The sequence below is a fragment of the Micromonospora sp. L32 genome (assembly GCF_052068055.1).
Taxonomy (GTDB): Bacteria; Actinomycetota; Actinomycetes; order Mycobacteriales; family Micromonosporaceae; genus Micromonospora; species Micromonospora purpureochromogenes.
This window is the reverse complement of record NZ_JBQHDD010000005.1, coordinates 1-54,910: the sequence shown is the minus strand read 5'-3', so window position 1 is coordinate 54,910 and position 54,910 is coordinate 1. Positions and strand designations below refer to the sequence as shown.

Annotated in this window: 57 protein-coding genes and 1 pseudogene (1 of these 58 cut by a window edge); 39 read left to right on the top strand and 19 right to left on the bottom strand. The window is 74.0% G+C overall.

The window, feature by feature from the left end:
* On the top strand, positions 1-404 hold the 3' portion of the coding sequence (locus tag ACTMTB_RS15125) for a dienelactone hydrolase family protein (protein ID WP_441146058.1). 181 nt of this gene lie to the left of the window's left edge; only the last 404 of its 585 coding nucleotides appear in the window; its start codon lies off the left edge, out of view; it ends in the stop codon at positions 402-404.
* Between the two features lie 348 nt (positions 405-752).
* Here ACTMTB_RS15125 and ACTMTB_RS15120 read toward each other — a convergent pair whose 3' ends face one another.
* Entirely contained in the window at positions 753-3,128 is a 2,376-nt protein-coding gene (locus ACTMTB_RS15120) for an AAA family ATPase (protein WP_441146056.1), read from the bottom strand.
* Between the two features lie 190 nt (positions 3,129-3,318).
* Between ACTMTB_RS15120 and ACTMTB_RS15115 the strand changes: the two genes are divergently transcribed.
* The 5 genes from ACTMTB_RS15115 (at position 3,319) to ACTMTB_RS15095 (ending at position 10,603) form a co-directional block, all read left to right on the top strand.
* A complete protein-coding gene (locus ACTMTB_RS15115; protein ID WP_441146054.1) occupies positions 3,319-6,240 on the top strand; it encodes a helix-turn-helix transcriptional regulator in 2,922 nt (973 codons plus the stop codon).
* Positions 6,241-6,355: 115 nt separating this feature from the next.
* Positions 6,356-7,126, top strand: a complete 771-nt coding sequence (locus tag ACTMTB_RS15110) for a DUF5995 family protein (protein ID WP_441146052.1) — start codon at positions 6,356-6,358, stop codon at positions 7,124-7,126.
* A gap of 73 nt (positions 7,127-7,199) precedes the next feature.
* Positions 7,200-7,949, top strand: coding sequence for a phosphotransferase (locus ACTMTB_RS15105; protein ID WP_441146050.1), 750 nt, complete (start codon positions 7,200-7,202; stop codon positions 7,947-7,949).
* Between the two features lie 40 nt (positions 7,950-7,989).
* Complete coding sequence (locus tag ACTMTB_RS15100; protein WP_441146048.1) at positions 7,990-8,382, top strand: hypothetical protein; 393 nt, start codon at positions 7,990-7,992, stop codon at positions 8,380-8,382.
* Between the two features lie 247 nt (positions 8,383-8,629).
* Positions 8,630-10,603, top strand: coding sequence for an amino acid transporter (locus ACTMTB_RS15095; protein ID WP_441146046.1), 1,974 nt, complete (start codon positions 8,630-8,632; stop codon positions 10,601-10,603).
* 24 nt (positions 10,604-10,627) lie between these two features.
* Here ACTMTB_RS15095 and ACTMTB_RS15090 read toward each other — a convergent pair whose 3' ends face one another.
* From ACTMTB_RS15090 to ACTMTB_RS15080, 3 genes are all read right to left on the bottom strand, one after another.
* Positions 10,628-11,587: a TIGR03557 family F420-dependent LLM class oxidoreductase gene (locus tag ACTMTB_RS15090; RefSeq protein WP_441146044.1), complete on the bottom strand. Its 960-nt coding sequence runs from the start codon at positions 11,585-11,587 to the stop codon at positions 10,628-10,630.
* A gap of 178 nt (positions 11,588-11,765) precedes the next feature.
* Positions 11,766-11,972 carry a hypothetical protein gene (locus tag ACTMTB_RS15085; RefSeq protein ID WP_441146042.1) on the bottom strand — a complete coding sequence of 69 codons (207 nt, stop codon included), beginning with the start codon at positions 11,970-11,972 and terminating at the stop codon, positions 11,766-11,768.
* 102 nt (positions 11,973-12,074) lie between these two features.
* A complete protein-coding gene (locus tag ACTMTB_RS15080) occupies positions 12,075-13,280 on the bottom strand; it encodes a low temperature requirement protein A (protein ID WP_441146040.1) in 1,206 nt (401 codons plus the stop codon).
* Positions 13,281-13,397: 117 nt separating this feature from the next.
* Here ACTMTB_RS15080 and ACTMTB_RS15075 point away from each other — a divergent pair, with 117 nt between their 5' ends.
* Positions 13,398-14,216: an aminoglycoside phosphotransferase family protein gene (locus ACTMTB_RS15075; protein WP_441146038.1), complete on the top strand. Its 819-nt coding sequence runs from the start codon at positions 13,398-13,400 to the stop codon at positions 14,214-14,216.
* A gap of 65 nt (positions 14,217-14,281) precedes the next feature.
* Here ACTMTB_RS15075 and ACTMTB_RS15070 read toward each other — a convergent pair whose 3' ends face one another.
* From ACTMTB_RS15070 to ACTMTB_RS15060, 3 genes are all read right to left on the bottom strand, one after another.
* Positions 14,282-15,271 (bottom strand): helix-hairpin-helix domain-containing protein, encoded by a 990-nt coding sequence (locus tag ACTMTB_RS15070; RefSeq protein ID WP_441146036.1) that lies wholly within the window; start codon positions 15,269-15,271, stop codon positions 14,282-14,284.
* A gap of 241 nt (positions 15,272-15,512) precedes the next feature.
* Positions 15,513-15,860: a TcmI family type II polyketide cyclase gene (locus tag ACTMTB_RS15065; protein WP_441146035.1), complete on the bottom strand. Its 348-nt coding sequence runs from the start codon at positions 15,858-15,860 to the stop codon at positions 15,513-15,515.
* 120 nt (positions 15,861-15,980) lie between these two features.
* Positions 15,981-16,784, bottom strand: a complete 804-nt coding sequence (locus ACTMTB_RS15060) for an AfsR/SARP family transcriptional regulator (RefSeq protein ID WP_441146033.1) — start codon at positions 16,782-16,784, stop codon at positions 15,981-15,983.
* 406 nt (positions 16,785-17,190) lie between these two features.
* Between ACTMTB_RS15060 and ACTMTB_RS15055 the strand changes: the two genes are divergently transcribed.
* From ACTMTB_RS15055 to ACTMTB_RS15000, 12 genes and pseudogenes are all read left to right on the top strand, one after another.
* The gene (locus ACTMTB_RS15055; protein WP_441146031.1) at positions 17,191-17,532 is read left to right on the top strand and encodes a TcmI family type II polyketide cyclase; all 342 of its coding nucleotides are present in this window, start codon (positions 17,191-17,193) and stop codon (positions 17,530-17,532) included.
* Positions 17,529-19,250 (top strand): acetyl-CoA carboxylase carboxyltransferase subunit alpha, encoded by a 1,722-nt coding sequence (locus ACTMTB_RS15050; protein WP_441146029.1) that lies wholly within the window; start codon positions 17,529-17,531, stop codon positions 19,248-19,250. The genes ACTMTB_RS15055 and ACTMTB_RS15050 overlap by 4 nt, the downstream gene beginning before the upstream one ends.
* Positions 19,247-19,786, top strand: a complete 540-nt coding sequence (gene accB, locus ACTMTB_RS15045; RefSeq protein WP_441146027.1) for an acetyl-CoA carboxylase biotin carboxyl carrier protein — start codon at positions 19,247-19,249, stop codon at positions 19,784-19,786. The genes ACTMTB_RS15050 and accB overlap by 4 nt, the downstream gene beginning before the upstream one ends.
* A 10-nt stretch (positions 19,787-19,796) precedes the next feature.
* Positions 19,797-21,143: pseudogene (locus ACTMTB_RS15040) on the top strand (acetyl-CoA carboxylase biotin carboxylase subunit); the annotation flags it as partial.
* A 341-nt stretch (positions 21,144-21,484) separates the two neighbouring features.
* Complete coding sequence (locus ACTMTB_RS15035) at positions 21,485-22,195, top strand: SRPBCC family protein (RefSeq protein WP_441146025.1); 711 nt, start codon at positions 21,485-21,487, stop codon at positions 22,193-22,195.
* A complete protein-coding gene (locus ACTMTB_RS15030; protein WP_441146023.1) occupies positions 22,188-22,592 on the top strand; it encodes a cupin domain-containing protein in 405 nt (134 codons plus the stop codon). The genes ACTMTB_RS15035 and ACTMTB_RS15030 overlap by 8 nt, the downstream gene beginning before the upstream one ends.
* Complete coding sequence (locus ACTMTB_RS15025; RefSeq protein ID WP_441146021.1) at positions 22,589-23,857, top strand: beta-ketoacyl-[acyl-carrier-protein] synthase family protein; 1,269 nt, start codon at positions 22,589-22,591, stop codon at positions 23,855-23,857. The genes ACTMTB_RS15030 and ACTMTB_RS15025 overlap by 4 nt, the downstream gene beginning before the upstream one ends.
* A 14-nt stretch (positions 23,858-23,871) precedes the next feature.
* Positions 23,872-25,122: a beta-ketoacyl synthase N-terminal-like domain-containing protein gene (locus ACTMTB_RS15020; RefSeq protein WP_441146797.1), complete on the top strand. Its 1,251-nt coding sequence runs from the start codon at positions 23,872-23,874 to the stop codon at positions 25,120-25,122.
* 98 nt (positions 25,123-25,220) lie between these two features.
* Entirely contained in the window at positions 25,221-25,541 is a 321-nt protein-coding gene (locus ACTMTB_RS15015) for a DMT family transporter (protein WP_154936427.1), read from the top strand.
* A gap of 86 nt (positions 25,542-25,627) precedes the next feature.
* Positions 25,628-26,254, top strand: coding sequence for a TetR/AcrR family transcriptional regulator (locus ACTMTB_RS15010; RefSeq protein ID WP_441146018.1), 627 nt, complete (start codon positions 25,628-25,630; stop codon positions 26,252-26,254).
* A gap of 227 nt (positions 26,255-26,481) precedes the next feature.
* Positions 26,482-27,450, top strand: coding sequence for a hypothetical protein (locus ACTMTB_RS15005; RefSeq protein WP_441146016.1), 969 nt, complete (start codon positions 26,482-26,484; stop codon positions 27,448-27,450).
* 180 nt (positions 27,451-27,630) lie between these two features.
* Positions 27,631-28,191: a hypothetical protein gene (locus ACTMTB_RS15000; protein WP_441146014.1), complete on the top strand. Its 561-nt coding sequence runs from the start codon at positions 27,631-27,633 to the stop codon at positions 28,189-28,191.
* Between the two features lie 17 nt (positions 28,192-28,208).
* Here ACTMTB_RS15000 and ACTMTB_RS14995 read toward each other — a convergent pair whose 3' ends face one another.
* From ACTMTB_RS14995 to ACTMTB_RS14970, 6 genes are all read right to left on the bottom strand, one after another.
* Positions 28,209-28,679 (bottom strand): hypothetical protein, encoded by a 471-nt coding sequence (locus tag ACTMTB_RS14995; protein ID WP_441146012.1) that lies wholly within the window; start codon positions 28,677-28,679, stop codon positions 28,209-28,211.
* Positions 28,680-28,793: 114 nt separating this feature from the next.
* Positions 28,794-28,973 (bottom strand): hypothetical protein, encoded by a 180-nt coding sequence (locus tag ACTMTB_RS14990; protein ID WP_441146010.1) that lies wholly within the window; start codon positions 28,971-28,973, stop codon positions 28,794-28,796.
* Positions 28,970-29,983 (bottom strand): peptidoglycan-binding domain-containing protein, encoded by a 1,014-nt coding sequence (locus tag ACTMTB_RS14985; RefSeq protein ID WP_441146008.1) that lies wholly within the window; start codon positions 29,981-29,983, stop codon positions 28,970-28,972. Before ACTMTB_RS14985 ends, ACTMTB_RS14990 begins: the two co-directional genes overlap by 4 nt.
* Complete coding sequence (locus tag ACTMTB_RS14980) at positions 29,980-30,519, bottom strand: hypothetical protein (protein WP_441146006.1); 540 nt, start codon at positions 30,517-30,519, stop codon at positions 29,980-29,982. The genes ACTMTB_RS14985 and ACTMTB_RS14980 overlap by 4 nt, the downstream gene beginning before the upstream one ends.
* Positions 30,516-31,085 carry a MauE/DoxX family redox-associated membrane protein gene (locus ACTMTB_RS14975; protein WP_441146004.1) on the bottom strand — a complete coding sequence of 190 codons (570 nt, stop codon included), beginning with the start codon at positions 31,083-31,085 and terminating at the stop codon, positions 30,516-30,518. Before ACTMTB_RS14975 ends, ACTMTB_RS14980 begins: the two co-directional genes overlap by 4 nt.
* A gap of 6 nt (positions 31,086-31,091) precedes the next feature.
* Positions 31,092-31,763 carry a hypothetical protein gene (locus ACTMTB_RS14970; RefSeq protein WP_441146002.1) on the bottom strand — a complete coding sequence of 224 codons (672 nt, stop codon included), beginning with the start codon at positions 31,761-31,763 and terminating at the stop codon, positions 31,092-31,094.
* A 751-nt stretch (positions 31,764-32,514) separates the two neighbouring features.
* Between ACTMTB_RS14970 and ACTMTB_RS14965 the strand changes: the two genes are divergently transcribed.
* A complete protein-coding gene (locus ACTMTB_RS14965; protein WP_441146000.1) occupies positions 32,515-33,906 on the top strand; it encodes a class I adenylate-forming enzyme family protein in 1,392 nt (463 codons plus the stop codon).
* A gap of 35 nt (positions 33,907-33,941) precedes the next feature.
* Here the strand turns inward: ACTMTB_RS14965 and ACTMTB_RS14960 are convergent, their stop codons facing one another.
* Positions 33,942-34,568, bottom strand: a complete 627-nt coding sequence (locus ACTMTB_RS14960) for a 4'-phosphopantetheinyl transferase family protein (protein WP_441145998.1) — start codon at positions 34,566-34,568, stop codon at positions 33,942-33,944.
* Positions 34,569-34,585: 17 nt separating this feature from the next.
* Here ACTMTB_RS14960 and ACTMTB_RS14955 point away from each other — a divergent pair, with 17 nt between their 5' ends.
* From ACTMTB_RS14955 to ACTMTB_RS14900, 12 genes are all read left to right on the top strand, one after another.
* Positions 34,586-34,852: an acyl carrier protein gene (locus tag ACTMTB_RS14955; RefSeq protein ID WP_154936435.1), complete on the top strand. Its 267-nt coding sequence runs from the start codon at positions 34,586-34,588 to the stop codon at positions 34,850-34,852.
* Complete coding sequence (locus ACTMTB_RS14950; protein WP_088961673.1) at positions 34,852-35,097, top strand: hypothetical protein; 246 nt, start codon at positions 34,852-34,854, stop codon at positions 35,095-35,097. Before ACTMTB_RS14955 ends, ACTMTB_RS14950 begins: the two co-directional genes overlap by 1 nt.
* The gene (locus tag ACTMTB_RS14945) at positions 35,090-36,262 is read left to right on the top strand and encodes a beta-ketoacyl-[acyl-carrier-protein] synthase family protein (protein WP_441145995.1); all 1,173 of its coding nucleotides are present in this window, start codon (positions 35,090-35,092) and stop codon (positions 36,260-36,262) included. Before ACTMTB_RS14950 ends, ACTMTB_RS14945 begins: the two co-directional genes overlap by 8 nt.
* Before the next feature lie 95 nt (positions 36,263-36,357).
* The gene (locus ACTMTB_RS14940) at positions 36,358-36,870 is read left to right on the top strand and encodes a beta-ketoacyl synthase chain length factor (protein ID WP_441145993.1); all 513 of its coding nucleotides are present in this window, start codon (positions 36,358-36,360) and stop codon (positions 36,868-36,870) included.
* A complete protein-coding gene (locus tag ACTMTB_RS14935) occupies positions 36,867-38,486 on the top strand; it encodes a class I adenylate-forming enzyme family protein (RefSeq protein ID WP_441145991.1) in 1,620 nt (539 codons plus the stop codon). The genes ACTMTB_RS14940 and ACTMTB_RS14935 overlap by 4 nt, the downstream gene beginning before the upstream one ends.
* A complete protein-coding gene (locus ACTMTB_RS14930) occupies positions 38,483-39,736 on the top strand; it encodes a beta-ketoacyl-[acyl-carrier-protein] synthase family protein (protein WP_441145989.1) in 1,254 nt (417 codons plus the stop codon). The genes ACTMTB_RS14935 and ACTMTB_RS14930 overlap by 4 nt, the downstream gene beginning before the upstream one ends.
* A gap of 59 nt (positions 39,737-39,795) precedes the next feature.
* A complete protein-coding gene (gene hppD / locus ACTMTB_RS14925) occupies positions 39,796-40,905 on the top strand; it encodes a 4-hydroxyphenylpyruvate dioxygenase (RefSeq protein WP_441145988.1) in 1,110 nt (369 codons plus the stop codon).
* The gene (locus tag ACTMTB_RS14920; RefSeq protein ID WP_441145986.1) at positions 40,902-41,831 is read left to right on the top strand and encodes a phytanoyl-CoA dioxygenase family protein; all 930 of its coding nucleotides are present in this window, start codon (positions 40,902-40,904) and stop codon (positions 41,829-41,831) included. Before hppD ends, ACTMTB_RS14920 begins: the two co-directional genes overlap by 4 nt.
* A 1-nt stretch (position 41,832) precedes the next feature.
* A complete protein-coding gene (locus tag ACTMTB_RS14915) occupies positions 41,833-42,630 on the top strand; it encodes a DUF3050 domain-containing protein (protein WP_441145984.1) in 798 nt (265 codons plus the stop codon).
* Entirely contained in the window at positions 42,627-43,598 is a 972-nt protein-coding gene (locus ACTMTB_RS14910; RefSeq protein WP_441145982.1) for a thiamine pyrophosphate-dependent dehydrogenase E1 component subunit alpha, read from the top strand. The genes ACTMTB_RS14915 and ACTMTB_RS14910 overlap by 4 nt, the downstream gene beginning before the upstream one ends.
* Positions 43,598-44,572 carry an alpha-ketoacid dehydrogenase subunit beta gene (locus ACTMTB_RS14905; RefSeq protein ID WP_441145980.1) on the top strand — a complete coding sequence of 325 codons (975 nt, stop codon included), beginning with the start codon at positions 43,598-43,600 and terminating at the stop codon, positions 44,570-44,572. Before ACTMTB_RS14910 ends, ACTMTB_RS14905 begins: the two co-directional genes overlap by 1 nt.
* Complete coding sequence (locus tag ACTMTB_RS14900; RefSeq protein ID WP_441145978.1) at positions 44,569-45,927, top strand: hypothetical protein; 1,359 nt, start codon at positions 44,569-44,571, stop codon at positions 45,925-45,927. Before ACTMTB_RS14905 ends, ACTMTB_RS14900 begins: the two co-directional genes overlap by 4 nt.
* Before the next feature lie 66 nt (positions 45,928-45,993).
* On the opposite strand, the gene ACTMTB_RS14895 is transcribed toward ACTMTB_RS14900, so the two are convergent.
* The gene (locus ACTMTB_RS14895) at positions 45,994-46,689 is read right to left on the bottom strand and encodes an SGNH/GDSL hydrolase family protein (RefSeq protein WP_441145977.1); all 696 of its coding nucleotides are present in this window, start codon (positions 46,687-46,689) and stop codon (positions 45,994-45,996) included.
* Positions 46,690-46,953: 264 nt separating this feature from the next.
* Here ACTMTB_RS14895 and ACTMTB_RS14890 point away from each other — a divergent pair, with 264 nt between their 5' ends.
* Positions 46,954-47,949 carry a S1 family peptidase gene (locus ACTMTB_RS14890; RefSeq protein ID WP_441145975.1) on the top strand — a complete coding sequence of 332 codons (996 nt, stop codon included), beginning with the start codon at positions 46,954-46,956 and terminating at the stop codon, positions 47,947-47,949.
* A 44-nt stretch (positions 47,950-47,993) separates the two neighbouring features.
* On the opposite strand, the gene ACTMTB_RS14885 is transcribed toward ACTMTB_RS14890, so the two are convergent.
* Entirely contained in the window at positions 47,994-48,578 is a 585-nt protein-coding gene (locus ACTMTB_RS14885; protein WP_441145973.1) for a hypothetical protein, read from the bottom strand.
* Between the two features lie 98 nt (positions 48,579-48,676).
* Between ACTMTB_RS14885 and ACTMTB_RS14880 the strand changes: the two genes are divergently transcribed.
* Positions 48,677-49,186: a dethiobiotin synthetase gene (locus ACTMTB_RS14880; protein ID WP_441145971.1), complete on the top strand. Its 510-nt coding sequence runs from the start codon at positions 48,677-48,679 to the stop codon at positions 49,184-49,186.
* Between the two features lie 17 nt (positions 49,187-49,203).
* Positions 49,204-49,761, top strand: a complete 558-nt coding sequence (locus tag ACTMTB_RS14875) for a hypothetical protein (RefSeq protein WP_441145969.1) — start codon at positions 49,204-49,206, stop codon at positions 49,759-49,761.
* Between the two features lie 102 nt (positions 49,762-49,863).
* Here the strand turns inward: ACTMTB_RS14875 and ACTMTB_RS14870 are convergent, their stop codons facing one another.
* Both ACTMTB_RS14870 and ACTMTB_RS14865 read right to left on the bottom strand, forming a co-directional pair.
* Entirely contained in the window at positions 49,864-50,112 is a 249-nt protein-coding gene (locus tag ACTMTB_RS14870) for a flavin reductase (protein ID WP_441145967.1), read from the bottom strand.
* Positions 50,109-50,324 (bottom strand): hypothetical protein, encoded by a 216-nt coding sequence (locus ACTMTB_RS14865; protein WP_441145965.1) that lies wholly within the window; start codon positions 50,322-50,324, stop codon positions 50,109-50,111. Before ACTMTB_RS14865 ends, ACTMTB_RS14870 begins: the two co-directional genes overlap by 4 nt.
* 532 nt (positions 50,325-50,856) lie before the next feature.
* On the opposite strand from ACTMTB_RS14865, the gene ACTMTB_RS14860 reads away from it, so the two are divergent.
* The 4 genes from ACTMTB_RS14860 to ACTMTB_RS14845 all read left to right on the top strand — a co-directional run bounded on the left by ACTMTB_RS14860 (position 50,857) and on the right by ACTMTB_RS14845 (position 54,119).
* Complete coding sequence (locus tag ACTMTB_RS14860; protein ID WP_441145964.1) at positions 50,857-51,522, top strand: DUF5753 domain-containing protein; 666 nt, start codon at positions 50,857-50,859, stop codon at positions 51,520-51,522.
* The gene (locus tag ACTMTB_RS14855) at positions 51,513-51,704 is read left to right on the top strand and encodes a DUF397 domain-containing protein (RefSeq protein ID WP_441145962.1); all 192 of its coding nucleotides are present in this window, start codon (positions 51,513-51,515) and stop codon (positions 51,702-51,704) included. Before ACTMTB_RS14860 ends, ACTMTB_RS14855 begins: the two co-directional genes overlap by 10 nt.
* A 917-nt stretch (positions 51,705-52,621) precedes the next feature.
* The gene (locus ACTMTB_RS14850; RefSeq protein ID WP_441145960.1) at positions 52,622-53,374 is read left to right on the top strand and encodes a GNAT family N-acetyltransferase; all 753 of its coding nucleotides are present in this window, start codon (positions 52,622-52,624) and stop codon (positions 53,372-53,374) included.
* Positions 53,375-53,603: 229 nt separating this feature from the next.
* A complete protein-coding gene (locus ACTMTB_RS14845) occupies positions 53,604-54,119 on the top strand; it encodes a GNAT family N-acetyltransferase (RefSeq protein WP_441145958.1) in 516 nt (171 codons plus the stop codon).
* Between the two features lie 122 nt (positions 54,120-54,241).
* Here ACTMTB_RS14845 and ACTMTB_RS14840 read toward each other — a convergent pair whose 3' ends face one another.
* On the bottom strand, positions 54,242-54,676 hold the full coding sequence (locus tag ACTMTB_RS14840; protein WP_441145956.1) for a VOC family protein: 435 nt from the start codon (positions 54,674-54,676) through the stop codon (positions 54,242-54,244).
* Positions 54,677-54,910 lie beyond the last annotated feature (234 nt).

Genomic DNA, 54,910 nt, shown 5'->3' with positions numbered 1-54,910 from the left:
TGCGGCGGGGCCGGGCCGCGCTGGCCCCGTTGCCGCCCGAGACGGTGCTGGCCGGCTGGTCGATGGGCGCGGGGGTGGCCGGGGCGCTGCTGGCCGAGCGGCCTGACGCCGCCGCGCTGCTGCTCCTGCACGGCACCGGCGCCGACCCGGCCGCAGTCCGCCCGGGCCTGCCGGTGCAACTGCACCTCGCCGACCCCGACGAGTACGAGACGCCGGAGGAGGTCGCCGAGTGGCAGCGGGCGATGACCGGGGCGGGGGCGCGGCTGGAGGTGTTCCGCTACCCGGGGGCCGGGCACCTCTTCACCGACCCGGACGTGCCGGACCACGATCCGGGGGCCGCCGAGCAGACCTGGGAGCGGGTCCTAACCTTCCTCGCCGGGCTGCCCGGCCCGTCGGCCGACTGACCCGGCCGTCCACCGCGCTACCCGCCCGCCGGTCGGCCGCCCGGCGCGGTTGAGGCCATCGGCCCGAGCGGCGGGCCGTCGGGCTCCGCACCACCGCAAAACCGAGCGGCCGGGGCGCGATTCGCCGGCCAGCAGGGACGGCGAGGCCAGCCGACCGGCATTCCGGCACGGCCAGCCCGACCCGCCTTGCGGCGTGTTGCGGCATCCCGGCCCGGCGACCCCGCGACACGCCGCAGAGCGCGCAGCCAGGGTGCGAACTCGCCAGCCGGCCGAAGCCCGTGGCCGCCCTGGTCTCCGGCCCGCGCGATCCGCCGGTTCGCTGGCCGCCCATCGTGCCGGGCGAGCGGTTCAGGACACCCGTCTCAGTGGCGGGGCACCGTGCGGCGGCGTCGGTTCGGCGGGTTCGGCTGCCGCGTGACGCAGTGCCAGCACGACGGCCGCGCTGCCCCGGCCGGTGAAAGCAGGAGGCGACGACGGCCGGTGCGCGCGCCCGTCCGGCGCGTTGCGCAGGGTCCGGTCGTGGCCCGCGACGGTGTCGGGGGCTCGCCCGTGCCGGCGCGGCCCGGCCGCGAGCCGGGGGAGTAGCACGACCCTGTCTTCGTGGCTGCCGCCGGAACGCGGACCCGGCCCCCGGTCGGGGCGGAGGCCGCCGGCCGCCCGGGTGCGCCCGTCCCGAGCCCGGTGCCGGGGCGACGACGCCGGTGGCGTCGACCACCGCCCGGCACCGTCCAGGGTGGACCGGCTGCCGGGCGCCACCGGGTTGCGGCGCGGTGCGGTGGCGTTGCGGTCCCGCCCGCCGTCGGAGGCTGCAGCCGAGGCGGCGAGGGCGGCAACCGGCTCCGAGGCGAGGGCGGCAATCCGCTCGGCGGCGAGGGCGGACACCTGCTCGGCGTCGAGGGCGGGAGCCGACTCGGCGGCGGCCGGGCGGGGCGGGGCGAGGCGGGGAGCGGGCGGGCCGGAGCGGGTGGGCGCCACCCGCCCGGGCGTCGTCGCGCGCCACTGCTCGGCCCGCCGGCCGAACTCGGCGCGGACGGCCCGGGGCAGCCGGTCGTACGCGGTCCGGCGCAGGGCCGGGTCCACGATCTCGTACCGGCCGTGCCGGTCGCACCGGAGCAGGGCGTCGGCGGTGGCGAGCCGGCGCAGCAGCGTCGCCGCCCGCCCGGGCGCCCAGCCGAGCAGCCGGTCGACGGCCGGCGCGGTGAAGTCGACGCCGAGCGCCGCGCCCGCCGTCAGCACCGCCCGCCGTGCGTCGTCGAGCAGGTCCAGCCGGGCGGAGGCCATCCGGCGTACCGCCTCCGGCAGTCCGGGCTCCCCGTTGCCACCCGCCGCGACGTACGCGCCGGCGTACCCGGGCATGCCGCCGACCAGCGGTAGCAGGCGGCCGGCGAGCGCGGCCGGCCGGCCGGCGCGGCCGAGCAGCCGGCGCAGCAACCGCCCGGTGTCGACCGCGCCCAGCGGCGCCAGCGCCACCCGGCAGCGGCGGTCGTCGGGCACGGGCAGCGGGTCGGCCAGCTGCGGCCGGTGGGTGGCGACCACAGCCAACGGCAGTCCGCGCAGGGTGGCCGCCGCGAAGAGGGCCCGCAGGAAGCGGTCCAGCTCCGGCCCGGCCCGGTCCAGGTCGTCGACCGCGACCACCACCGGCTGCCGGGCGGCGAGAGCCAGCAGCAGCTGGCGGCAGGCCGCCGGACCACCGGTCGCCGTGGCCGTGCCCTCCGGCGCGGCGAGCAGCGCCGCCAGCGCGGCGACCGTCGGGGTGGCCCGGGCCGGTGCGACCAGCCCGTCGACCAGGGCGGCCAGCCGCCGGTGGACCACCGCCGGCGGGTCGCTGTCGCGCACCCCGGCCAGGTCGCGCACCAGCTCGGCGACCGGCTCGAGCGCCCCCTGCGGGTACGGCGGGCAGTGCGCCACGCACCAGCGGACTGCCACCCCGTCGACCTCGCGCAGCGCGTGGCGCAGCTCGTGCAGCAGCCGGCTGCGGCCGATGCCGTCCGGCCCGACCAGCGACACCCATCGTGGACGGTGCTCGCGGGCGGCCCGGACGAGCTGGTCCTGGGCGGTGGCCAGCTCCCGGCGCCGGCCCACCAGCGGACCCTCGTGCCGGGTCCGTCGCGGCCGGGCCGGCGAGGTGACCCGCCAGACGTCGACCGGCAGCGCCTTGCCGGCCAGCGCCACCGGGGCGAGCACCCGCTGGTCGACCAGGTCGGCGGTGGCCCGGTGGGTGGCGGCGCAGACCACCACCCCGCCCGCCGGGGCGTACTCCTGCAACCGGGCGGCGGTCGTGGTGACCGCGCCGCTGGCCGCGCCGTGCCCGCCGTCGCGGGCGGCGGCCAGGTCGACCACCGCCTCACCGGTGGCCACCCCGACCCGGACCCGCAGCCGCACGCCCCCCGGCATGGGCCGCCGGTCCAGGGCACGCTGGATCTCCAGCGCGGCCCGCACCGCCCGGTACGCGTCGAGCCCGTCGGAGCGGCGCGCGCCGAACAGCGCCATCACCGCGTCGCCGACGTACTTCTCCACCACGCCGTGCCAGTGCCGCAGCACCCCGGCGACGGTGTCGAAGTACGCGCGTTGCAGCGCGCGGACGTCCTCCGGGTCGAGCCGTTCGGTCAGCGCCGTCGAACCGACGATGTCGGCGAACAGCACGCTGACCACGCGCCGTTCCTCCCGGACCGGCCAGGGTGACGTGACGTCCTCCCGACCGGTGGCGACCGTGGACAGTGGCATCGCACCCACCTTTCCCCCCAGCAGTGGTGCCTTACGACATCCGGACACTGTCACCACCGGGCCGTCGGGGGATCTGCAGAACGACGTATGTCGGCCGGTCGCAACCTTTAGTCGCAATGTCGACGCGAGGAGTACCACAGCGGGATCAAGCCCGTAGAACGGTGCGGGGACCTGTGACTAGGCTGCGGGCATGGCCAGCGATGTGGACAATGCACCGCTCGTCGGCCGTGCCGACCAGCTGACGGCGCTGCATTCCGCGCTGCTCGACGAACTCGGGCCCGGGCAGACGGCGGCGGTCTTCGTCAGCGGTGAGAGCGGGGTAGGTAAGACCCGGCTGCTGCACGAGGTCGGGGCACGGCTGCGCGACGGGGGAGCGGTCGTGCTGACCGGCACCTGCCTGGACATCGGCGACGCCTCGCCGCTGCACCCGGTGATCCAGGCGCTGCGTCGCTTCGACGCCGAGCTGACCGCCACCCAGGCGCGGACCTCGTCGGCCGTACGCGGCCTGCTGCGGACGTTCGCCGAGGAGACGGCCACGGCCGACGGCGGCGCCCTGCTGGAGCGGGTGTCCCGCGGGCTGAGCCTGATCGCCGAGGGCCGTCCGCTGGTGCTGGTCCTCGACGACCTGCAGTGGGTCGACCGGAGCACCCGGCAGCTGCTGCTCTACCTCCTCGCCGGTCTGGGCGACCTCCAGCTCTCCGTGCTCGCCGCGGTGCGGGCCGAGTCGTTGCAGGGCGCCCACCCGCTGCGCCGGGTGCTCACCGAGCTGCGCCGGCTGCGCTCGGTCCGGGTGGTCGACCTGGCCCCGCTGGACCGCGCGGACACCGACCGGCTGGTCGCCGCGATCGTCGGCACGCCGCCGACGCCGGAGGCCGCCGAGCAGGTCTGGCAGCGCAGCGGCGGCAACCCCTTCGTGGTCGAGGAGCTCGCGCGCGACCTGCGCGACGGCCGCGACGGGCTCTCCGACACGCTGCGCGAGATCTTCCTGTCCCGGGTCGACGCGCTGCCCCAGCACGCGCACGCGGTGGTGCACGCCGTGGCCGCCGGGGTGGAGCCGGTCGAGCACTGGCTGCTGGCCGAGGTGCTGGGCCTGCCCGAGCAGGAGCTGATCGAGGCAGTCCGCGCCGCGGTGGCGCACCGGCTGCTGGTCGGCGCCGACGACGGCTACCGGCTCCGGCACCGCCTGGTCGCCGAGGTGCTCGCCCACGAGCTGCTGCCCGCCGAGCGCTCCGCCCTGCACCGGCGCTACGCCGAGGCGCTCACCCGGGCGCCGGCGGAGCTGCACCAGGCCCGGCTGGCGCACCACTGGCGGTTGGCGGGTGAGCCCGGCCGGGCGTTGCCGGCGGCGATGGCCGCGGCCCGCGAGGCCGAGCGGCTGCACGGTTTCGCCGAGGCGCACCGGCACTGGTCGGTGGCGTTGCAGCTGGCCGACACCCCGCCCGCCGGGCCGACGGAGGCGGCGCCGGTGCAGGTCGACCGGGCGACGCTGCTGGAGCACGCGGCCGAGACCGCCCACCAGTGCGGCGAGCACGCCCGGGCGCTCTCCCTGCTGGCCGAGCTGGCCGGCGGCGACGACTCCGAGCCGTCCTGTGCGCTGCGCATCCGGCGGGCCCGCTACCTCGCCGCCGCCGGGCGCTCGGCTCCCGCCGAGGCCGAGTACCAGCGCGTGCTGGAGGCCGCGGACTGCACCTCCCGGGAACGGGCCACCGCCGCCGCCCACCTCGCCGAGCTGCTGCTGCACCTGGGCCGGTACGCCGACGCCGGCGCCCGGGCCCGGGAGGCGCTGGCGCTGGCGGCCGAGGTCGACGGCAGCACCACCGAGGTGGTGCTGGCCAGCTCGGCGCTCGGCTTCAGCGAGGCGTTCCTGGAGGACCCGGACGCCGGCCTGGCCGTGGTGCGGCGGGCGCTGGAGATCGCCGAGCGGGCCGGCCGGCCCGAGGACGTGGCGTGCGCGTACCTGCACCTGGCGGAGCTGCTGACCGGGCCGCTGAACATCCTCGAGGAGGGGGTGGTGGTGGCCCGCCGGGGCGCCGAGCGGGTCGCCGAGCTGGGCCTGGGACGCACCTACGAGACCCGGCTGCTGGCCATCGCCACCAACGGGCTGTTCCGGGTGGGGCAGTGGGCCGAGGCGGAGAAGGTCGTCGCGGCGGCGCTGCGGCACCGCCCGTCCGGCGCGGACGCGGTCGAGCTGCTGCTGGCCCGGTGTCGGCTCTCCGTCGGCTACGGCGACGTGGAGGCGTCCGACCGCGACCTGGAGGCGGTGGCCACGGTGCTGGCCGGTGGCGGGGCGCGCCACGTGCTGCCGATGCTGATCCTGCGGGCCGGGCTGGCGATGTGGCAGGGCCGGCACGACGTGGCCCGGCAGGCGGTGCAGCGCGGTCTCACCGAGAGCCGCTCGGACGACGTGGTGCTGCTGGCCACCCTCGCCTGGCACGGCCTGCGCGCCGAGGCGGAGGCGCACGCCAGCCGGACGGTGCCGGTCGACGAGACCGTGGTCCGGCGGCTGCGCGAGGTGGTCGACCGGGTCGCCCGCAAGAGCGCCCACGCCGCCCGGCCGGTACGCCTGGGCGCGGAGGGCTTCCTGGTGCTCTGCACGGCCGAGCTGAGTCGGCTCGACGGACGGGGCGACCCCGACCTGTGGGCCCGGTCGGCCGCCGAGTGGGACCGGCGCAACCACCCGTACCCGGCGGCGTACTCGCGGCTGCGGCAGGCCGAGGCGCTGCTCGCCCGGCGCAGCCGCAGCGCGACCGCGGCCAAGCTGCTGCGCCGGGCGTACGAGATGGCGCAGGGGCTGGGTGCCGTGCCGCTGACCAGCGAGATCAAGACCCTCGCCGGGCGCGCCCGGGTGGAGCTGGAGGAGCGCGCCCAGCCGGCCGGCGGCGCGGGGGCGACCCGCAGCGAGCCCGTCAGCGACGAACTGGCGGTGCTGACCGCCCGGGAGCGCGAGGTGCTCGCCGCCGTGGCCGAGGGGTTGACCAACAAGGAGATCGGCCAGCGGTTGTTCATCAGCGAGCGGACCATCGGCGTGCACGTCTCGCACATCTTCGACAAGCTCCAGGTGCGTACCCGGGTCCAGGCCAGCGCGATCTACCTGCGCAACCGCGCCGACTGACGCAAACCGGGCCGCGACGAATACGTCGTTCTACTGATCCCGTACGTCGGTGTCGCTGGAAGGCTGTCCAGCGACGCCGACGGCACGGGGGTGCCCCGACCACTGTGGAGGAGACATGACGGAACCGGTCTGGGGCCCGGTCCACGCCGACATCGTCGGGCTGCTGGCGGACCACCCGGGCGACGTGCCGGCGGTGGTGGACCACCTCACCAAGCTCCAGGACCTGCTGGTGCGGCTGCCTCCGCTGGAGCGCAGCTGCCCGCTGGCCGACTTCAACGAGCTGTACCTGACCATCACCACCAGCGTGCTGGAGGGGCTGTACGACGACTTCTTCGCCGACCCGGTCTTCCTGTCCCGGCTCGACGTGGAGTTCGCCACCCGCTACTTCGACGCGCTGCGGCTGTGGACGGAGTCCAGCCCGACCACCCCGAAGGCCTGGTCGTGCCTGTTCAAGCGGATGCGCGGCCCGGACGCCCGGCCGCTGCCGTCGGCGGCGGCGGGGGTGAACGCGCACATCAACTTCGACCTGCCGTTCGCCCTGGTGACGACCTTCGACCACCTGGAGTCCGAGCCGGTCGACGGCAGCGAGCAGCACCGCGACTATCTCAAGATCAACGACATCTTCGCCGACAAGATCCCCTCGCTACGGCGCGGCTACCTGGAGCGGTGGCAGCTGCTGATCGACATGCTCAACGGGGACGTCGACGACTGGTACCAGGGCGAACTGGTGGAATACACCCGGGACGTGGCCTGGCGCAACGCCCAGAGGATCTGGCGGTGCCGGCACGACCCGCACGCCCGCGACTGCGAGCGCACGCGGCTGGACGACAACGCCGCGGCACTCGGCCGGCTGCTGCTGTCGCCACTGGGGGCGTACCTGCAGTAGCCGGGGACGGGGGGTCCCCGCGCTCCGGGAAACCGGGGCGCGGGGACGCGTCCCCGCCGGGCAGGATGGCCCGATGCCGCTGACCGAACAGCCCCTGCCCGGCAACGTCACCACCGGCGTGGTCCGGGTCGGCGACACGGTGCGCCGGCCGGCCGGCCCGTGGACCGACAGCGTCGACGCGCTGCTGGCGCACCTGCACGCGGTGGGCTTCACCGGCGCGCCCCGGCCGCTGGGCCGCGACGCGCGCGGCCGCCAGGTGCTGGAGTACGTGCCGGGGGAGTGCGGGGCGGAGGCCGGGACGTACCCGCTGGCGGAGCTGGCCTCGATCGGCCGGCTGCTGGCCGACCTGCACGACGCGGTGGCGGGGTTCGTGCCCCCGGAGCCGGCCGGCTGGCGGGTGGCCATCGCCCCGGACGGCGCCGACCTCGTCTGCCACCACGACGCCGCGCCCTGGAACCTGGTCCGCGCCGACCGCGGCTGGGTGCTGATCGACTGGGACGGCGCCGGCCCCGGCACCCGGCGCTGGGAGTTGGCGTACGCCGCGCAGGCCATGGCGGGCCTCCGGCCGGACCGGCCGGTCGCCGAGTCCGCGCGGCGGCTGCGCGCTCTGGTCGACGGGTACGGCCTGGCCGGCGCCGACCGCCCGGCGCTGGCCGCCACCCTGGGCCGCCGGGCCCGGGCGATGTACGCGCTGCTGCGCGACGGCGCCCGCGACGGGGTGCAGCCCTGGGCCCGGATCTTCACCGTCGACGGCCCGTACTGGCGGGCCACCGCCGCGCACCTGGACGCGCACGTCGAGGACTGGACCCGCGCGCTGGAGTGAGCCGGGGTGTCGGCCGGCCCGCACCGGGTACCCGCGGGTCATGTCCGTGCACCGTTCCGCGTTCCGCTTCGACCCCGCCTTCCGGGCCCCGCTGGCGCTGCTCGGCGTACGCCCGGAGACCTCCTGGGTGCTCGTCGACGACGAGGCGCTGGAGATCCGGTACGGACCCTGGCGGCTGCGCACCCCCCGGGCGAACATCACCGGGGCGCGGCTCGACGGGCCGTACCGGTGGTGGCGGACGATCGGGCCGCACCTGTCGTTCGCCGACCAGGGGGTCACCTTCGGCACCAGCACCGCCGCGGGGGTCTGTGTGCAATTCGCCGACGCCGTCCCGGCCCTGGTGCCGGGGCCGTGGCCCCGCCACCCGGGCGCCACGGTCACCGTCTCCGACCCGGAGGCCCTGCGGGACGTCCTGGGGGCGCCACCGGGCTGAGGGCAGCGGGGCCGGCGCGGTGGCGTGCCCTCGATGATCTCCCGGCTTGCCGGTTCCGCCGAGCGGTGCCGCGAGTACCGCCTACGGTCGGTGCAGGACCGTAGAGAGTGGGACGGGCATGGGGGACGGGCGGGACGGGGCGGCGCCACGGCGTACCCGGGGGCGGCGTGGCACGCCGGCGGGTCTCGGGCCTGAGGTGCGGGCGGCCCGCGATCCGCTGCAGGGGGAGCGCACCCGGTCGGGGTCGGTGACGGTCCCCGAGTGCGTGGAGAGCCACGCCCGCCCCCGCCCGGCGGCCGACCCGCTGCGGCGCTGGCTCTTCGCCCACCAGGTGCAGCCCGCCGGCCCCGAGGCGGAGGAGGGTACGCAGAAGCGCCACCCCTGGTGGCGGGTGATGTGCCTGACCGGCGTCGACTACTTCTCCACCCTGTCGTACCTGCCCGGCATCGCGGCGCTGGCGGCCGGGGCGCTCTCCCCGCTGGCCACCCTGCTCATCGTGGCGCTGACCCTGTTCGGGATGCTGCCGATGTACCGGCGGGTGGCCCGGGAGAGCCCGCACGGGCAGGGCTCGGTGGCGATGCTGGAACGGCTGCTGCCGTTCTGGCGCGGCAAGATCTTCGTCCTGGTGCTGCTCGGCTTCGTCGCCACCTCGTGGATCATCACGATCACCCTCTCCGCCGCCGACGCGACGGTCCACCTGCTGGAGAACCCGTACCTGCCGGCGTCCTTCCCGCACGGCACGGCCGCCGCCGTGGTGGTGACCGTGGTGCTGCTGCTGGTCCTCGGCGGGGTGTTCCTGCTGGGATTCAGCGAGGCGGTCACCGTGGCCATCCCGCTGGTCGCGGTCTTCCTCGGGCTGAACGCGGTGATCGTCGTGGTCGGGCTGGCCGAGGTGGCCGCGAGCCCGTCCCTGGTGGGCGACTGGACGCAGGCGCTGACCGCCGGCGGCACCGGTCTCGGCGACCTGCTCGGGCCCGCGGTGCTGGCCTTCCCGCTGCTGGTGCTGGGCCTGTCCGGTTTCGAGACCGGGGTCAGCATGATGCCGCTGGTGAAGGGGGTGGGGGCGGACTCCCGGCAGCGCCTGGAGGCGCGGATCCGCAACACCCGCAAGCTGCTCGCCGCCGCCTCGCTGATCATGTCGGTGTACCTGATCGCCACCACGTTCGTCACCACGGTGCTGATCCCGGCGGAGGAGTTCCGGCCGGGTGGCGCCGCCAACGGACGGGCCCTGGCCTGGCTGGCCCACGAACACCTCGGCGAGGCGTTCGGCACCGTCTACGACATCAGCAGCGTGCTGATCCTCTGGTTCGCCGGCGCCTCGGCGATGGCCGGCCTGATCAACATCGTGCCGCGCTACCTGCCGTCGTACGGGATGGCGCCGGAGTGGGGCCGGGCGGTCCGGCCGGTGGTGATCGTCTACACGGTGATCAGCATCGCCATCACGGTCGCCTTCCGGGCGGACGTCAACGCCCAGGCCGGCGCGTACGCCACCGGGATCCTGGCGATGATGGTCTCCGGCGCGGTGGCGGTGACCATCGCGGCCGTGCGGGCCCACCACCGGATCGCCGGGGCCGGCTTCGGCCTGCTCACCGCCGTCCTGCTCTACGCCCTCGCCGAGAATGTGATCGAGAAGCCGGACGGCATCGCCATCTCGGCCCTGTTCATCGCCGGGATCATCGCCGTCTCGCTGATCTCCCGGGTGTCCCGCACCACCGAACTGCGGGCGGAGCGGATCGAGTTCGACCCGACCGCCCGGCGGTTCATCGCCGACTCGCTGACCCACGACGGCCGGCTGCACCTGATCGCCAACAAGCGCGACAGCGGGGCGCTCAAGGAGTACCGGGTCAAGGAGCGGGCGCAGCGCGGCATGAACCCGGTGCCCGGTGCGGCCGACGTGCTCTTCCTGGAGATCGACGTGGTGGACCCGTCCCAGTTCAGCCAGGTGCTGCGGGTGCACGGCGTGGAGGTCGGCGGCTACCGGGTGCTGCGGGCCAGCAGCCCGGCCGTCCCGAACGCCATCGCGGCCATCCTGCTCGCCCTGCGCGACGGCACCGGCGTACGCCCGCACGCGCACTTCGAGTGGTCCGAGGGCAACCCGCTCGCCCACCTGCTGCGCTACCTCATCCTCGGTCGGGGCGACACGCCGCCGGTGGTCCGGGAGATCATCCGCAAGAGTGAGCCGGACCCGTCGCGCCGACCGGGCATCCACGTCGGCGGCTGAGCGCTGGTGAGCCGGGGCCGCCAGTCAGCCCGGTGACCGCAGCCGCCCGGCCAGGTCGCCGGCGAAGAAGTCCAGGAAGCCGTCCGGGTCGGGGCCGGCGTTCTGCAGGACGATGTGGTCGTAGCCGGCGTCGACGAACGCCCTGACCGCCGCCACGTGCACCTGGGGATCCGGGCCGACGGCGAACTGGCGCCGGATGTGGTGGTCCTCCACCCAGGAGGTCGCCGCGTCGAAGTTGGCCGGGTTGGGCAGCTCACTCATCACCTTCCAGCCGGTGATCGACCACCGGCTGGTCTCCCACGCCGCCCGCACCGCCTGTTCCTCGTCGCCGGCCCAGGCGAGCGGCACCTCGGCGTAACGGGGTCCGGAGCCGCCGGCCGCCCGGTAGTGCTCGACGATGGACGACTTCGGCTCGGTGACGAACAGGGCGTCGCCCAGCTCGGCCGCCATGGTGGCCGACGACCTGCCGCTGGCCGCGACGGCGATCACCGGCGGGGTGTCCGGCAGGTCGAAGACCCGGGCGTCCTCCAGCTGGAGGTGCTTGCCCTCGTACGACTGGTAGCCGCCCTGCCAGAGCAGGCGGATGATCTCCAGCGCCTCGCGCAGCCGCTCGTGTCGCCCCCGTACGCTCGGGAAGCCCTGCCCGACCACGTGTTCGTTGAGGCGTTCCCCGGCGCCGACGCCGAGGGTGAACCGGCCGTCGGAGATCAACGCCATGGTCGCCGCGGCCTGCGCGATGATCGCCGGGTGGTACCGCACGGTGGGGCAGGTGACCCCGGTCGCCAGGCCCAGGCTGCTCGTCTTCGCGGCGATCGCGCCCAGCACGCTCCAGGTGAAGGACGAGTGGCCCTGCACGTCGAGCCAGGGGTGGAAGTGGTCGCTCATCTCCACGAAGTCGAAGCCGGCCTGTTCGGCGCGGACTGCCTGGCGGATGATCTCCTGCGGGCCGTAGCCCTCCGAAGCCAGCTTGTAGCCGATCTGCATGGCACGTCTCCGTCCCGTCCGGCGCTGGGCCGCTGCCCTTCCCGGCCCCTCCGCCGGCAAACGCACCTCTCGACCCAGCCTCCTAGGACGCCGTAGGGGAGGTGGCGGACGTGATCGGGAGCGGACACGACACGGCCCGCGCCCCGGGGGTGCGGGCGCGGGCCGGGGGTCGGCGGACCTACTTGGACGGCTCGGGCAGCTTGCAGTCGACCTTCGGGTTGGCGCCGACGTAGTTCAGCGGCCCGGCCACGATGGTCACCAGGATCGTGCCGGCCTCGGCGCAGTTGGTGTCGTCGTTGCTGTAGTAGCCGCGCTGCCCGGCGGCGATCGCGCCGATGAGCAACCAGATGACGACGATGACTCCGAAAATCGATGTGCCGCGCATGGGGTGCCTCCAGGGTCGTGGTGGGTCGAGGTGACGCACTTGTACCCAGAGGCGACGAGGGGATAAACGACATCCGGAACGGTCACCGGCGCGCCGGCCGGATCAGTGCGGCGGGGACGGTCTCTCCGGCGGCTTGCCCCGGCTGCGCCGGGCGTCCGCGACCGCCACGCCGGCGAGTACCACCATCGCGCCCGCGGCGGCGAAGAGCGGCGGCAGGAAGAGCACCGCCGGGGCGAGGGTCAGCAGCGCCAGCAGCCCGCCGGGGCGCGACAGCGAGACCCGGCTGAACACCTCGTACTCGAAGGCGGACCGGCCGACCAGGAAGAGCGCCGGCCCGCCGAGGATGACCGCCGCCCACGACGGCGGGGTGCGCCCCAGCGGCTCGTGCAGCACCAGGTCGAAGCCGGCCGCCGTGATCACTACCCCGGCCACCAGCGTCAGGTGGGTGTACGGCGCGGTCAGCAGGAACCGGCTCGGCGCCTTCGCCGCCTGGATCGCGTGCGGCAGCAGCTCACCCGAGCGGTGCACGTAGATCCGCCAGAGCAGCAGGGTCGTGAGGAAGGCGATGGCGAACGCGCTGATGTTTTCCGCCTCGGAGTGCACGCGGCTGAACATCATGCCGATCACCAGGACGGCGTCGCCGAGCGCGATGATGAAGAACTGCTGGAAGCGCTCCGACAGGTGCTCGGCGGTGACGTTGCGCTGCCGCTCAGGGACCATCCCCAGCCCGGGCACCGGGTACGCCAGCCGGAAGCCGCCGTAGTCGAGGGCGAGCGCCAGCGCCCAGCACGCCTCCCGGGCGTGCCCGCTCACCGTGGCGCCGATGATCCAGGGGACCGCGGAGACGGCGAACCAGATGAAGATCCGCGCCGCCCGGCGCTGGGTCGGCCGGTGTCTGCGTACCGTGGGCATGAGGAACAGGCCCCGGCCGAGGTGGATCGCCACGTAGGTGCCGGCGAAGACCATGCCCCGGTCGGTGAAGGCGTGCGGGATGGCCGTGGTCATCAGCAGCGCGCCGAACATCACTGCGGTGATCAACAGTTTGATCTCGGTGCGCTGCGGGTCGTACATGTCGGTGACCAGGGTGGTGATCGCCCAGGTCCACCAGACCGCCATCAGGATGATCAGGGACTGGCCGGCGTGCTGCCAAGTCAGATCGGTGACCAGGCTGTTGGAGATGAGGGCGAGCGCGACGACGTAGACCAGGTCGAAGAAGAGCTCCAGCAGGGTCACCCGGCGGGGACCCTCGGGGTCGCGCACCGGCGCGCCGGTCTGCCGGGCGGGCGGCTCCGGCATGAGTGGCTGCACGTGCTGCTCCTGCGTACCGGGTTGTCGGCGCGGCGGGCCGCGGTCGGCCCGCTCACCGACGGTAGCGACGGCCGCCGGGCGACGTGTCCGGTTCGGCGCTTTCCCGGCGAATCCCGGTTGCCCGTCCGGGGCCGCCCGGTGGCGGCGGGCGGCTGGGACAACCGGACCTTCCACCTCGGCGACGAGATGACGGTACGGCTGCCCAGCGCGCCCGGCTACTCCGCACAGGTGGCCAAGGAGCAGTGCCGGCTGCCGGTGCTCGCCCCGCACCTGCCGCTGCCCGTACCGATCCCGCTCGCGCAGGGGGAGCCAGCCGAGGGCTATCCGTTCGCGTGGTCGGTGTACCGGTGGATCGAGGGGGGACAGGCCCGGGTGGAGCGGATCGCCGACCTGACCGCGTTCGCCACCAGGCTCGCCGGCTTCCTCGCGGCCCTGCACCGGATCGACGTCACGTCCGGTCCGGCCGCCGGGGAGCACAGCGCCTGGCGCGGAGGACCACTTCGGACGTACGACGCGCAGACCCGGGCCGCGATCGCCGGACTGGGTGACCGGATCCCGGGGGAGCTGGTCACCGGAATCTGGGAGCTGGCGCTGCGCTCCACCTGGTCCGGCCCACCGGTCTGGTTCCACGGCGACGTCGCCTTCGGCAACCTGCTGGTCCGCGACGGTCGGCTGGCCGCGGTGATCGACTTCGGCTGCTGTGGGGTGGGGGATCCGGCCGGTGACCTGACGGTCGCCTGGACGTTGCTCACCGCCGGGAGCCGGACCGCGTTCCGCGACGCGCTCGCCGTGGACGAGGCGACCTGGAACCGGGGCCGAGGTTGGGCGCTGTGGAAGGCGCTGATCACGCTCCACGTCACCGATCCGGCTCGCGCGGCGGAGGCCCGGCATACGCTCGCGGCCATCGTCGAGGAGTACGCCGCCCCGGGTCGGTGACGGTCCGGGGCAGACGGTGTGGGCCGGTGTCCGCGCCTCGGCGCGGACACCGGCCCACGTGGTGCTCAGGCCTGGTCGGCGGCCGGCTCGGGCAGTACCGCACCGGCCTCGGCGCCGGCACCGGCCAGCAGCTTCGCCTGCTGCGGCCAGGTCGCCACGCTCGGCGCGGCACGCAGCCCGGCGGCCCGGATGGTCTCGCGCAGCGCCGGCTCGTCCAGCTCGGCCAGCTGGCGGTAGGTGCGGATCCCCGCGGCCTGCAACGCGGCGGCCATCTTCGGCCCCACGCCCTGGATCCGGCGGAAGTCGTCCGCCGTCTCGGCGTCCGGCGTGGCCACGATGTCCGCGTCGGCGGTCGCCGGCTCGTCGGACGCGACCGGCGCCTCGTCATCCAGCGCACGGCGGGGAGCGGGGATCACCGGTTCCGCTGCCTCGACCTCGGCCGGGGCCGGAGCCTCGACCTCGGCCGGGGCGACGGCCTCGACCGGCGCGGCGGGGGCGACGGGCTCGGCGTCCACCTCGTGGGCGGTGGCGGTGGTGTCGGGGTCGCCCTGCGCGACGCCGACCGGCTCCACCGTCCGCTCCTCGTCGGCCTCGACGGCGACGTCGATCCGGTCGTCGAACGCGTCGGTGCGGTCGTCGAGCGCGTCGGTGTGATCGGCCGCCACGTCGGTCCCGGCGGCGGCCACGTCGACCGGGCCGGCGACGGTGTCCGACGCGGCGGTGTCCTCGTCGACGGCCAGCGGGGTGTGGCTGGCGGCCAGGGACGCGGCGGCCGGCGTTGCGTCGAGGTCGTGCGGGGCGGGCGCGTCGATCACGGCGGCGGGCGCCGGCGCGACGTCGACGGTGGCCGCCGGCTGGGGGGTGTCGACGGTGGCGGTCACCGTGGCCTCGGCCTTCTCCTCCTCGGAGAGCCCGACGACCGGGTCACCCTCCACCATGGGCTCCGGCCGCTCGGCGGTCGCCGCGGCCTGCCGGCCGCGGGCCACCCAGCCCCCGGCTCCGCCCAGCACCAGGGCCAGGATCACGATCAGCCACTGCCCGAAAGTCGACGGCACGGCAAACCTCCCTCTTGCATACGTCGGTGAAAGTCACGAAGAAAACTCGCCGGCAGCTTCGCACACGCGTATGGCGGACGACAGGGAGGATGGGTCATCGCGACGCAGGTGGGATGCACGGTGTCGGCGGGTGGCGGCGGGATGACCGACGGTACGGAAAGCGGGTGGACCCGGCCGGCCGCGACGAGGTGCCGTCGTCGGACCCGGCCGGGGCGGCTCGTCCTCTTCGGCGTCCGCCCGCTCACCCGGCCGGGCGCGGCGCCGGGACGTCGGCGGCGTCCCAGCGGTAGAAGCAGCCGGCGATGGCGTCCCGGGGGGAATGCCAGGTCGGCAGGTACGGGGAGGTGTGCGCGGAGAGCCGCTCGTTGACCTGGAGGTACAGCGGGTGGTTGCGGGCCCCGGCCAGCGCGTCCGGGTCCACGTCCTCGGTCTCCATCAGGTGGATGCACAGGTCGTGCAGGCAGTACAGGGACCGGTGCCGGACGCCGGTCAGGGCGGGCAGTTCGGTGGCGTCGGATTCGGCGAAGATCTGCGCCACCCGGCCCTCCGAGCCCGGGAGGATCCTGCTGACGATCAGTAGACGGCTCATGGGACCCCTCTCGCCGGTGGCGCTCCGTCGAGGTCGGAGCCCACGGACTGCTGTGCGGCACACCCTGCCGGGACGGCTGTCACCTGACCGTCACGCGTGCCGCGCCGGCGGTGACGGCGGTCAGCCGCCCTGGGGCGCGACCCGGGCGGCCGGCGGTCGACCAGGGGGGCCGGGCCGCTCCCGGGTGGCGTCGCGGATCGGCGCGAGGGTGTCGTCGAGCAGCGCGGTCATCGCCGCGGAGGGCTCCAGCCGCAGCTCCCGTAGCAGCAGGTCGCGGTAGACGTAGAAGGCGTGCACCGCCTCGAAGGCGTTGCCCTCGGCGAGGTGGATGCGCACCACCAGCCGGTGCGGCGTCTCCCGCAGCGGCTCGGCGGCCATCGCCTCCAGCGCGGCCTGCAGCGCCTCCCCGTGCCGGCCGGCCGCCAGGTGGTGGCCGGCCAGGTCCTCCAGCATGTGCAGGCGCAGCTGGCGCAGCCGCTCGCGGTCGGCGAGGACCCAGTCGTCGTACCAGCCGGGGAGCAGGTCGTGCCGGCCGGCGGCGAGCGCGGCGGACGGGTCCTCACCGTGGCGGACCCGGTCGGCCGTGCCGACCAGCGCGTCGACGTCGACCCGGACGACCTGGTCCAGTCGCACCGTGTCGCCGGCGGTCGTGAAGGGGCAGCACGGGTCCTGGCGCAGCCGCCAGAGGGCCGTGCGCAGGGAGGACAACGCCCGGTCCTCCGGCGCGTCCGGCCAGAGCAGGCCCGCGAGGTGGCTGCGGGTGGCGCCCGGGCGCAGCGCGATCAGCGCGATGACCCGTTGCAGCCCGCGGGGGACCACGATCGGGGTGTCGCCGTGCAGCAGCCGGAAGCCGCCGAGCAGGTGCAGCGAGATGTCCGTGCCGGGTGGGCGCCCGGTCGTCGGCATGGACGAATCAGCGGCCACGGCGGCACCCCCTGCGGAACGCGCGTCCCGACTCCTCGTGTGTCCCGGTGCGGCACCCGTGACCGCACTGTCGGGTCGCTGCGCCGTGGCGGTGTGGCCACGGCCACCGGGCTGACCGTGACGAAGATTATCAATTGTGGTCACTCTCGGTCAATGTCGAGGTTCCGTCCGGCGTTCGCCACGCTCAACCATGAAACCCCTTCTGAACTGTGCGCACGCCGTGGTCGCGGCCCTTGCGCCGCACAGCGGATACACAGATTGCGTCAACGCACCGTCACGATGCGACAGCGTCGGTCGGTGCCCGCCGGTGACGCCGGGGTGACGCCGCCGCGCGCATCGTGTCGGCAGTCGTCCGGCTCGCGGCGCGGTCCACACCGCGCCGGCGGCCGTGGGGGGAGGCCCATCCATGGACCGTTCGCTGATCGTCGCGAAGGTGGTACCCAGCGCCGAGGCGCAGGTCGCCGAGATCTTCGCCGAGTCCGACGCGACGGAGCTGCCGCGCCTGGTCGGTGTCCGGCACCGTTCGCTCTACCGGCTGCACGACCTCTACGTGCACCTGTTGGAGACGGAGGCACCGACGCCGGGCGCGGTCGAGGCGGCCCGGGGGCATCCGGAGTTCCAGCGGGTCAGCGCGCGGCTGCGCCCGTACATCTCGCCGTACCTGCCGACCTGGCGGGAGCCCCGCGACGCGATGGCCCACTGCTTCTACCGCTTCGACGCGGACGCCCCCGTCGGGCGGCGGCCGTGACCGCCACCGCCCCCCGGGAGGGGGAGCTGTGGTCCCGGTGCGCCGGCTGCGCCTCGCTGCTGTACCGCAAGCGGCTGCGCCGCAACCTGGACGTCTGTCCGGAGTGCGGGGAGCACGCCCGGCTCGCCGCCCCCGAGCGGCTGCGCCAGCTGGTGGACCCGGAGTCGTTCACCCCGCTGCCGGACCGGGCGGCCGAGGTGGACCCGATCGACTTCGTCGACGTGCTGTCGTACCCGCACCGGCTCAGCGCGGCCCGGGCCGGCACCGGGCTGGCCGAGGCGGTGGTCTGCGGCACCGCGACCATCGGCCGGCACCCGTGCGCGCTGGCCGTGATGGACTTCCGGTTCCTCGGCGGCAGCCTCGGCGCCGCCGTCGGTGAGCTGATCACGCGGGCGGCGGAGCGGGCGCTGGAGGACGCGGTCCCACTGGTCCTGGTGACCGCCTCCGGCGGGGCGCGGATGCAGGAGGGCGCGCTGTCGCTGATGCAGATGGCCACGGTCAGCCAGGCGATCGCCGCGCTGCGCGAGGCCGGGCTGCTCACCGTCAGCGTGCTCACCGATCCGACGTACGGGGGAGTGGCGGCGTCGTTCGCCACCAACACCGACCTGGTGCTCGCCGAGAGCGGCGCCCGGATGGGCTTCGCCGGTCCCCGGGTCATCCGCCAGGTCACCGGCCGGGAGCTGCCGGAGGGCTTCCAGACCGCGGCCTTCCTGCTGCGGCACGGGCAGGTGGACATGGTGGTGCCCCGGCACGCCCTGCGCGGGCGGCTGGTGGCGCTGCTCGCCGCCGCCCGGGCCGGCCGCCGCCCGGGGCTGCGTCCCGCCGTACCCCGGCAGGAGCCCGCCCCCGCCGCGCGCCCGGCCGCCGTCGCGGATCCGCCGGTGGTCGACGCCGCGCCGCCGGCCGACGCCTGGGAGACGGTTCGGCTGGCCCGGCACCCCGGCCGGCCGACCACACTGGACTACCTGGACACCGCGTTCGAGGGGTTCGTCGAGCTGCACGGCGACCGGCTGGGCGGGGACTGCCCGGCGGTGGTCGGCGGCCTGGCCCGCCTCGACGGCCGGCACCTGATGGTGATCGGCCACCAGAAGGGCCACACCACCGGCGAGCTGGTGGCCCGCAACTTCGGCATGGCCAGCCCGGCCGGGCACCGCAAGGCGCTGCGGCTGATGCGGCTCGCCGCCCGCCTCGGCCTGCCGGTGGTCACCCTGGTGGACACCCCGGGGGCCGACCCGGGCGTGCGCGCGGAGGAGCAGGGGCAGGCGGCGGCGATCGCGGAGAACATCCTCTCCCTCAGCATGCTGCCCACCCCGGTGGTCGCGGTGATCACCGGTGAGGGCGGCAGCGGCGGGGCCCTCGCGCTGGCCGTCGCCGACCGGGTGCTGATGCTCCAGCACGCCGTCTACTCGGTGATCAGCCCGGAGGGCTGCGCGGCCATCCTCTGGCCGGACCGGGGGGCCGCTCCGCAGGCCGCCCGCGCGCTGCGGCTCACCGCCCCCGACCTGTGCCGGCTCGGCGTCGTCGACGACCTCGTCCCCGAGCCGGTCCCGGCGGCGCACCACGACCCGGAGGCGGCCGCCCGCGCGCTGCGGGAGGCGGTGCTGGCGCACCTGCTGCCGCTGCTCGACGTGCCGCCCGCCACCCTCGTGCGCCGCCGTCGCCAGCGCTTCCGGCGCTTCGGCGCGGCCCGCGCCGGCACCCGGGCGGGTGCCCGGTGAGCGCCGGGACGGTCCCGGCCGGCGCGCCGTCGGCCGCCGACGGCGCGGAGGCGGCGCACGAGGTGGACGCCGTGCTGGCCGGCCTACGCCGGCACGCCCGGCAGCTCGTCGCCGAGGTCGCCGGCCCGGTACGCCGGGTGCGGCTGCGCAGCGGCGACACGGTGCTGGAGGTGGAGTGGCACGAAGCCGCCGCCGGGCAGGGGGTCGCCGCGACGGAGACCGGCCGCGCCCCCGACGCCGCGGCGGTGGCCCCCGTGGCCCCGCCGCCGGCCCCCCGGCCCGCCCCGCCGGCCGGCCGGATCGAGGTGCGCTCGCCGATGGTCGGCACCTTCTACCGGGCGCCCGAGCCCGGTGCCGCGCCCTTCGTCACCGTCGGTGACCTGGTCCGGCCCGGGCAGGTGGTCGGCATCGTCGAGGCGATGAAGCTGATGAACGAGGTGACCGCCGAGCGGGCCGGCCGGGTGGCCGAGGTCCTGGTCGACGACGGTCGACCGGTGGAGTACGACCAGCCGCTGGTCGCGCTGGACCCGGCCTGAGGTGGTGGGGATGTTCGAGAAGGTGCTCATCGCCAACCGGGGTGAGATCGCGCTGCGGGTGCTGCGCGCCTGCCGGGAACTGGGCGTGCGGACGGCGGTGGTCTACTCCACTGCGGACGCCGACTCGACCCCGGTCCGGCTGGCCGACGAGGCGGTCCTGATCGGACCGGCGTCGAGTCGGCGCAGCTACCTCAACGCCGCCGCCATCGTGGAGGCCGCCCGCCTGGTCGGGGCGCAGGCCGTGCACCCCGGCTACGGGTTCCTCTCCGAGGACGCCGACTTCGCCGAGATCTGCGCCGACAACGGGCTGGTCTTCATCGGCCCGCCGCCGCAGGTGATGGCCGCGCTCGGGGACAAGTCCTCGGCCCGGGCGCTGATGAGCCGGGCGGGGCTGCCGTTGCCGCCGGGCAGCGTCAGCCCGGTGCCGACCGCCGAACGGGCCGCCGAGGTCGCCGCCGAGGTGGGCTACCCGGTGATCGTGAAGGCGGCGGCCGGCGGCGGCGGCCGGGGGATGACCGTGGTCCGGTGCCCGGCCGAGCTGCCCCGGGCGTACGCGCGGACCCGCGCGGCCGCGCAGGCCGCCTTCGGCGACGACCGCGTGTACGTCGAGCGCTACCTGACCGAGGCCCGGCACGTCGAGGTGCAGTTGCTCTGCGACGGGCACGGCAACGGCGTGCACCTGGGCACCCGGGACTGCTCGGTGCAGCGGCGGCACCAGAAGCTGGTGGAGGAGGCCCCCGCGCCGGCGCTGTCCGCCCGGACGCTGGAGACGATCGCCGAGACCGCCCTGCGCGGCGCGCTCGAGGTCGGCTTCACCGGCGCCGGCACGATGGAGTTCCTGGTGGACGCCGAGGAGGCGTTCCACTTCCTGGAGATCAACTGCCGGATCCAGGTCGAACACCCGGTCACCGAGATGATCACCGGGATCGATCTGGTCCACGAGCAGCTGCACATCGCCGCCGGGCTGCCGTTGCGGCTGCGGCAGGAGGACGTCCGGCCACACGGGGTGGCGGTGGAGTGCCGGGTCAACGTCGAGGACCCCGACCGCGACTTCGCGCCGACCCCGGGCAGGCTGGAGCGCTTCCTGCCGCCCGGCGGCCCGTTCACCCGGGTCGACACCCACGGGCACCCCGGCTACCTGGTCGGGCCGTACTACGACTCGTTGCTGGCCAAGGTGGCGGTCTGGGCGCCGGACCGGGAGCTGGCGTTGAACCGGCTGGAACGCGCCCTGGAGGAGTTCGACATCGCCGGGCCGGGGGTGCGCACCACCATCCCGTTCGTCCGGCGGGTGCTCGACGACCCCGCCTTCCGCAAGGGCCGCTACACCACCTCCCTGGTCGACCGCCTGCTCGCCGACCGGCAGCCGACCCGGACCGGCCCGGCGGCAGCGGCCGCCGTCGCGCCCGAACCCACCCCGCCACCCGAGGCGGACCTGCCGGCCGAGCCGGCGGCGCCCCCGGCGTCGCCGCCCGGGGCTGGCGCGGCGCGGCGCGCGGCCGGTGCACCGGCGGCCCCGGCCGCGCCACCACCCCCGTCGCCCCCCACCCCGCATCCGGCCGCGCGTCCCGCCGTCGTCGGGGCCGCGCTCCCGGCACGGCCCGGCGGGACCGCACCCGGACCCCGCCCCACCGCCCGTCCGGTCGCCGCCACCGCGGCACCGGCCACCGACCAGTCCTGACCGCTTCCGAGGAGGACCCGATGACCGTCACCCACGGCCAGCCGCTCACCACCGAGATCACCGACATCCTGGTGGCGCACTGCGGCCTGGACGCCGACGCGGCCGCCCGCGCCCCCGCCGCCTCCCTGGAGGAGCTGGGCATGGACTCGCTGGCCCTGCTGGAACTCTCCGCCGTGGTGGCCGACCGGTGGCGGGTGCAGATCCCCGAGCAGGCCGGGCAGCTCAGCATCCCCGCCGTCGCCGACCTGGTCGCCCGCCGCGCCCAGCCACCCGGGCACACCGAGAACAGCACCGTCATCGCCGCGCCCCTGCCGCTGGTCTGGGAGATCACCAACGACGTGGCGCACTGGACCGACCTGTTCACCGAGTACGCCGCGGTGGAGATCCTGCACCGCGAGGGCGACACCGTCCGCTTCCGGCTCACCATGCACCCCGACGAGAACGGGATCGCCTGGAGCTGGGTCAGCGAACGCACCACCGACCCGGCCAGCCGCCAGGTGCGGGCGCACCGGGTGGAGACCGGGCCGTTCGAGTACATGCGCATCCACTGGCGCTACACCGAGGAACCCGAGGGCGTCCGGATGACCTGGGTGCAGGACTTCGCGATGAAGCCGACCGCGCCGGTGGACAACGCCGGCATGACCGCCCGGATCAACGCCAACAGCCGGGTCCAGCTGGCCGTCATCAAGGAGCGCATCGAGCGGGCGTACGCGGGAGGCGACGATGAGTGAGATCACCACCGGGCTGGTCGCCGCCCGCGACGTGACCGCCGACCGGCGGCGCGGCGGGGAACTGCGGGTGCTGCTCGGTCCGAAGACCGTCGGCAGCACGTCGGGCTTCATGGGGGTGGCGGCGCTGGCGTCCGGCGAGCGGATCGCCGAGCACTACCACCCCTACAGCGAGGAGTTCCTGTACGTCGCGCGGGGGGCCATCACCGTCGACCTGGACGACGAGCCGGTGGAGCTGGCGGCCGGCGAGGCGCTGTTCGTGCCCCGCAACGTCCGGCACCGGCTGCGCAACACCGGCGACGAGTCCGCCGAGGTGGTCTTCCACCTTGGCCCGCTGGCACCCCGCCCGGAACTCGGCCATGTGGACACCGAACTGGTCGAGCAGCGGGGCGCGTCGTGACCGGGCGCCGCACGGTCGTCACCGGCGTCGGGGTGGTCGCGCCGGGCGGCGCCACCCGGGACAGGTTCTGGAAGACCGTCACCGAGGGGCGGACGGCGACGAGGCGGATCAGCTTCTTCGACCCGTCGCCGTTCCGCTCCCAGATCGCCGCCGAGTGCGACTTCGACGCCGACGCCGCCGGGCTCACCCTCGCCGAACGGCAGCGCGCCGACCGGTACGTGCAGTTCGCCCTGGCCTGCTCCGCCGAGGCCCTGGCCGACAGCGGCCTGGACCTCACCGACGCCGACCGGCAGGTGACCGGGGTGGTGCTCGGCACCGCCGTCGGCGGCACCATGGCCCTGGAACAGGAGTACGTCCGGGTCAGCGACTCCGGCCGGCACTGGCTGGTCGACCACGCCCTCGGCGGGCCGTACCTCTATGCGGCCCTGGTGCCGAGCAGCCTGGCCGCCGACGTGGCCTGCCGGCACGGGCTGCACGGCCCCGCCCAGGTGATCTCCACCGGCTGCACCTCCGGCATCGACGCCATCGGGTACGCCCACCAGCTGATCGTCGACGGCGAGGCCGACGTGGTGCTCGCCGGTGCCGCCGACTCGCCCATCTCCCCGGTCACCGTCGCCTCGTTCGACGCGATCAAGGCGACCAGCCCGGACAACGACGACCCGGCGCACGCCTCCCGGCCGTTCGACGCCGACCGGCACGGCTTCGTCCTCGCCGAGGGCGCCGCGGTGCTGGTGCTGGAGGAGTGGGAACACGCCCGCCGGCGCGGCGCGCACGTCTACTGCGAACTGGCCGGGTACGCCAGCCGCAGCAACGGCTTCCACATGACCGGGCTGCGGCCCGACGGGGTGGAGATGGCGTTGGCCATCAGCGACACGCTGCGCCAGGCGCGGCTGTCCCCGTCGGACGTCTCCTACATCAGCGCGCACGGCTCCGGCACCCGGCAGAACGACCGGCACGAGACGGCGGCGTTCAAGCGGGCGCTCGGCGAGGCCGCGTACCGGGTGCCGGTCAGCTCGATCAAGAGCATGGTCGGGCACTCGCTCGGCGCGATCGGCTCGATCGAGATGGCCGCCTGCGCCCTGGCGATCGAGTACGGCGTGGTGCCGCCCACCGCCAACTGGGCCACCCGGGACCCGGAGTGCGACCTGGACTACGTGCCCAACGTGGCCCGGGAGACGCCGGTGGACGTGGCGCTCTCGGTGGGCAGCGGCTTCGGCGGCTTCCAGTCCGCGATGCTCTTCCGCCGGCTGGCGGTGGCGGCGTGACCGGCCCGGGCGGGGTGCGCGCCCGGGCGGTGGTCACCGGCATCGGGGTGGTGGCGCCCAGCGGCATCGGCGTCGACGCGCACTGGCGCACGGTGCGCGACGGCATCCGGCGCACCGGCCCGATCACCCTGTTCGACCCGGCGAGCTACCCGACCCGGGTCGCCGGCGAGGTGGCCGACTTCGACGCGGCGGCGTACGCCGACAACCGGCAGCTGGTGCAGACCGACCGGTGGACCCACCTGGGCTTCGCCGCCACCCGGCTGGCGCTGGCCGACGCCGGCCTGCCCGAGCGGGCCCCCGATCCGTACGGGTGGGCGGTCACCCTGGCCAGCTCGTCGGGGGGCAACCTGTTCGGGCAGCGGGAGCTGCAACGGCTCTGGGGCGGGGCGACCCGCACCGTCGGGGCGTACCAGTCGATCGCCTGGTTCTACGCCGCCAGCGTCGGACAGCTCTCCATCCACCACCAGTTCAAGGGACCGTGCGGGGTGCTGGTCGCCGAGACCGCCGGCGGCCTGGACAGCCTCGCCCACGCGGTGCGCACCGTGCGCCGGGGCACCCCGGTGGTGATCGCCGGGGCGACCGAGTGCCCGCTGAGCCCGTACGCGCTGGCCTGCCAGCTGCGCTCCGGGCTGCTCAGCGACGCCGCCGACCCGGAGACGGCGTACCGGCCGTTCGACCGCTCGGCCGGCGGGTACGTGCCCGCCGAGGGCGGGGCGGTCTTCGTGGTGGAGGAGCTGGGCCACGCGCTGGCCCGAGGCGCCCGGATCTACGGCGAGGTCAGCGGGTGGGGGGCCACCCACGACGCCGCGCACACCGGCCCCGACACCGCCGGCGACCCGGACCAGTACGCCCGGGCGATGCGGCTGGCCCTGGACCGGGCCGGCGTCACCGCCGACGAGGTGGACGTGGTGCTGCCCGACGCGCTGGGGGTGCCCCGCTACGACCGCGGCGAGGCCGAGGCGCTGCGCGCCGTCTTCGGTGACCGGCCACCGCCGGTGACCACCCAGAAGCCGCTGACCGGCCGGGCCCACCAGGGCGGGTCGGCGCTGGACGTGGCCACCGCGCTGCTCGCCTTCCGGCACGACGTGCTGCCCGCGTCGGCCGGCCCTCGTGAGCCGGCGCCCGGCTGCGAGCTGGACTTCCTGCGTACGCCCCGGCAGCCGCGCAACCGGGTCGCCCTGGTGGGCGCGCGCGGCTTCGACGGGTTCAACAGCGCGCTGGTGCTGCGCGGGGCGCCACCGGCGCCGAGAGCGGCGGGGGAGTAGGGACCACGGCTGCGCCGGCGCCGGTCGCCGCGCGGTGGTCGTGCCCACCCGCGCCCGAGGTGACCCGCCGCCGGCCGGGATGGCGGAGGATCGCGGGCATGGCGTACCTGTTCCTGCTGCTCGCGATCTCCGCCGAGGTGTTCGGCACCAGCCTGCTCAAGGCCACCGACGGGTTCACCCGGCTCTGGCCGACGCTCGGCCTCGCCGGGTCGTACCTGGCGGCGTTCCTGCTGCTCGCCCTGGCGGTGCGGGACATCCCGGTCGGGGTGGCGTACGCCGTGTGGTCGGGGCTCGGCACCGCGGCGATCGTGGCCATCGGCGCGGTCTTCCTCGGCGAGCCGCTGAGCGTGACCAAGGTGGTCGGCGTCGGCCTGGTCATCGCCGGCGTCGTGGTGCTCAACCTCGGGGGCGCGCACTGAGGACGGTGCCGTCGATCGCGGATCCGGATCAGGTGACCCTCCGGCGGAGCAGGCCGGTGACGGGCCGCGGCACTACGCTCGAGGCCATGCAGGACGCCGCCCTCCACGGCGCCCAGGTGCCCTCCCGCGACGCGATTCTCGACGCCGCCACGGCACTGATGGCGCGGCTCGGCTACGCCGGTGCCTCCATTTCGAAGATCTCCGCCGCCTCCGGGGCGCCGGTCAGCTCGATCTACTGGCACTTCGGCAGCAAGGACGGGATCTACCTCGCCGTGCTCCGCCGTGCCCGCCAGTACCTCGTCGGCTCGCTCCCGGGGGCCCGGCCGGCCGGCGACACGGTGCGGGAGCGGCTCACCGCGTTCCTCGACGGCGCCAGCGCCGCCTTCGAGCATCATCCGCACGACCTACGGCTGCTGCTCGGTCTCGGCATGCTCGAGGAGGGCATGGGCGCCGCGGCCATCGCGGAACTGGGGCAGTACCGGTTGGACCTGCGGCAGTGGGCCACCGATTCGCTCGGCCACGTCTTCGGCCTCGCCGACCGCCCGGCCGTCGCCGACGAACTCGCCCGTTTCATGCTGAGCGTGGTCGGCGGGACCGCGATCGCGCGCTGGTTCGACGGTCCGGTGACGCCGTTGCCCGTACAGCAGCTGTGCGTCGCCCTGCTGGCGCTCGCCCGCCATCATGGGCTGCCGGTGGACGAGGACCGGGCGTAGGCAGGCCGGACTTCAGGCTCGGGTGCGAGCCGGGCACCGGTGCGTGCCGTCAGCGGCGATGTCGTAGCACCCTGCCCCGCACCAGGCGCGACCCGGAAGCCGGCTCGCCATCCATTGACATCGATCGTTGCGGTGGCCATTCTGTCAGCAGGCAGTTACCGAACGGTCAGTAGCCATATATGTCCGGATGTGGTGCCGTTTGGGGCAGCCAACCGAAGGAGGACGTGATGTCTGTCCGTAGGCTGACGTTGACAGTGGCTCTCGCGGTCGCCGTCGCCGGTACCACGGTCGTCGACATCCCGGTGGCGAGCGCCGGGGACAGTCGCGAGCAGCAGGTCGACGTGACTGAGACGAGGACCATCCGGTACGGTCCGTGGACTCTTCCCGCCGCCACCGGCCACACCCACGACGAGATGGGGACCACCGGGAACCGACTGGACCTCAACATCGCCAAGCCGTGCGTGCAGTGCATGGTGACGGCGATCAAGCCGAACCTGGTGTACGAGGACGGCCGGAACGCGAACGTCAACACCGGTCCGATGCTGCACCACGCGGTCATCGGCCAGCTCGGTGAGCCGGACCTGGTGTGCCGTCTCGGCGGGCTGGGTCCGAAACGCGTGTTCTCGACGGGCAACGAACGGACCCCGGTGACGTTGCCCGCCGGCTACGGCATGCGGATCGACTCGGGCGACCGCTGGAGCATGGTGTACGACCTGATGAACCATGCCCACGAGGAGAAGACCGTCTACATCTCCCTCGAGTACACCTACGTCACCGGTGAGGCCGCGCGGCGACTGACGCCGGTCACCCCGATGTGGTTGGACGTGGTCAGCTGCCTCAACCCCACCTTCGACGTCCCCGCCGGAAGTACCACCCGAACCGCACGGTGGACGTCGACGGTGAACGGTCGGATCGTCTACCTGAAGGGTCACCTGCACCACGGCGGCAGGACCATCACGACCACCAACGTCACCACCGGTCAACGAATATGCGCGGTCACCGTGGTGTCAGGTGGTTCACCGGAGTTCATCGACCCCCACGGCAACCCCGAGATCTCCAGCGCCCCACCCTGCACCGGCTCTCCGATCACGACCATCCGCCGGGGTGATGTCCTGGAGGTCGCGGCCCACTACGTCGCCGACCATCCTCACGAGGACGTCATGGGCATCATGACCGGCTGGATCGCGACGGGCTGACGGCGCGGTCGACGGACGTCGGGTGGGCGGGCCGGCGCGGTGCACGGCCCGCCCACGCCCCTCCGGCGTCATCCACCGACCTCGCCCCCCGGCCGGTGGGTCGGACGGGGCGTACCCGGAAAGCGCGCAACCACCTCGGGACACCCCGACGTACGACGGTTCCGACCTGCGGAGAGTGCCATGTCAGCTCTGGATGGGAGCGCCCCCGTCACCCGGTTGCACCGCTCCCGGCCCTGGCGCCGGACCACGTGCTACCTCCTGGCCCTGTTGGTTGTCTGGACGGCGATCTTCCTTGTCGCCCCGCATCTGCGCACCAGCGCTAGCGTCCGGCAGGTCGCGCTCTTCGCCCACCTCGCCGCGATGGTGCTGGGCTTCGGCGCGGTGTTGACGCTGGACTGGTTCGCGCTGATGTGGCTGCTCCGACGTCGGGAGCTGGCGACCGTCGTGCAGGTCGCGTACGGCGTCCACACGCCGGTCTGGCTCGGCCTGGGTGGCCTGACGGCCAGCGGTCTGGTTCTCGCCCCCGACACGTCCGCACCGTGGACCGTCGTCAAGCTGGTCGCGGTGTTGGCCGTGGCGATCAATGGTCTCTGCGCGCGGCAGGTGCAGGAGCGGTTGGCGGAACTGGACGGAAACGCCCCACCGCGCGGGGTCCTGCTGGCGGCGACCCTGGTCATGGTGACCTCCCAGGCCGGCTGGTGGACCGCCACCGCCGTCGGATTTCTCAACGCTCAGCGGTGAAGGGTGAGTTGCCGTGGCTACAACTGGTGCAGGAAGAGCAGGCCGAAGGCGGCGGCGAGCGCGGCGCACCCGGTGACGGTGATGGTGCGAAGTCGTGCGGGCAGGTCGGCGTCCCAGCCCTCGACCGCCCCGGAGGCGCGGCGGATGAGCGGGGTGGCGGCGCGCCCCGCGCCGAAGCCGACACCGGCGAGTGCGGCGAGCTGCAGGCGCTGACCGGCGAGCAGAACCGCGACCGCGAGCACGTACGGGGCGGTGGCCGACAGGTACGTCCGCACGCCGGTGCCGAGTTCGAAGCCGAATCGCAGGGCTCCGCGCCGCGGGCTGGGCCGCAGCACGTCCTGCGGCACCTGACGGGCATTCTGCGGCAGGGGGATGCTCACCACCTTGGCGTCCCGGAGCACTCCGAGCAGTGCCACCGCCACGACGGCCGCGTAGCGCCAGGACACCGGCAGCGGCGCCGACAGCCCGGAGAGCGTCCCGAGGACCACCCCGCTGAGCAGGCCACCGGCGAGCAGCCCGAGGACGAACAGGGTGAGGAGCTCTCCCTGCGGATTCCGATCTCGCCGCCCGGGCGAGGCCAGCGCGTACGCGCTGTTGCGGGTTCAAACCGAGCCGGAGAGCGTGTAGCCGGCCAGCCCGCCGACCACCGCCCAGGTGAGCGCGTGCCCGGCGGTGGCGGCGAGCAGCGCACCGGCGGTGAGCAGCAGGACGGGTACGAGCGGGTCGGTGGCCCAGCGGCGCAGCCGCCGAACGGGTCGTACGGGTGGCGACTGACCCGTCATACGGCGCCGCCGGTGAGCGTACGCCAGGTGCTCTGCCCCACGACGCCGTTGACGGCGAGCCCGTTCTGCCGCTGGAAGTCCCGTACCGCGGATTCCGTCCCCGAACCGAAGACCCCGTCGACGGCCAGCCCGTACGCGTGCTTGTTGAGTTGCCGCTGCACGCCACGCACGACGTGCCCGGCGTACGGACGGTGCACGGTGGCCCCGACGATGGGCAGCCGCGCCCGGGGGTCGACCTCCCGGCTCAGCGTGATTCCGCCGGCCGACACGGTCGCCACGAGGACGGGCCAGGTCTGGGCGTCGACGACGCCGGTCGCCGGGATTCCCCGGGCCGACTGGAACTGCTTCACCCTGGTCTCGGTGCCGCTGCCGAAGACGCCGTCCACAGTGGCGGAATAGTGCCACGCGGTCAGCAGGTGTTGCACCGTGTAGACGTTCGGGCCGGCCTGGCCACGCCTGGTGCTGGGCCAGCCGACCGAGGTCAGGCAGCCGCAGTCGGTGTTCCAGCGGCAGATCGACCGCACCCAGCCCGAGCTGGTCTGTCGGTACCCGTCGTGGCAGCGGCGCTCCACCGAGCAGGCGCACGCGCCGCACGCGCCCTGGTAGCGCCACAGCCAGCCGTCGTACGTGCCGGCGTAGCACTGGTTCGGCCGCAGTTTCCAGGTGGTGCCGTCGTTCTTGTGGAAGCCCGTGTTCGTCCCGCTGGTGTTGCAGGCGGCGGCGAAGATCGGGCTCGGACCGCAGCCGGGCGAACAGTTCTGGTCGCTGGCGTAGCTCGGGCAGCTGCCGTAGATGTCGTATCCGTCGGCGTAGGCGCGGCGGGCGGCCGGGAAGATGCTCAGCGCGGCCATGCCCAGCGCGGTGCCGGCCTGTAGCACTGTGCGGCGGGACAGCGCCCAGGACATGGTCAGGCCACTCCTGGTCCGGCTCGCCCGCGGCCGCCGCCGGGACGCGGTGCCGGTACCCGGGTCCGTTCCCCGCAGCGCGGGCACCGCGTCGAGAGTGGTCATCGCGGGCCTCCCCGTCGAATCGAGTGGACGGTGTCGTCGCCGGACAGGTTGTCGACCTCGTCGAGCAGGTGGCGCAGCGCCACCGCGGAGCCGACCGGCTCGGACCGTCGGATCCGGCCGGTCGCGTCGATCACGACCGCGAACGGGGTGGCGATCGCGTCGTACCGGTCGAACAGGTCCGCCTGCGCGCCGAGGACGGTCATCGGCAGGTCCGCCGCTCGTGGCGGGACGGAGTCCCGGTAGAGGACCCGAAGCACGACATCGGTCCGTCGGGTGTGTTCGGCGGCCGCGTCGAGCAGGTGGTCGCAGGTCGCGCAGCCGGGATCCAGAAAGAGCAGGACCAGGGTGGCCGGGGACGGCGGCGCCAGGTCGCGGAACCGGGGCGCCGGCGAGCCGGGCCGCAGGCCGACGGACCCGGGGCGGCCGACGGTGCCGGTGGACAGGGCGTGCACCTGACGTACCAGGCCGGACACCACGAGGGCCAGCAGCAGGATCGCGATCCAGCTCAGGATCAGCGCGCTCGTCTGGAAACTCATCCGGGTACGCCTCCTCGGGTCACCCCGGCCGCCGGCCGATCCGGGGTCGGGTCGTGCATGGCGGCGGGCAGGTGCGCCAGGAGCGCGGTGAACGTCGCCGCGGCGAGCAGGACGATGGTGAGTGAGGTGCCGGCCCGCCCCACCGGCACGACCGCGCCGGACAGCAGTGATCCGAGCAGAGCCAGGCCGGCGAGCGTGGACGCCCGCGCCACCACCCAGCCGGTCATCGGTACTTCGACCCGCGAGCACCCGCAGGGGACGGCCCGCCCGGTCGACCGGACGTACCGGCCGTAACCCGCGTACGTGCCGAGCAGCGCGACGCTGCCGGCCAGGACCACGCCCAGCAGCCGGCCACCGTCATCGCGGAGCAGGGCGACGACTCCGGCCACGCCGAGCAGGCCCTCGGCCGCGATGACCACCGCCGCGACGGTGGACGGCGCGGGAACCACCCGGTGGGCGGCCAGCGCCGTCGACAGCGCCGCCGGCTTCGTAAGGTGCTCACCGCAGGCGAGGAGCAGGGTGAGCAGCACGGTGTACGCCGCGACGCTGGCCACCAGAGCGGACACGACGGCCTACTCGGCCGACTGGACGCGTAGCTGGTCCACCAGGTCCGGTACCCGGTCGAGCACCGTGTCGGCCAGGGGCAGCACGGTCACCCAGGTGTCCGCGGCGGCGAGCACGAAGTAGGGCTGGCCGTCGGAGAGCGTGTCCCGGAAGAGTTCTCCCGCCCCGGTCCGCAACCCCCGCCACGACGGCAGCTGTCGCGTGCGCTCCGCGGTGAGCGGCGTCATGTCCAGCAGGCCGAGCCCGGGCACCTGCTTGAGCACGGTCGCCGGCGCCGCGAACCGGCTGCCGGCCCTGGTGTCGGGGCGCACGATGACGCCGTCGTCGTGCTCCGTGATCCGCAGTGTCCGCAGCATCGCGAGCAGTTGCGCGGTCGAGGCGCCGTACAACTGGGTGAGGAAGCAGTACCGGCGCCCTCGCCACGCCGCCACTAGCCGGTCCTCGGTCAGCCGGATCTGCGCGTCGTACGACCGTGCGCGCGCCGTCAACAGGGTGCCGCCCTGATAGGTCAGCTTCTCGTCGAAGTCGTCGACGCCGAGCGCCTGTGCCAGTTCGTCGGCCAGGCCGACCGAGCCGGCCGTGAACTCGTGCCGCCGGCCGGCGATGGCCAGCTCGACCACCGAGGTGAACGGCGCGCTGAAGTCGAGTGGGCCGGTGAGCCGGAATCGCCGGCCGTCCATGGCGCGGTGTGCGACAGATGCTTCTGCGGCTACCATCCCCACCACCTCCCCCCGTGGGTGCGGCATGTGGTGGCCTCACATCATCCGCGCCGCAACTATCTCTGACAAGCCCAATGTGCCTGCTCGTGTCACCGCATCCCCCGGGGATCACTCATGCCGGCGGTTCTGCTCGCTCTCCCGGCTGTCGTCATTCCGTCATCAATTTCCACGCGGATTCCGCTGAGCCCGGAGCGGGAAAAGCCCGATGAGCGTACGGATATTTCCAGCAGAGGACCGACACGTCCGCTTCGAGCGACAACTGTCCAGATCGTGCCGTGCCGTATGCCGCGACCGTAGCGACGGCTGTCCTGTCGCGACCGGCAGCGTGGGCGGCGTCGGGCTCGGTGCGCCGCCGCTCCGGTCGGATCGGCCGGGGGCGCACATCTCGGGGATCCGAGCCGTGCTCCGTCACTGAGTGGTGTGTGACCAGGCCGAAAGGCCGAACCCGAGGCGGTCACCGGACGCCGAGGCGCCTCGTCGTCAACTCCGGGCGCACGACGATTCGGCCGGCGGAGTCCCGACCCGGCGGACGCGCCCGATCCTGCCTGTCCGATCGAGTGTCGGCAATCCGGCCGGCCGCTCTTTCTGATCTAGCCATTTGCATCTAGCAATGGCTTTCCGGCCTGTCGTAGTGTTCCGACAGCACCCCGAAAGACGCACCTGATGGGCGGATTACGCCCTATTTGACGCTGGGCGGTGGGCGGCAGTGACCATGGATCGTCCGACGGAAGATTCTACGGCGACAGACCCGGGTTGGGTCGACGAAATATTATTAACAGGGCGTTCGACTGACGTTTGTCTTCGTCTGCCGGAGCCGGTCGACCGGGGCACCCTGCGGCGCCTGGTGGGTGAGGCGCAGGCCCGTCTCGCCGCGGCCGGACTGCTCCCCGGTGGCGCCGCCGCGCTGCGGTTGCCGCCGTCGCTGGCGTACGTGGTGAACCTGCTGGCGACCTGGCGCACCGGCGCCCAGGCGGTGCTGCTCGATCACCGGCTCACCGACCACGAGGTGGACCGGGCGCTGGAGCGGCTCACCCCGCAGGTGGTCGTCGCGCCGGTGCGCACCGGCGGCGGCGCGCTGCGGATCTTCGTCGACGTCACCGAGGGCGTCACGTCCCACTCGGACGCCCCGGCCACCAGCGGCCACGCGGTGATCCAGCTCAGCTCCGGCTCCACCGGACCGTCCAAGGTGATCGGCCGTACCGCGACGGACCTGGTCGCCGAGGTGCGCCGCTACACCCGGATCGACGGGGTGGCGCTGCCCGGGGAGCGGATCATCCTGCTGCCGTCCATGGTGCACGTGCTCGGCCTGGTCGGCGGCCTGCTCTACGGCCTGCACGCCGGCGTGGAGCTGGTCCCGCCGGAGCGGCTCGGCGGCGACGCGATCCTGGCCGCCGTCGCCGCCCAGGACACCCCGGCCACGGTGCTCGGCGTGCCCTTCCACATCGGACTGCTCGCCTCCACCCGACCGGACGGCCCGCTGCCGCAGTTCAAGCGCATGACCACCGGCGGGGAACTGGTCCCGGCCGCCACCGCGCAGGCGTTCGCCGACCGCTTCGGCGTCCCGCTGGGCAACATGTACGGGATGACCGAGGTCGGGGTGATCGGCACCGACCTGTACGGACGGCACCGCCCCTCGATCGCCCCCGCCCCCGGCATCGAGGTCCGGGAGTCCGGCGGCGAGCTCTGGGTGAGCTGCCCGGCGTCGCCGTACGTGGGGCTCAGCGACCCCAGCCGCTGGGCCGACGGCTGGCTGCACACCCGCGACGCCGGCACCGTCGACCCGGCGACCGGCCTGGTCACCGTCAAGGGCCGGCTCGACTCGCAGGTCTCCATCGGCGGGATGAAGGTGGACCTCACCGAGGTCGAGGCCACCCTCACCGGGCTGCCCGGGGTGGCCGCCGCCGTGGTCGTGTACGACGACGGCATCACCGCGTACGTGCAACCCGAGGGCCCGTTGTCGGAGGAGGTGCTGGACAAGCTGCTCGCCGAGCGGCTCGCCGGCTACAAGCGCCCCCGCACCCTGCACCTGGTCGACCAGTTGCCCCGGACCACCACCGGCAAGCTGGTCCGCTCGGTCACCGCGCTGCGGGCGGCGGCCCCGTGACCGGCCCGCTCGGCGAACACCCGGGCACCGGCCCGCTACTCGAACACCACCGATACCTCGACCTGGGCACGGCCGCCCGGATCCGCCCCGGCGCCGACCGCGACCGCCAGCACCAGCCCGGCACCGCACCCCGGGTGTCCGACCTGGACGCCGGCCCGGTCGGGCAGGGGGCGCAGCAGCTCGCGCGGGTGCTCGGGCACCGGCATCAGCCGGCGCAGGCCACCGGCGCGCAGCCCCCGGCCCAACGCCTTGCCGACCGCCTCCTTGGCCGTCCAGAGCAGCAGGAACGCCTCGACCCGGGCGGCGTCCGGCAGGTCGCCCAGCCAGGCCGCCTCCGGCGGGGCGTACCAGCGGTGGGCCAGCGCCAGGGCGGGCAGCGGGCGACGCCGCTCGACGTCCACCCCGACCGGACCGGCCCGCCGGGCGGCGACCACCACCACGCCCTCGGCGTGGCTGACGCTGACCGGCAGCGACACGGCACCGGCCCGCACCCAGGGCCGCCCGTCGGGCCGGCGGCCCACCCCGACCTCCCGTTCCGCCCGGCCGAGCAGCGTGCACCCCGCCCGCCGCAGCAGCCGGCGCGCCACCTCCGGCCGACCGCCGGGGGCAGCGCTGACCCACACGTGCACGGTGTCCCGACCGGACACCGGTAGCTCGCCCACGAAGAGAGGTTAAAGCCATGCGCGACGAGGTCCGCACCTTCGTCATCGAGCAGCTCGAGGACATGAACTACGACGTCGAGGGGATCGACGACGAGACCACCCTCGGCCCGTCCGGGGTCGACCTGGAGTCCCTGGCCCTGGCCGACCTGTCCGTCCGCGTCGAGGACCGGTACGGCCTGAAGTTCGCCGACGACGAGTCGGAGAAGCTGGCCCTGATGACGGTCGGCGAGTTCACCCGCATGGTCGCCGACCGGGTCGCCGGGTCGACCAGCGACAACCGCTGATGTCCGGTCAGCCCGACCTGGGGCGAGCTGACCTGGTGAGCATGCTCGCCGAACTGACCGCGAAACCCGTCGATCAGGTGCCGCACCGGGTCGGCTCGATGGAACTCGCCTGGCTCGTGCACCTTGTCGAGCAGCGCTACGACCGGCGGCTGGACCTCACCGACGACCAGCTCGCCGGGATCCGCACCGTCGACGACGCCCTGGCGGTGTTCCGCACCTCCCTGACCAGCCCCGCAGATGGCTGAGCGGGAGCCCGTACCGATCGTCGGCAGCTACGCCGTCAGCGCCCTGGGCAGGGGCGTCGACGCCCAGCTCGCCGGAGTGCTCGCCGGCACGCCGGCGTTCCGGCCGGTACGTCGCTTCGACACCACCGGCCGCAGGGTGACCGTCGCGGCCACCCTGCCCGACGTCGGGACCCTGCCGGACGAGCTGGCCGACGCGATCGACGCGGCGTGCCGGGCCGCCGGCCTGGACGCGGCGGCCCGGGCGGAGTCCGCCCTGCTGCTGGCCACCCACGGCGGGCCGCTGACCCAGCCCGTCGGCTTCGCCGACGACCGTCCGCGCACCGGACCCGGCGGCGGGGCCGCAAGCGGCGCCGAGGTCGAGGTGCCGGCGCTAGCCGGGCACCTGGCCCGCCGGTGCGGCCTCGGCGGGCCCACCCGGACCTACACCAGCGCCTGCGTCTCGGCGAGCACGGCGGTCGCGGACGCGGCCACGATGATCGGCCGGGGCGACGTCGCACGGGTGGTGGTCGCCGCCGGCTACCTGGTCGAACCGGACCAGTTCGCGCTCTTCGACGCCGGCCGGGCGCTCGCCGCCGACGGGGCGGTCCGCCCGTTCAGCGCCGGCCGGCAGGGGCTGCTGCTCGGCGACGGGGTGGCCGCGGTGGTGCTGGAGTCCGCCGGGGCGGCCCGTCGCCGGGGCGGCACGCCGGTCGCCACCCTGTGCGGGTGGGGCCGGACCGGCGACGCGCACCACCCGTGCCAGCCGGACCCGCAGGGGCGGGGACTGGCCCGGGCGGTGCGGGCGGCCCTGCGCCGGGCGGGGCGGGACGCGGCGGCGGTCGGCTACGTCAACGCCAACGCCACCGGCACCGGGTTCAGCGACGCCTCCGAGGCGGCCGCGTTGCGGCTGGCGCTCGGCGAGCTCGCCGGCCGGGTGCCGGTCAGCTCCACCAAGTCCGTGCACGGGCACGCCCTGGAGGCCTCCGGCCTGCTCGAACTCGTGGTCACCGTGCAGGCGCTACGGCACGGGAAGCTGCCGGTCAACGCCGGCTGGCTCGGCCCCGACGAGGCGTGCCCGCTGGACGTGGTCACCGACGCCCCCCGCCCCGTCACCACCCCGCACGCCCTCACCCTCAACGCCGCCTTCGGCGGCGCCAACACCGCCCTCCTGGTAGGTGCCCCATGACCCCCACCCCGGACACCCCGCGATCTTGCACTTCCGGCCCCGACATATCCGCCAACCCGGGCAATTCGCGGGCCGAAACTGCAAGATCGCGCGGGGTGGGGAGTGGGGGGAGTGGGGTGCTGGCCGAGGCGCGCTGGCCGGAGCCCGGCGACGGGCCGCCGCCGGCGCTGCCCGGGTTCGTGCACTCGCCGTTCGCGCCGCTGGTGGCGGCGGTGGCCGACCGCTGCCTGACCCGCCGGTACGGCACGCGCCCGGCGCCGGCGGGCACCACCCGCGCGGTGGTGCTGGTCAGCGCCGCCGGTGACCGGCCGAGCGCCGCGCACGTCCGCGCCACGGTCGCCGCCGGTGGCCGGGTCGGGCCGCTGTTCTTCTTCCAGTCGGTGCCGAACAGCGTGGCCGGGCACGTCGCGGCGCGCTGGGGACTAGACGGCCCGGTGGTGTGCCTGAGCCCCACCGGCGACCCGCGCGCGGACGGCCTGGCCCAGGCGGACCTGCTGCTGTACGACGGCGACGCCGACGAGGCGTTGCTGGTCCTGATGGAAGAGGCACCCGACGGCACGCCCACCGGGGCGGTCGCGGTGCTGCTGGGGGGAGGAACGAGGCAATGAGGACGAAGGGACTGCGCGGGGCGCTCGCCGCCGACACCGCGCTGGGCGCCGGCAACGTGCTCGCCCGGGTGCTGGCGCACGGGGCCGACCCGACGGGACCGGGGTTGACCTTCGACACCCCGGTCGACGGGCACCCCGCCGAGCGGCCGCTCACCCTGGGCCAGCTCGACGAGCGGGTCGCCGCCCGGGCAGCCTGGCTGCACCGGCGCGGCGTGCGGCCCCGCGACCCGATCGCGGTGTGGGCCACCGGCGCCGCCGACATGGTGCTCAGCTTCCTGGCGCTGACCCGGCTCGGCGCGATCCCCGCGCTGATGAACGGCAAGCTCCGCCCGGAGATCGCCGCCGAGTACAACCGCCGGCTGCGCGCCGCCGGGGTGCTCGCCGACGCCGCGCACACCGAGGCCCTCGCGGGACACGACCTGGGCGCGCCGCTGCTCGGGCAGCCCGCCGAGGCGGGCGCGGGTGACCCGGCCGACGCGCCGCCGCACTACCGCCACCACGACGAGGACCCGATCGTCATCACCCACACCTCCGGCACCACCGGGGTGCCGAAGGCGGTGCTGCACTCGCACGCCAGCCTCTTCGCCGCCACCCGGCACCTGCTGTCCATGCCGCAGGCGCAGGGCACCAGCCGGATCCTCAACGCGCTGCCCGCCCCGCACACCGCCACCGTGCTGATGGTCAACCAGGCGCTGGGCAACCGGGCGGAGATGCTGCTCCTGTCCGAGCAGGGCGGCGAGCGGGTACTCGACGCGATCCAGCGCTGGCGCCCCGACGGGGTGTTCGGCTTCTCCGTCACCTGGGCGGAGCTGGCCCGCTTCGACCTGTCCGGGTACGACCTGGACTCGGTGCGGCTGTGGTTCAACACCGGCGACTGCTCACACGAGCCGCACGTGCGGCGCCTCGTCGCGGTCGGCTCCCGGGACACCGTCACCCGCGAGGGCGTGGTGCGGGTACCCGGCTCGGTCTTCATCGACGGGCTCGGCTCCAGCGAGATGGGCCACTCGATGTTCCACCTCACCCACACCGCCGACACCGACCGGTACGGCCGCTGCGTCGGCCGCCCCTACCGGTTCACCAGGGTGGCGGTGCTCGACCTCGAGGGCAACGAACTGCCCCCCGGCGAGGTGGGCTGGCTGGGCATCGACTCCCCGTCGCTGTTCCGCGGCTACTGGAACGACTCGGTGACCACCTACCGGTCCCGGCTGCGCGGCTGGTACCTCACCGGCGACCTCGTGTACGCCGACGCCGAGGGCCGCTACTACCACCTGGACCGGGCCGTCGACTCGGTCGAGCTGGCCGACGGGCGGCGCTTCTTCACCGCGCTGTCGGAGGAGCGCATCCTGGCCGCCTGCCCCGACGTCACCGACTGCACCGTGGTGATCGTCAAGCGGGACGACGGCACCGTGGTCACCGACGTGCTGCTGGAACTGACCGCCGGCGCCGACCCGGGGACCGACCGCACCGGGGCCGTCCGCGCCGCGCTCGGGGCGGACGTCGGCGCGACCCTGCGCCGGGTGGTGCCGGTCGCCTCCGCCGACATCCCGGTGACCGTCACCGGCAAGGTACGCAAGGTGGCGCTGCGCGAGCGCTACCTGACCGAGTCGCCGTCATGACCGTCGTCATCACCGGGATGGGGTTGTTCAGCCCGGTCGGGCGGGGCGTGGCGGCCACCTTCGACGCGCTGACCACCGGGAAGTCCGGGCTGGCCCGGCCGCCCGAGGGGCACCCCGCCCGGGAGTCGCTGGAGGTCGCCGGGCTGCTGCCGCCGATCGACCCGCGTACGGTCGCCGCCGGCCCGGAGACCAAGGTGCTCGACCGGATCGTGGTGCTGGCGCTGCTCACCGCCGCCGACGCGCTCGCCGACGCCGGGATCGAGGTCGGCCGGGACGTCGACCCGGCGCGGATCGGCGTGATCGTCGGCGGGGTCGGCGGGATGTCCACGCTGGAGACGCAGGTGGTGGCGCGGGCCGCCCGGGGGCGGGCGGCGGTCAGCCCGTACCTGCTGACCGGGATCCTGCCGAACATGCCGTCGGCGCGGATCGCCATCGCGCACGGCATCCGCGGCTACAGCTCCGCGGTGGGCACGGCGTGCGCCTCCGGCGCCCAGTCGGTCGCTGACGCGGTCCGGCTGATCCGGGGCGGGGAGGCCGACGTGGTGATCTGCGGGGCCAGCGAGGCGCCGCTCTTCCCGACCTTCGCCGACACCTTCGGCAACGCCCGGGCGCTGGCCCGTGGCTGGGCGGACCCGACCCGGGCCAGCCGGCCGTTCGACAGCCGGCGCAACGGGTTCGTCCTCGCCGAGGGGGCGGCGCTGCTGGTGCTGGAACGCGCCGAGCACGCCGCGGCGCGCGGCGTCACCGCCTACGCCGAGGTGGCCGGGTACGGCGTTACCACCGACGCGTACCACCCGACCGCGCCCCGACCCGACGGCGCGGGCGCGGCCGAGTGCATGCGGCGGGCGCTGGCCGGCGGGGGAGTGTCGGCGGGCGACGTCGGCTACGTCAACGCGCACGGCACCGGCACCAAGCTCGGCGACATCGCCGAGACCACCGCGCTGGCGACGGTCTTCGGCGCCGGTGGGGTGCCGGTCAGCTCCACCAAGGCGCTCACCGGGCACCTGCTCGGCGCGTCCGGGGTGGTCGAGGCCGCCGCCTGCGCGCTGGCCCTCGGCGCGGGGCTGCTGCCGCCGACGTACCACCTCGACGACCCGGACCCGGACTGCCCGGCGGACCACATCCGGGTCGAGCCCCGGGCGACCGGGACGGAGTTCGCGCTGACCAACTCGTTCGGCTTCGGCGGCCAGAACGTCAGCCTGCTGCTGCGGCGCACCGCCGGGGCGCGGGCCGCCGGGCCGCACAGGTGACAACCCGGGCCTTACGCGCCCGGACCGCACTCACGGGGGGACATGGGGAAGGGCTGGAGATGGACATCCGTGGAATAGACCACATCGAACTGTACGTGGGGGACGCGCGGCAGGCCGCCTTCTACTTCGGCACTGCGATCGGCTTCCAACTGCGGGGCCAGGGGGGACCGGAGACCGGGCTGGCCGGGCAGCGCTCGCTGCTGCTCAGCCAGGGTGACATCCGGATGCTGCTCACCTCCGGGCTGACCGCCGGGCATCCCGCCGCGACGTACGTGCAGCGGCACGGCGACGGGATCGCGGTGGTGGCGCTGGAGGTCGGCGACGCCGCCGGGGCGTACGCGGAGCTGGTGGCCCGGGGTGCGACCGGGGTGAGCGCGCCGCGGACCTGGACCGGCGCGGACGCCGAGGTGGTGACCGCCGAGGTCGGCGGCTTCGGCGACGTGCTGCACCGGCTGGTGGAGCGGCGCGGCGACCGGACGGAGTTCCTGCCCGGGGCGGTGGAGACGACGCCGCCGGTCACCGACGACCACAAGCTGCTCGCCGAGATCGACCACCTGGCGGTCTGCGTGCCGCCGGGGCAGCTCGACGAGACCGTCGCGCACTACCAGCGGGTCTTCGGCTTCGCGCAGATCTTCGAGGAGCACATCGAGGTCGCCGGCCAGGCGATGAACTCCAAGGTGGTGCAGAGCCGGTCCGGGCGGGTCACCCTGGTGCTGCTGGAACCGGACGCGGGCCACCGCCCCGGCCAGATCGACGCGTTCCTCACCGCGCACCACGGCGCCGGGGTGCAGCACCTCGGGCTGCGCACCGACGACATCGTCACCGCCGTCGGGGCGCTGGCCGAGCGGGGGGTGCGCTTCGCCGGCACCCCCGGGGCCTACTACGACGACCTGGAGCGGCGGGTCGGCCCGATCGACGCGCCGCTGGACCGGCTGCGCGAGCTGAGCATCCTGGTCGACTCCGACCACGGCGGGCAGCTGCTGCAGATCTTCACCGAGTCGATGCACGTGCGCCGCACCCTCTTCCTCGAACTGATCGAGCGGCGCGGGGCGCGCACCTTCGGCAGCGGCAACATCAAGGCGCTCTACGAGGCCAAGGAACGGGAGCTGGCCGCGGCGGGGGCAACCCCCGCCGTCGTGGCCGGCACGGCACGAGGGGTTGGGGCATGACCACCACGGAGTTCCATCCGACGCTGACCGCCGAGGAGGAGGCGCTGCTCCCGTCCGACGAGGACGTGCGCCGCTACGCCGAACACGGCTGGTACCTGTCGAAGAAGCTGCTCACCGACGAGGAGGTGGACGCGCTCACCGCCGCCGCCGACCGCTACTACGGCGGCGAGCGGGACCGCCGCCTGCCGGTGCGCCCGCCGAAGCTCGCCTACTGGGAACCGGCCAAGGGCCCGGTGCAGCGGCACAACGACTACGTCCACCACGAGCACGACGGGCTGGCGGCGATCCTGCGCAAGCCGCTGATCGGCGCGGTCGCCGCCCGGCTGGCGCAGGCCGACGAGATCCGGATCTTCCAGTCCACGCTGATCTACAAGCCGCCGATCTCCGGCGAGCCGTCCAACATCGTGCCCTGGCACTTCGACAAGCACTACTGGGCGTCCTCGTCGTCGGAGAAGATGCTCACCGCCTTCATCCCGTTCCACGACTGCGGGGAGGAGATGGGCACCATCACCATGGTCGACGGCTCGCACCGGTGGCAGGAGATCGGCGCCGACGACACCGTCGTACGGCACTTCGCCGACCGGGACCGCGACCAGCTCGAGGAGATGCTGGCCGAGAACGCCGCGTACAACGGCGCGGAGATCCGCAAGATCCCAATGGTCATCCCCAAGGGACACATGAGCTTCCACCACTGCCGCACCTACCACGGCAGCGGCGCCAACGTCAGCGGCCGCCCGCGCCAGGCGATCTCGCTGCACCTGCAGGACGGCGACAACGCGTGGCGGGAGTATCCGCTCTCCGACGGCACGCTCGCCGCGTACAACCACGACGTGCTGGTCCGCCGCACCCACGAGGGGCGGCCCGACTACGCGGACCCCGAATACTGCCCGGTCATCTGGCGCGACCGCGCCCAGCAGGGAGGCTGACATGTCACGGTACGACTGGGGGAAGACGCATCCGGGCATCGAGCGGCTGGAGCAGGCGGTGACCGACCGCCGCGACGTGGTGGTCAAGCACCCGCTCTACGCCAACCTGGACACCCACGAGGCGCTGGTCACCTTCATGGAGCACCACGTCTTCGCGGTCTGGGACTTCATGTCCCTGCTGAAGTCGTTGCAACGGCAGCTCACCTGCGTCACGGTGCCGTGGATCCCCACCGGCCCGACCGGCAGCCGCCGCCTGATCAACGACATCGTGATGGTCGAGGAGAGCGACGAGCTCGGCGAGGGCTACATCAGCCACTTCGAGCTCTACGTGCGCGGCATGCGGGAGGCCGGCGCGGACACCACCGCCGTGGACACGCTGGTCGAGCTGCTGCGGGCCGGTCGCCCGGTGACCGCCGCGCTGGCCGAGGCCGGCGTCCCGGCGCCGTCGGCGCGGTTCGCCGCCACCACCTGGAAGATCATCGAGTCGACCCCGGTGCACTGCCAGGCCGCCGCCTTCGCCTTCGGCCGCGAGGACCTGATCCCCGACATGTTCACCCAGGTCGTCGCCGTCAACGAGCGCAGCAACCGGCTGCACACCTTCGTCGACTACCTGGAGCGGCACATCGAGGTCGACGGGGAGCAGCACACCCCGATGGCGATGCAGATGCTCGCCGACCTCTGCGGCGACGACGACGCCAGGTGGCAGGAGTGCGCCGACACGGTCAACCTGGCGCTCACCGCCCGGGCCGCGCTGTGGGACGACATCCTCGTCGCCGTGAAGGAGGGGCGCGACCGGTGACCGGCGCCGACCCGGTCCGGCTCTACCGCACGGTACGGCTGATCCGCCGCTTCGAGGAGCGGGCCGTCGAGCTGGTCCACTCCGGGGCGATCGTCGGCGGCATCCACCCGTACCTCGGTCAGGAGGGGATCGCCGCCGGGGTGTGCGCCGCGCTGCGCGAGGAGGACCTGGTCACCGGCACCCATCGCGGGCACGGGCACGTGCTGGCGAAGGGTGCCGACCCGGCCCGGATGATGGCCGAGCTGTTGGGGCGGGAGACCGGGCTGAACCGGGGCCGGGGCGGCTCGATGCACGCCGCCGACTTCTCCCGCGGGGTGCTCGGCGCCAACGCCATCGTCGGTGCCTCCGGGGCGATCCTCACCGGCGCGGTCTGGGCCCGCCGGCGGCGCGGCGACGACGTGGTGGGGGCGACCTTCTTCGGCGACGGCGCGGTCAACGAGGGGATGCTGCTGGAGGCGTTCAACCTGGCCGCGCTCTGGCGGGTGCCGGTGCTCTTCGTCTGCGAGAACAACGGCTACGCCACCACCATGCCGGTCGCCGGCGCGGTCGCCGGCACCATCGTCGGCCGGGCCGAGGCGTTCGGCATGCCGGCCGCCGTCGTCGACGGCCAGGACCCGGAGACGGTACGCGACGGCGCGGCCGCCGCCGTCGCGCGGATGCGCGCCGGCGGCGGCCCGGAGCTGGTCGAGGCCCGCACCTACCGCTTCGACGCCCACCACACCTTCGAACACGCGGTACGCCTCGACTACCGCCCGCCGGAGGAGGTGGCCGAGGGCCGCTCCCGGGACCCGGTGCACATCCAGGGCGCCCGGCTCGTCCCGGCGGACCGGGCGGCCGTCGACGCGGAGGTCGAGTCGACGCTCGACGCGGCCGTCGCGTTCGCCCTGGCCAGCCCCGAGCCCGACCCGGCCGGCGCGCTGGACCACCTGTACGCCAGCGGGCTGACCGCCCGGACGGGAGGTGGCTGATGCCACGGCTGTCCTACCGCAAGGCGCTGACCCGGGCGCTCGCCGACGAACTGGCCCGCGACGAGGCGGTGTTCCTGCTCGGCGAGGACATCCGGGTGGCCGCGTCGAACATCACCGCCGGCCTGCTCAAGCGGTTCGGGCCGGAGCGGGTCCTGGACACGCCCCTGTCCGAGCAGGCGTTCACCAGCTTCGCCACCGGCGCGGCGCTGGCCGGGATGCGCCCGGTGGTGGAGTTCCAGATCCCGTCGCTGCTCTTCCTGGTCTTCGAGCAGATCGTCAACCACGCGCACAAGTTCCCGCTGATGACCGGCGGGCAGTGCGCCGCCCCGGTCACCTACCTGGTGCCCGGCTCCGGCTCCCGGACCGGCTGGGCGGGGCAGCACTCCGACCACCCGTACTCGCTCTTCGCCCACGTCGGGATCGTCACCGCGGTGCCGGCCACCCCGACCGACGCGTACGGGCTGCTGGTCTCGGCGATCCGGCACGACGACCCGGTGGTGGTCTTCGCCCCGGCCGGCGCGCTGGACGTCCGCGAGGACGTCGACTTCGCCGCCCTCGCCCCGGTGCCGTTGGGCCGGGGCGTGGTGCGCCGGGCCGGCGACGACGTGACCGTGGTCGCCGTCGGGCACCTGGTGCACGACGCGCTCGCGGTCGCCGGGGAGCTGGCCGACCAGGTGTCGGTCGAGGTCTTCGACCCGCGCACGCTCTACCCGTTCGACCTCGACGGGCTGGTCGACTCGGTGACCCGGACCGGGCGGCTGGTGGTGCTCGACGACTCCAACCGGTCCTGCGGCATCGCCGGGGAGATCATCGCCAGTGTCGTGGAACGGGTCCCGCTGGCCGCCCCGCCCCGGCGGGTCACCCGCCCGGACGGCGCGGTGCTGCCCTTCGCGCCCGCGCTGGACCGGGCCGTGCAGCCCGGCCGGGCGGCCCTCACCGCCGCCATCCACCACGTGACCAAGGACGGATCATGATCGATGTGAACTACCCGTGGCCGGCGGCCGGCCGGGCGTGGACCGACCTGCCGGAGGCCGCCCGGCGGGCGATGGTCGCGGCCGGGGCGCAGGAGTGGGAGCGGATCTTCCACGGCCGGGCGACGTACAACAAGCAGTGGCGGCTGGCCCGGCCGACGGTGCTGACGGCCGACTCCTTCCGCGAGCTGAACGAGGTCTGCGACCGGATCGCCCAGCTCGTCCTGGACGCCTGCCGGCGGCGCGCCCGCACGGCGGGCGAACTGCGGCGGCTGCTCGGCGTGCCGGCGGGGGAGACCCGGCTGCTCGACGAGGACGAGCCGCTGACCGAGGCGCTGCTGGCCGCGTACCGGCCGGACGTGCTGCTCTCCGGCGGGGAGCCGCGGATCGTCGAGTACAACATCGACAGCAGCCTCGGCGGCGGCTTCGACGCCGACACGGTGATCCAGCGCTTCGCCCAGCTCTACCGGGAGCGCGGCCTCCTCGACGGCGTGCCGGCGCGGCCGGCACCGTCCCTGCTGGACCAGCGGTTCGTGGCGATCCGCGACGAACTGGGCCTGGCCGAGGGGGCCCGGGTGGCGCTGCTGATGGACTTCGACGCCGAGTACCCGGGGCTGGACGACCCGGAGACGTTCATCCGCATCCTCTCGCCCCTGGTGGACCAGGCCCGGCGCTTCGGCATCGACCTGGTCATCGCCCCGGTCGCCACCGCCACCCTGGACGCCGACCGGCGGCTGGTGGTGGGCGGCGCGCCGGTGGACGCGCTGTTCCGGCTCTTCGTGCCCAACCGGGTCACGCCGAGCCCCGGCCTGGAGGCGGTGGCGGGGGCGCTCGCCGCCGGCACCCTGCCGATGTTCGTCAGCGCCGCCGCCTGGCTGCTCGGCAACAAGGTCAACTTCGCCTGGCTCTACGAGGACCTGGACCAGCTCCCCGCCGACGACCAGGCCCTGATCCGCCGGTACGTGCCGCACACGGTGGTGCTGACCGAGGCCGAGCTGGACCGGGCGCTGGCCGAGCAGGCGGAGCTGGTGGCCAAGCCGGCCGACGGCTCCGCGGGCCACGACGTGCTGATCGGCCCGGAGCTGAGCGCGGCGGCCTGGGCCGACGGGGTTCGCGCGGCCGTGGCGCGGGGCGGCAACATCCTGCAGCGGTACATGCCGGCCGACCGGGTGGCGATGGACTTCGTGCAGATCGAGACCGGGGAGGTGGTCACCGCCGAGGTGCCGTACAGCATCGCCCCGTACCTGTTCGGCCGCACCGGCTCCGGCGCGCTGGCCCGGGTCGGCTACCCCGGCTGCGAGGGCGTGCTCAACCTCGCCCGGGGCGTCCTGCTGACCGGCATCCTGCTCACCGACTGACCCGGCCGAGGATCGTCTGTCGCCTCCCGTCGCGGCCGGCGTCGGGAGACGACAGACGATCCCGGGTCACGGCCGGGGCGCGCGTCGGGCGGCGAGGTGGGCGCCGAGCCGGCGTACCGTCTCCGCCGCCGCGATGGCGTCGCTGCGGGCGCTGCCGTGCCGGCCGTCGCTGCTGTACAGCGACGCCTCCGCGCCGGCCGGGTGGTCGGTGAGGTGCACGTGCACCGTGCGCAGCCGCGCGGCCAGCCGCCCCGTGTGCGAAGAAAGACGACGCATCCGCTCGCTCAGTCCGGACCGCAGGGGAGCCGGGACGGCCGGGCTGTGCGAGACGTCGAACATGCCGACGGTGACCACGTCCGCCCCGGCGTCCCGCAGCGCACCGATCATCTCGGCCAGCTCGGCGTCGACCGCGTCCGGGTCGAAAGCCGGGCGGAACGCGTCGTTGCCGCCGCAGACCACCAGGGCCAGGTCGGGGTCGAAGGCCAGCGCCGCGTCCAGTTGCGCCGCACGCACCTCGTGCGCCCGCAGCCCCCGCCGGCCCAGGTTGAGGTACGCCAGCCCGGGGTGGGCCGCACGCAGCTCGGCGGCGATCCGGTCCGCCCACTGCACCGGCGGATACCCGTCAACCGGCTCGCACATCCCCTCGGCGACGCTGTCGCCCAGCACCACGAACCGGCGCCACGGATGCCCGGCGAGCAGCGCCGCGCTCTCGCCCTCGCGCAGGCAGTACGGATCGGTCGCTTCGGTCAGCGTCGATGGCATGGCCGGCAGGCTAGCCGACCCGGGCGATGGGCGTCGACACCGCGTCGGAAGCACGACCCTGAGCTGGCAGTGCGCCGAATCCAACAGCGTCCATCGATGTCGACGCGTTACGCGGCCACGTCCGGTCCGGCCCGGGGTGAACAACCGCGCCGGGGGCCTGGATCCGGCCCGGCGCCGGGAGAAACATGTGCACTCATCGATCGGCCGATCGGGCCGTCCAGCCCTCCCCGGGAGGAACGCGTGAGACTCACTCGACGTGGTGTGATGTCCGCCGTCACCGTCGCCCTGCTCACCGGCGCCGTCGCCGCGGCACCGGCGCACGCCGCCCCCGCACCCCTGTCCGCCGAACGGGCCGCCACCCTCACGGCCGCGCTCGGCGCCGACCGTACCGCCGGCTCCTACGTCGACACTTCCGGGCGTACCGTCGTCGCCGTGACCGACGCGCGCGCCGCCGCCACGGTCCGGGCCGCCGGCGGGCAGGCCCGCCTGGTCACCCGCAGCACCGCCGCGCTGGAGCGCGCGCAGTCCCGGGTGGACCTCGGCGTCACCGGCACCGCGACGTACGTCGACCCGGTGACCAACCAGGTCGTGGTCGGCGTGGACAGCACGGTCAGCGCCGCCGACCGGGCCCGCATCGGGGCCGCCGTGGCCGCCTCCGGCGGCAGCGCGCGCACGACCGACCTGGCCGGGACGCTGAGCATGCGGATCTCCGGCGGCGACGCCATCTACGGCGGCGGCTACCGCTGCTCGCTCGGCTTCAACGTGCGCAGCGGCAGCACCTACTACTTCCTCACCGCCGGGCACTGCACCAACCTCTCGGCGAGCTGGTACGCCAACTCGGCGCTGAGCACCAAGCTCGGCGACCGGACCGGCAGCAGCTTCCCCGGCAACGACTACGGCATCGTCCGCTACACCAACACCTCGGTCGCCATCGACGGCTCGGTCGGCACGCAGGACATCACCGCCGCCGGTGACGCGTACGTCGGCCAGGCCGTGACCCGCCGCGGCAGCACCACCGGCACCCGCACCGGCACGGTCACCGGCCTCAACGCCACCGTCCGGTACGCCGAGGGCACCGTGCGCGGCATGATCGCCACCAACGTCTGCGCCGAGCCGGGTGACAGCGGCGGCCCGCTCTACGCCGGCAGCACCGCGCTCGGCCTGACCTCCGGCGGAAGTGGCAACTGCCGCACCGGCGGCCAGACCTTCTTCCAGCCCGTCAAGGAAGCCCTGAGCAAGTACGGCGTCGCCGTCTTCTGACGCCGGTTGAGGTGGCTCCCCGGTGCGCGCACCGGGGAGCCACCTCACGTGGCGGACCGGCGTCGCCTGTGGCGTCGGCTGCGGGCCCGGTTGCCCAGCTGCGGCGGGCCGGCCGGGCCCCGCTGCTGCCGTTCCAGACGCCGGCGGGCCCGCTTCGACAGTCCGTCGTCGCCGGTGCCGTAGTCGCGCAGGAGCCCCCAGGACGCGCCGAACGCCAGCCCCAGGAACGCCACCCCGAAGCCGAAGCTGGTGTAGGGCACCTTGCTCGGACGCCATGCCACGGTCGCGCCCGGCCCCTGCACCCGCGCCCGGACCGGCGTCGTCGGGCGCTCGTCGAAGATCGGTTCGATCGTCACCTGCGGGATGCGCAGGCTCCCGTCGTCGGCCGTGAACCGGCCCGAGCAGATCCACCGGCGGACCTCCCGGCGCACCGACGAATCGCATCCGGTGACCTCGACCCGTCCCGGGACCCCGGTGTGTTCGCCGACCGTCGCCCGGGCACCCTGCCACAGGGCACCCAGGCCGATCAGGGTGAGACTGCCCCCGAACACCAGCACCAGTGCGAGGCGGATCCAGATCTCCGCTCGCGGCACGACGCCCTGGCGCCGCGGTTCCGCCTCCTGCCGCATGCCGGGATGGTACGAGTGCGGGTCGAGGCGAGGCGCTCGTGGCGTACCCCCTCGGCGGCCGTCACCGGCGATAACCTCGGCGGCGGAGGTGAGGCCGGGTGGTGCAGGTGGCGGTCTGTGGCCCGGCGTCCGCGACGCCGGCCGAGCTGGCCCACGCCCGCCGGGTGGGGGAGCTGCTCGCCGCGCGCGGCGCGACCGTCCTCTGCGGAGGTGGCGGCGGGGTGATGGCCGCGGTCGCCGCCGGCGCCCGGGCCCACCACGGCCTGGTCATCGCGGTACGCCCCGACGACGGCACCGCCCCCGGCCCGGTCGCCGACGCGTCCGTGACGCTGCTGACCAACCTGGGACAGGCCCGCAACGCCGTCCTGGTGTGGAGCGCCGACGCGGTGATCGCGGTGGGCGGCTCCTGGGGCACCCTCAGCGAGGTGGCGCTGGCGATGCGCCGGGGCGGGGTACCGGTGGTGGTGCTCGGCGGCTGGCGGGTGGTGGACGCCACCGGGGCGCCGGTGTCCGGCCCGCGCCACGTCGACACCCCGGAGGAGGCGGTCGGTGTGGCGCTGGCCGACCGGCCGGGCGACGACGAGTCCGCTCCGGCACGGCGGGCGTAGCCTCTTCCCATGATCAGATGTTGTCGGTCGGCGATTCCCCGGTGGCCGTGTCGGTGAGGCGGTGGGCCCGTGACGCGTGGCCGGTCGCGCTCTGGACCGTCGGCCTGGTCGGGCTCTGCGCGGTCGGACTCGGCCCGTCGTTCTCACCGGCGAGCTGCGCCGAGCGGGAGGCGGGGGTCGCCGCGCCGCTGCACACCGACGTGGCGCCGGTCGCCCGGGAGTTGGCACCGCTCGGCGCGATCCTGGAGGTGCACTGGGTGCAGCGGGTCGACGGCGGACTCTGCGACCTCAGCCCCGGTGCCCTGCGCCTGGCCCGCGAGGGTGTCGCCCGGGTCGCCGACGTGGCCGCGTTGACGCGATTGACAGCGCCGGACACTGAGGACCGCGCCGACTTGGTCGCGCCCGACGCGCGACTGTCGCCATGGTTGCCATCCCGCCCCGATTGGTGGTCGGGACCGGCACTGGACGCGCGCTTCGACGCGGGGGCGGACCACGCGTCGGCCTGGTACTGGCTGGATCGCGCCAGCGGAGTCGTCTACTTCCGCTCCGATGTGGACCACGAGCCCGGAGCCTGACCTCGACGCCTCCTGCCGGGGTCGTCGCCGCCCCCGGCCGCAGACCCGTCCCGGGCCACCGTTCACGGGGAGGCAGCGCTGAAGGCGCGTCCGTGCGGAGGGTCAGCCGCGCGGACGGACCCAGGACAGGAAACGATCGGCCAGCTGGGGGCGGTTGCCGCTGTCGAGCTGGGCGATGTCGTCTTCGGCCTCGTCCTTCAGCTCCGACAGGTGGTGCCGCAGCCCGTGCCGGTCGTCCGCGTACGCGTCGAGCAGGTCGAGCTTCGCCGAGGCGCACGGCCAGGGATGGGCGTCGACGCGACACAGCCACATCGGCCGCAGGGGAATGTGCCGTGTCGCCTGCTCGATCATGCGATCACCGTGACCCGGTCGACCCGCACGGAGGCGTACCGCTCGCGGGGGTCCACCGACCCGTCCGGCCGTACGTCGTGCCCCCGCAACTCGGCCCAGCGCTCGCCGCCGTGCGTGGCCTGGCCGACCACCTCCTCGACGCGCATGCGCAACGGGCCCGCGCCGAAGGCGTAGTCGGCCTCCGGGACAATGATGGTGGCTCCAGGCCTCATGGCCGTGCCCGGGACAGCAGCCGGCGGTGCCCCCGGTGTGGCGTTCACCCGTCCGCGGCCTCGGAACGGCGGGACGAGTGGACCGATTGGACCCGGTACGCGCGGCGGTGGCGGTGCTGATAGCTCGCTCGGCTTCTGCTCGGGCTGCGGCTTGTCCTTGGGCACGGTTCTTCCCTGTCTGTCGGCGTTGGAGATGGGGCCACCCCGCCATCGCCGGGGCGGCCCCGCCACGAACGCGACCGCCGGGTTTCGTCTCCTCCACCGGCCGCGCCGTCCTGGCTTCCACCCTGGACGCCCGACTCATACGCTGGAAACAGTGACCGCAGGATCGCGGAGCGTGGCGGTCGGTTGGAGACGGGTGAGGAATGCCGTGGGAGACCGTGGAAGGGCGTGGAAGCTGTGGGAATCTCGCCGTCGGAGTACCTTCTGCGCGAGCTGCGGCGACGGCTGACGGCTGCGGGGCTGACTCAAAGCCCAGCTGGGCGAGCGCGTCTTCTGCTCCGACTCCCAGGTAAGCGCGATCGAGACCGGTATGAAGCCGCCCACTCGGCCTTACCTGACAGCGGTCGACGACGCGCTGGGCGCGGACGGCTACTTCGCGACCCTCTGGGATGAGTTGGTCAAGGGCGACGCCGCGCCGATCTGGCTCCGTGAGTGGATCGAGATTGAGCGCGAGGCGACCGCGTTGCGCTGGTACGAGCACGCCTTCGTGCCCGGCCTCCTGCAGACCGAGGGGTATGCACGTGCAACGTTCCGGGCGGCACGGGTGCCCACCTCGGAACTCGACCAGCGGGTCGCGGCGCGCATGGAGCGGCAAGTCGTCCTCGCCCGCGAACCCGCCCCGCAGCTGTTCGTGGTTCTGGACGAGATGGTCGTCCGACGGGCGTGCGGCGGCGCGGACGTGATGGCCGAGCAGCTGCAGCACCTCATCGCCTGCGCCGAACAGCCGCATATCCAGTTGCACATCGTCCCGACGTCGGCTGGCATGTACTCGGGCCTGGCCGGGGCATTCATCGTCGCCGACCTGCCGGACGGGTCTCGGGCCGGCTACGTCGACAACCAGCGTGCGGCGCAGATCGTGGGACAGGCCGAGGAGGTTGCTAGCCTTGGACTGTCGTGGGACGCGGTCCGGGGCGAGGCCCTCCCGCTCGGCCTGACTCTCGACGTTCTCACGGAAGCGGCAAAGACATGGACATGACCGGTGCCAAATGGCGGAAGTCATCCCGCTCTTCCACGAACGGCGGCGCGTGCGTCGAGGTCGCCGACAACGTGCCGGGCATCGTCGGGGTGCGGGACTCCAAGGACCCGGCCGGTCCGGCGTTGACCTTCTCGCCGGCCGCCTGGCGGGCGTTCGTCGCCCGCGTGGCCGAGCGGGCCTGACCGACCCCGAGCACGAGGGCGCCCGCCCCCGATCGGGCGGATTCTGGGAGTCGTCGCAACACGCCTGGTCAACGACTTGCTGAAGGCAGCCTAACGAGAACTGGCTGGAGCCTAGCGGGACGGGCGGGCCAGGCACTGGACACGGCCCACGCCCGGATCGCGGCAAAAGAGTGCCCATCAATGGCTGGGCTGCCTCAGCCAGTTCGGCTGGTAACACTTGCGCAACACCTTAGTTTCTAGTCCACGCTCGACGCATGATGGTCGATGACTTTTCCGAGGTAGAGCGCCGCATCCGGGACCACCAAGGCGAAGAGTTTTTTACCCGGACCGGACTGCCTATGACCTACGTGGTCGATGACGACCGGATCAAGGTCAGCCGGGCAAAGCCATGGTTGTCCATGGACGGAGCGAGGCGAATCTGGGCCATGGGCCCTGAAGCCACCCTTACTGACGCTGACCAGCGGATCACCGGGCGTGCGTACCTATTCGCCATCCTCCGCGACCCTCGGATCCGGTCCGTTGGGTAACACTGGGCGCGTTCGAACGTGCCTGGCAATCGGCCGGCGAGTAGGAGTCGGCGATAGCCAACGGCGCAGGAGTGTGTGCCGCGGCATCTGGGGTCACCGAACGTGGCAACGCGCCGACGACCGGCGCGCACGCAAGGCGGCAGATGCGGATGCGGCAGTGATCAAGGGTTGACAAGCTCAAGCCAGCTGCGGCAACCTTGCAGCCGACCACGCGATCGGCGTGGGCACTCTGCATGAGGGAATGACGCCTGTGATCCGGGTAGGCCGAGCGGCCGCCTGAGTGTTGACCACGCGACGAATGATCGTCGCGCGGCTCTATCACGGTTGAGCGGTCCAACGCTTCTTTCCGCGCACCGCAGTTTCTCTCATGCATCGAGGTTCACGTTGATCATGGATGTCCGCATCCAGCAATCCGTCGTCGCCAACCTGTCCAACCGACCCGCGCCCTTAGAGGTGGGGCCGTTCGTGATTGGGATGGATCCGACAACGACCAGTCCCTACATCAACTACGCGACGCCGCGTCCCGGTACTGCCATCACCGCGGCCGATGTCACCGCCCTGGTCGCAGCCTTCCACGCGGCTGATCGCAAACCCCGCCTGGAGTACGTCACCAGCTGCGCCCCCAGCCTGGAAGCACTTCTGACCGCCGCCGGCTTCATCGTGGAAGCCCGGCACACCTACCTGCTCTGTATGCCCGACACATTGAAGACACCACCCACGCTCGACCACCTCAGTCTGTACGAACCGGGCACCGATTTTCAGCGCGCCGCGCTGATCAGCGCGCAGAACGAAGCCTTCGGCGGCGACCCGGTGGCCTCCGAGGCTGACGTAGCTCGCCTCCGGCGCCAGCAGGGCGCGGGAGGCGTGGCCGTCATGGCCGTCACTGACGACGGCACCTGTGCAGGAGGTGGCGGGGCGGTCCCGCCCACCGGCGCGGTAAGCGAGGTCGCCGGCATCGCCGTTCGCAAGCCCTACCGCCGCCAGGGACTGGCGGGCGCGATCACCGCCGAAACAACCCGGCGGCTGTTCACCGCAGGCGCGGAAATTGCCTGGCTGGAGGCCTCGGGCGAGGAATCGTGGCGGATATACGAGCGCGCCGGCTACCGACCTGCCGGTCAACGGCTCTACATCGCCTTGAACTGAGGTCCGACACAGAACCCGGGCTGAGGTCACCGACCAAGGCCCGGGCCACCTCTGCGGTTCACTTCACGCCACGGAGCAACCGCTCTTCGGCAGACTCGGACGTTTGGAGAGGATGGTCGAACGCGCGCATCGCGGCATGTGCGCGTGTTCCAAGGGGTCCCGCGACCAGCCTTTTCGAGGTGGCGTAATCGGCTTGTGCGGAGTGCCGAGGGTTGCTTCGCTGTTGCCCGTGACCGAACTTGAAACGCCGCGACTGTGCTTGCACGCCATCGACGCGGCAGAGGGTGAACGCATCGTCGGGCGGCGCGCCGGAGCCGGGGATGCCTGGGCTGAGGATTTTCCTTTCGACGGCGACGTCATCGGCGTCACGGCCTTTCTCACAGCCACGGCCGCCCACGGGGACCAGCGCCCTTTCGGGCACTACCGGATCACCCGGACCGCCGACGGGAAGGCCATCGGTGGAATCGGTTTCAAGGGTCAGCCGGACGGCGGATGTGTCGAGGTCGGTTACGGCCTCGCCCCATCAGCCCGGGGCCACGGCTACGCAGCGGAGGCACTCGTCGCCCTGCTGAACGTTGCGGCCGATCACGGATTGTCCCGAGTTGTCGCCGACACCACCGGGGACAACGTCGCCTCCCGGCGGACCCTCGAACGTGCCGGGTTCCGCCACATAGGCGCCAACGGTGACCTCTACCTGTACGAGGTACTCCTCGACGCCCCTTCGCGACCGGCTCAGACGCAGTAGCCCGATCGCCCGTTGGGGCAGCGCGTAGTTCCCGCGTGATCGGTGGTCCTTCGGAACCGTCTATCGCTCATCGGCAAAGCCACGAGCGGCTGGCTACTCGCGAAGGTGCCACGTTCGGCCACTCAGTCGAGACAGAACTCGTTGCCCTCGATGTCCTGCATCAGGAGGCACGACTCGTTGTCGCCATCGGCAGGCAGTAGTCGCACGCGTACCGCGCCGAGCGCGACCAGTCGTGCGCATTCGGCCTCAAGTGCGGCCACGCGCTCTTCGCCCACGAGCCCGGTGCCGACCCGCACGTCAAGATGCACCCGATTCTTGACGACCTTGCCTTCGGGAACGCGCTGGAAGAACAGTCGCGGGCCCACACCTGAGGGATCAAGGCATGCGAACGCTGAGCCCTTATGCTCAGGCGGCAGCGCGCGACCGAAATCCTCCCAGGTAGCAAACCCCTCCGGTGGCGGCGGTACGACGTACCCCAACACCTCGCACCAGAACCGAGCGACGCGCTCAGGTTCTGCGCAGTCGAAGGTGACTTGGATCTGCTTGACCGATGCCATCGGCCCACCATAGAGGCCGGGTGTTTCGTCGTCTCCACGGGCCGACCATCCGCCGTGACGGCTGATCGCTGGCCGACGCACACGATCGGCGGCAAGTGAGGATGCCGACCCATCCAGGCGGGCGCTGATCTTGCAGGCGACACCTCGCACGGTTCGGTCAGGCTCATAAGGAAGACTGGAAGGCATGGCTGATCTTGGCGACCCGAAGGCTGCGCTGCACCACTACCTCCAGGC

Excerpts from the sequence above, each read along its gene's own strand:
- ACTMTB_RS15120 (WP_441146056.1), bottom strand. The coding sequence starts at position 3,128 with ATGCCACTGTCCACGGTCGCCACCGGTCGGGAGGACGTCACGTCACCC.
- ACTMTB_RS15115 (WP_441146054.1), top strand. The coding sequence starts at position 3,319 with ATGGCCAGCGATGTGGACAATGCACCGCTCGTCGGCCGTGCCGACCAG.
- ACTMTB_RS15110 (WP_441146052.1), top strand. The coding sequence starts at position 6,356 with ATGACGGAACCGGTCTGGGGCCCGGTCCACGCCGACATCGTCGGGCTG.
- ACTMTB_RS15105 (WP_441146050.1), top strand. The coding sequence starts at position 7,200 with ATGCCGCTGACCGAACAGCCCCTGCCCGGCAACGTCACCACCGGCGTG.
- ACTMTB_RS15100 (WP_441146048.1), top strand. The coding sequence starts at position 7,990 with ATGTCCGTGCACCGTTCCGCGTTCCGCTTCGACCCCGCCTTCCGGGCC.
- ACTMTB_RS15090 (WP_441146044.1), bottom strand. The coding sequence starts at position 11,587 with ATGCAGATCGGCTACAAGCTGGCTTCGGAGGGCTACGGCCCGCAGGAG.
- ACTMTB_RS15085 (WP_441146042.1), bottom strand. The coding sequence starts at position 11,972 with ATGCGCGGCACATCGATTTTCGGAGTCATCGTCGTCATCTGGTTGCTC.
- ACTMTB_RS15065 (WP_441146035.1), bottom strand. The coding sequence starts at position 15,860 with ATGAGCCGTCTACTGATCGTCAGCAGGATCCTCCCGGGCTCGGAGGGC.
- ACTMTB_RS15055 (WP_441146031.1), top strand. The coding sequence starts at position 17,191 with ATGGACCGTTCGCTGATCGTCGCGAAGGTGGTACCCAGCGCCGAGGCG.
- ACTMTB_RS15035 (WP_441146025.1), top strand. The coding sequence starts at position 21,485 with ATGACCGTCACCCACGGCCAGCCGCTCACCACCGAGATCACCGACATC.
- ACTMTB_RS15030 (WP_441146023.1), top strand. The coding sequence starts at position 22,188 with ATGAGTGAGATCACCACCGGGCTGGTCGCCGCCCGCGACGTGACCGCC.
- ACTMTB_RS15015 (WP_154936427.1), top strand. The coding sequence starts at position 25,221 with ATGGCGTACCTGTTCCTGCTGCTCGCGATCTCCGCCGAGGTGTTCGGC.
- ACTMTB_RS15010 (WP_441146018.1), top strand. The coding sequence starts at position 25,628 with ATGCAGGACGCCGCCCTCCACGGCGCCCAGGTGCCCTCCCGCGACGCG.
- ACTMTB_RS15005 (WP_441146016.1), top strand. The coding sequence starts at position 26,482 with ATGTCTGTCCGTAGGCTGACGTTGACAGTGGCTCTCGCGGTCGCCGTC.
- ACTMTB_RS15000 (WP_441146014.1), top strand. The coding sequence starts at position 27,631 with ATGTCAGCTCTGGATGGGAGCGCCCCCGTCACCCGGTTGCACCGCTCC.
- ACTMTB_RS14990 (WP_441146010.1), bottom strand. The coding sequence starts at position 28,973 with ATGACGGGTCAGTCGCCACCCGTACGACCCGTTCGGCGGCTGCGCCGC.
- ACTMTB_RS14985 (WP_441146008.1), bottom strand. The coding sequence starts at position 29,983 with ATGACCACTCTCGACGCGGTGCCCGCGCTGCGGGGAACGGACCCGGGT.
- ACTMTB_RS14980 (WP_441146006.1), bottom strand. The coding sequence starts at position 30,519 with ATGAGTTTCCAGACGAGCGCGCTGATCCTGAGCTGGATCGCGATCCTG.
- ACTMTB_RS14970 (WP_441146002.1), bottom strand. The coding sequence starts at position 31,763 with ATGGACGGCCGGCGATTCCGGCTCACCGGCCCACTCGACTTCAGCGCG.
- ACTMTB_RS14965 (WP_441146000.1), top strand. The coding sequence starts at position 32,515 with ATGGATCGTCCGACGGAAGATTCTACGGCGACAGACCCGGGTTGGGTC.
- ACTMTB_RS14955 (WP_154936435.1), top strand. The coding sequence starts at position 34,586 with ATGCGCGACGAGGTCCGCACCTTCGTCATCGAGCAGCTCGAGGACATG.
- ACTMTB_RS14950 (WP_088961673.1), top strand. The coding sequence starts at position 34,852 with ATGTCCGGTCAGCCCGACCTGGGGCGAGCTGACCTGGTGAGCATGCTC.
- ACTMTB_RS14945 (WP_441145995.1), top strand. The coding sequence starts at position 35,090 with ATGGCTGAGCGGGAGCCCGTACCGATCGTCGGCAGCTACGCCGTCAGC.
- ACTMTB_RS14935 (WP_441145991.1), top strand. The coding sequence starts at position 36,867 with ATGAGGACGAAGGGACTGCGCGGGGCGCTCGCCGCCGACACCGCGCTG.
- ACTMTB_RS14930 (WP_441145989.1), top strand. The coding sequence starts at position 38,483 with ATGACCGTCGTCATCACCGGGATGGGGTTGTTCAGCCCGGTCGGGCGG.
- hppD (WP_441145988.1), top strand. The coding sequence starts at position 39,796 with ATGGACATCCGTGGAATAGACCACATCGAACTGTACGTGGGGGACGCG.
- ACTMTB_RS14920 (WP_441145986.1), top strand. The coding sequence starts at position 40,902 with ATGACCACCACGGAGTTCCATCCGACGCTGACCGCCGAGGAGGAGGCG.
- ACTMTB_RS14915 (WP_441145984.1), top strand. The coding sequence starts at position 41,833 with ATGTCACGGTACGACTGGGGGAAGACGCATCCGGGCATCGAGCGGCTG.
- ACTMTB_RS14905 (WP_441145980.1), top strand. The coding sequence starts at position 43,598 with ATGCCACGGCTGTCCTACCGCAAGGCGCTGACCCGGGCGCTCGCCGAC.
- ACTMTB_RS14900 (WP_441145978.1), top strand. The coding sequence starts at position 44,569 with ATGATCGATGTGAACTACCCGTGGCCGGCGGCCGGCCGGGCGTGGACC.
- ACTMTB_RS14895 (WP_441145977.1), bottom strand. The coding sequence starts at position 46,689 with ATGCCATCGACGCTGACCGAAGCGACCGATCCGTACTGCCTGCGCGAG.
- ACTMTB_RS14890 (WP_441145975.1), top strand. The coding sequence starts at position 46,954 with ATGTCCGCCGTCACCGTCGCCCTGCTCACCGGCGCCGTCGCCGCGGCA.
- ACTMTB_RS14885 (WP_441145973.1), bottom strand. The coding sequence starts at position 48,578 with ATGCGGCAGGAGGCGGAACCGCGGCGCCAGGGCGTCGTGCCGCGAGCG.
- ACTMTB_RS14875 (WP_441145969.1), top strand. The coding sequence starts at position 49,204 with ATGTTGTCGGTCGGCGATTCCCCGGTGGCCGTGTCGGTGAGGCGGTGG.
- ACTMTB_RS14870 (WP_441145967.1), bottom strand. The coding sequence starts at position 50,112 with ATGATCGAGCAGGCGACACGGCACATTCCCCTGCGGCCGATGTGGCTG.
- ACTMTB_RS14865 (WP_441145965.1), bottom strand. The coding sequence starts at position 50,324 with ATGAGGCCTGGAGCCACCATCATTGTCCCGGAGGCCGACTACGCCTTC.
- ACTMTB_RS14860 (WP_441145964.1), top strand. The coding sequence starts at position 50,857 with ATGAAGCCGCCCACTCGGCCTTACCTGACAGCGGTCGACGACGCGCTG.
- ACTMTB_RS14855 (WP_441145962.1), top strand. The coding sequence starts at position 51,513 with ATGGACATGACCGGTGCCAAATGGCGGAAGTCATCCCGCTCTTCCACG.
- ACTMTB_RS14850 (WP_441145960.1), top strand. The coding sequence starts at position 52,622 with ATGGATGTCCGCATCCAGCAATCCGTCGTCGCCAACCTGTCCAACCGA.
- ACTMTB_RS14840 (WP_441145956.1), bottom strand. The coding sequence starts at position 54,676 with ATGGCATCGGTCAAGCAGATCCAAGTCACCTTCGACTGCGCAGAACCT.